The sequence below is a fragment of the Amycolatopsis albispora genome, from assembly GCF_003312875.1.
Taxonomy (GTDB): domain Bacteria; phylum Actinomycetota; class Actinomycetes; order Mycobacteriales; family Pseudonocardiaceae; genus Amycolatopsis; species Amycolatopsis albispora.
Genome location: NZ_CP015163.1, coordinates 4,798,040 through 4,854,881, shown reverse-complemented (window position 1 = coordinate 4,854,881; position 56,842 = coordinate 4,798,040). Strand labels below are relative to the sequence as shown.

At 70.2% G+C, this 56,842-nt stretch carries 54 protein-coding genes and 1 tRNA gene (2 of these 55 cut by a window edge); 45 read left to right on the top strand and 10 right to left on the bottom strand.

Annotation, left to right across the window (positions count from 1 at the left end):
• From A4R43_RS22825 to A4R43_RS22765, 13 genes are all read left to right on the top strand, one after another.
• A protein-coding gene (locus tag A4R43_RS22825; protein ID WP_205215068.1) for an Lrp/AsnC family transcriptional regulator crosses the window boundary here: on the top strand, positions 1–690 show its 3' portion. Its footprint begins 309 nt before the window's first position; only the last 690 of its 999 coding nucleotides appear in the window; its start codon lies off the left edge, out of view; it ends in the stop codon at positions 688–690.
• Between the two features lie 60 nt (positions 691–750).
• A complete protein-coding gene (locus tag A4R43_RS22820) occupies positions 751–3,927 on the top strand; it encodes a family 78 glycoside hydrolase catalytic domain (protein WP_113694202.1) in 3,177 nt (1,058 codons plus the stop codon).
• A 188-nt stretch (positions 3,928–4,115) separates the two neighbouring features.
• Entirely contained in the window at positions 4,116–5,594 is a 1,479-nt protein-coding gene (locus tag A4R43_RS22815; protein ID WP_113694201.1) for a sugar ABC transporter ATP-binding protein, read from the top strand.
• A gap of 419 nt (positions 5,595–6,013) precedes the next feature.
• Complete coding sequence (locus A4R43_RS22810) at positions 6,014–7,030, top strand: ABC transporter permease (protein ID WP_236808197.1); 1,017 nt, start codon at positions 6,014–6,016, stop codon at positions 7,028–7,030.
• Entirely contained in the window at positions 7,030–7,989 is a 960-nt protein-coding gene (locus tag A4R43_RS22805; protein ID WP_113694199.1) for an ABC transporter permease, read from the top strand. The genes A4R43_RS22810 and A4R43_RS22805 overlap by 1 nt, the downstream gene beginning before the upstream one ends.
• Complete coding sequence (gene rhaS, locus A4R43_RS22800; RefSeq protein ID WP_113694198.1) at positions 7,989–9,056, top strand: rhamnose ABC transporter substrate-binding protein; 1,068 nt, start codon at positions 7,989–7,991, stop codon at positions 9,054–9,056. Before A4R43_RS22805 ends, rhaS begins: the two co-directional genes overlap by 1 nt.
• A gap of 12 nt (positions 9,057–9,068) precedes the next feature.
• Positions 9,069–10,235 (top strand): L-rhamnose isomerase, encoded by a 1,167-nt coding sequence (rhaI, locus tag A4R43_RS22795; RefSeq protein WP_113694197.1) that lies wholly within the window; start codon positions 9,069–9,071, stop codon positions 10,233–10,235.
• Positions 10,235–10,438 carry a LuxR C-terminal-related transcriptional regulator gene (locus tag A4R43_RS22790; protein ID WP_113697809.1) on the top strand — a complete coding sequence of 68 codons (204 nt, stop codon included), beginning with the start codon at positions 10,235–10,237 and terminating at the stop codon, positions 10,436–10,438. The genes rhaI and A4R43_RS22790 overlap by 1 nt, the downstream gene beginning before the upstream one ends.
• 309 nt (positions 10,439–10,747) lie before the next feature.
• Complete coding sequence (locus tag A4R43_RS22785) at positions 10,748–13,261, top strand: LamG-like jellyroll fold domain-containing protein (RefSeq protein WP_113694196.1); 2,514 nt, start codon at positions 10,748–10,750, stop codon at positions 13,259–13,261.
• 37 nt (positions 13,262–13,298) lie between these two features.
• Positions 13,299–14,378, top strand: coding sequence for an ABC transporter substrate-binding protein (locus A4R43_RS22780; protein WP_113694195.1), 1,080 nt, complete (start codon positions 13,299–13,301; stop codon positions 14,376–14,378).
• Positions 14,368–15,888, top strand: a complete 1,521-nt coding sequence (locus tag A4R43_RS22775) for a sugar ABC transporter ATP-binding protein (protein WP_113694194.1) — start codon at positions 14,368–14,370, stop codon at positions 15,886–15,888. Before A4R43_RS22780 ends, A4R43_RS22775 begins: the two co-directional genes overlap by 11 nt.
• The gene (locus tag A4R43_RS22770; protein WP_113694193.1) at positions 15,885–16,835 is read left to right on the top strand and encodes an ABC transporter permease; all 951 of its coding nucleotides are present in this window, start codon (positions 15,885–15,887) and stop codon (positions 16,833–16,835) included. Before A4R43_RS22775 ends, A4R43_RS22770 begins: the two co-directional genes overlap by 4 nt.
• Positions 16,832–17,800 carry an ABC transporter permease gene (locus A4R43_RS22765; protein WP_113694192.1) on the top strand — a complete coding sequence of 323 codons (969 nt, stop codon included), beginning with the start codon at positions 16,832–16,834 and terminating at the stop codon, positions 17,798–17,800. The genes A4R43_RS22770 and A4R43_RS22765 overlap by 4 nt, the downstream gene beginning before the upstream one ends.
• A 3-nt stretch (positions 17,801–17,803) precedes the next feature.
• Here the strand turns inward: A4R43_RS22765 and A4R43_RS22760 are convergent, their stop codons facing one another.
• The gene (locus A4R43_RS22760) at positions 17,804–18,721 is read right to left on the bottom strand and encodes a cation diffusion facilitator family transporter (RefSeq protein WP_113694191.1); all 918 of its coding nucleotides are present in this window, start codon (positions 18,719–18,721) and stop codon (positions 17,804–17,806) included.
• Positions 18,722–18,929: 208 nt separating this feature from the next.
• On the opposite strand from A4R43_RS22760, the gene A4R43_RS22755 reads away from it, so the two are divergent.
• From A4R43_RS22755 to A4R43_RS22745, 3 genes are all read left to right on the top strand, one after another.
• A tRNA-Arg gene (locus A4R43_RS22755) sits at positions 18,930–19,002 on the top strand.
• Between the two features lie 196 nt (positions 19,003–19,198).
• Positions 19,199–20,035, top strand: a complete 837-nt coding sequence (locus tag A4R43_RS22750) for an alpha/beta hydrolase (protein WP_162788558.1) — start codon at positions 19,199–19,201, stop codon at positions 20,033–20,035.
• Positions 20,035–20,913, top strand: a complete 879-nt coding sequence (locus A4R43_RS22745) for an RNA polymerase subunit sigma-70 (protein ID WP_113694189.1) — start codon at positions 20,035–20,037, stop codon at positions 20,911–20,913. The genes A4R43_RS22750 and A4R43_RS22745 overlap by 1 nt, the downstream gene beginning before the upstream one ends.
• On the opposite strand, the gene A4R43_RS22740 is transcribed toward A4R43_RS22745, so the two are convergent.
• Positions 20,887–21,732: a helix-turn-helix transcriptional regulator gene (locus A4R43_RS22740; RefSeq protein WP_113694188.1), complete on the bottom strand. Its 846-nt coding sequence runs from the start codon at positions 21,730–21,732 to the stop codon at positions 20,887–20,889. The genes A4R43_RS22745 and A4R43_RS22740 overlap by 27 nt on opposite strands.
• Before the next feature lie 117 nt (positions 21,733–21,849).
• Here A4R43_RS22740 and A4R43_RS22735 point away from each other — a divergent pair, with 117 nt between their 5' ends.
• The 5 genes from A4R43_RS22735 (at position 21,850) to A4R43_RS22715 (ending at position 25,946) form a co-directional block, all read left to right on the top strand.
• Positions 21,850–22,899 (top strand): aldo/keto reductase, encoded by a 1,050-nt coding sequence (locus tag A4R43_RS22735; protein WP_113694187.1) that lies wholly within the window; start codon positions 21,850–21,852, stop codon positions 22,897–22,899.
• A 68-nt stretch (positions 22,900–22,967) separates the two neighbouring features.
• Positions 22,968–23,567, top strand: coding sequence for a LysE family translocator (locus A4R43_RS22730; protein WP_113694186.1), 600 nt, complete (start codon positions 22,968–22,970; stop codon positions 23,565–23,567).
• A complete protein-coding gene (locus A4R43_RS22725; protein ID WP_113694185.1) occupies positions 23,564–24,232 on the top strand; it encodes a B3/B4 domain-containing protein in 669 nt (222 codons plus the stop codon). The genes A4R43_RS22730 and A4R43_RS22725 overlap by 4 nt, the downstream gene beginning before the upstream one ends.
• A gap of 77 nt (positions 24,233–24,309) precedes the next feature.
• Positions 24,310–24,717, top strand: coding sequence for a YciI family protein (locus tag A4R43_RS22720; protein WP_113694184.1), 408 nt, complete (start codon positions 24,310–24,312; stop codon positions 24,715–24,717).
• A gap of 2 nt (positions 24,718–24,719) precedes the next feature.
• Positions 24,720–25,946: an RNA polymerase sigma factor gene (locus A4R43_RS22715; RefSeq protein ID WP_113694183.1), complete on the top strand. Its 1,227-nt coding sequence runs from the start codon at positions 24,720–24,722 to the stop codon at positions 25,944–25,946.
• Here A4R43_RS22715 and A4R43_RS22710 read toward each other — a convergent pair.
• A complete protein-coding gene (locus A4R43_RS22710; protein WP_113697808.1) occupies positions 25,943–26,314 on the bottom strand; it encodes a hypothetical protein in 372 nt (123 codons plus the stop codon). The genes A4R43_RS22715 and A4R43_RS22710 overlap by 4 nt on opposite strands.
• A gap of 35 nt (positions 26,315–26,349) precedes the next feature.
• Positions 26,350–27,594 (bottom strand): helix-turn-helix domain-containing protein, encoded by a 1,245-nt coding sequence (locus A4R43_RS22705; RefSeq protein WP_162788557.1) that lies wholly within the window; start codon positions 27,592–27,594, stop codon positions 26,350–26,352.
• 114 nt (positions 27,595–27,708) lie between these two features.
• On the opposite strand from A4R43_RS22705, the gene A4R43_RS44105 reads away from it, so the two are divergent.
• Both A4R43_RS44105 and A4R43_RS22700 read left to right on the top strand, forming a co-directional pair.
• The gene (locus A4R43_RS44105; protein ID WP_236808195.1) at positions 27,709–27,987 is read left to right on the top strand and encodes a hypothetical protein; all 279 of its coding nucleotides are present in this window, start codon (positions 27,709–27,711) and stop codon (positions 27,985–27,987) included.
• A gap of 116 nt (positions 27,988–28,103) precedes the next feature.
• On the top strand, positions 28,104–29,798 hold the full coding sequence (locus tag A4R43_RS22700; RefSeq protein ID WP_236808194.1) for a dihydroxy-acid dehydratase: 1,695 nt from the start codon (positions 28,104–28,106) through the stop codon (positions 29,796–29,798).
• On the opposite strand, the gene A4R43_RS22695 is transcribed toward A4R43_RS22700, so the two are convergent.
• From A4R43_RS22695 to A4R43_RS22685, 3 genes are all read right to left on the bottom strand, one after another.
• Positions 29,791–30,552, bottom strand: a complete 762-nt coding sequence (locus A4R43_RS22695) for a DUF305 domain-containing protein (RefSeq protein WP_113694180.1) — start codon at positions 30,550–30,552, stop codon at positions 29,791–29,793. The genes A4R43_RS22700 and A4R43_RS22695 overlap by 8 nt on opposite strands.
• Positions 30,549–31,421, bottom strand: coding sequence for a DUF3105 domain-containing protein (locus A4R43_RS22690; RefSeq protein ID WP_113694179.1), 873 nt, complete (start codon positions 31,419–31,421; stop codon positions 30,549–30,551). The genes A4R43_RS22695 and A4R43_RS22690 overlap by 4 nt, the downstream gene beginning before the upstream one ends.
• Positions 31,422–31,580: 159 nt before the next feature.
• Positions 31,581–32,273, bottom strand: a complete 693-nt coding sequence (locus A4R43_RS22685; protein ID WP_113694178.1) for a DUF3105 domain-containing protein — start codon at positions 32,271–32,273, stop codon at positions 31,581–31,583.
• Positions 32,274–32,346: 73 nt separating this feature from the next.
• Between A4R43_RS22685 and argS the strand changes: the two genes are divergently transcribed.
• The 6 genes from argS (at position 32,347) to rho (ending at position 41,060) form a co-directional block, all read left to right on the top strand.
• Positions 32,347–34,002: an arginine--tRNA ligase gene (gene argS, locus A4R43_RS22680; protein ID WP_113694177.1), complete on the top strand. Its 1,656-nt coding sequence runs from the start codon at positions 32,347–32,349 to the stop codon at positions 34,000–34,002.
• Between the two features lie 5 nt (positions 34,003–34,007).
• Positions 34,008–35,444, top strand: coding sequence for a diaminopimelate decarboxylase (gene lysA, locus A4R43_RS22675; RefSeq protein ID WP_113694176.1), 1,437 nt, complete (start codon positions 34,008–34,010; stop codon positions 35,442–35,444).
• Positions 35,441–36,742, top strand: a complete 1,302-nt coding sequence (locus tag A4R43_RS22670; protein ID WP_113694175.1) for a homoserine dehydrogenase — start codon at positions 35,441–35,443, stop codon at positions 36,740–36,742. Before lysA ends, A4R43_RS22670 begins: the two co-directional genes overlap by 4 nt.
• Positions 36,739–37,785, top strand: a complete 1,047-nt coding sequence (gene thrC, locus A4R43_RS22665) for a threonine synthase (RefSeq protein ID WP_113694174.1) — start codon at positions 36,739–36,741, stop codon at positions 37,783–37,785. The genes A4R43_RS22670 and thrC overlap by 4 nt, the downstream gene beginning before the upstream one ends.
• Positions 37,782–38,660 (top strand): homoserine kinase, encoded by an 879-nt coding sequence (gene thrB, locus A4R43_RS22660; RefSeq protein ID WP_113694173.1) that lies wholly within the window; start codon positions 37,782–37,784, stop codon positions 38,658–38,660. Before thrC ends, thrB begins: the two co-directional genes overlap by 4 nt.
• Positions 38,661–39,038: 378 nt before the next feature.
• Positions 39,039–41,060, top strand: coding sequence for a transcription termination factor Rho (rho, locus tag A4R43_RS22655; protein WP_113694172.1), 2,022 nt, complete (start codon positions 39,039–39,041; stop codon positions 41,058–41,060).
• An 88-nt stretch (positions 41,061–41,148) separates the two neighbouring features.
• On the opposite strand, the gene A4R43_RS22650 is transcribed toward rho, so the two are convergent.
• Positions 41,149–41,673: a CHAP domain-containing protein gene (locus A4R43_RS22650; RefSeq protein WP_113694171.1), complete on the bottom strand. Its 525-nt coding sequence runs from the start codon at positions 41,671–41,673 to the stop codon at positions 41,149–41,151.
• Between the two features lie 210 nt (positions 41,674–41,883).
• On the opposite strand from A4R43_RS22650, the gene rpmE reads away from it, so the two are divergent.
• From rpmE to A4R43_RS22635, 3 genes are all read left to right on the top strand, one after another.
• Positions 41,884–42,111, top strand: a complete 228-nt coding sequence (rpmE, locus tag A4R43_RS22645) for a 50S ribosomal protein L31 (protein ID WP_113694170.1) — start codon at positions 41,884–41,886, stop codon at positions 42,109–42,111.
• 81 nt (positions 42,112–42,192) lie between these two features.
• On the top strand, positions 42,193–43,260 hold the full coding sequence (gene prfA / locus A4R43_RS22640) for a peptide chain release factor 1 (RefSeq protein WP_113694169.1): 1,068 nt from the start codon (positions 42,193–42,195) through the stop codon (positions 43,258–43,260).
• 52 nt (positions 43,261–43,312) lie between these two features.
• Positions 43,313–44,200: a hypothetical protein gene (locus A4R43_RS22635; protein ID WP_113694168.1), complete on the top strand. Its 888-nt coding sequence runs from the start codon at positions 43,313–43,315 to the stop codon at positions 44,198–44,200.
• A 133-nt stretch (positions 44,201–44,333) separates the two neighbouring features.
• Here the strand turns inward: A4R43_RS22635 and A4R43_RS22630 are convergent, their stop codons facing one another.
• Complete coding sequence (locus A4R43_RS22630; RefSeq protein ID WP_113694167.1) at positions 44,334–45,149, bottom strand: TIGR03619 family F420-dependent LLM class oxidoreductase; 816 nt, start codon at positions 45,147–45,149, stop codon at positions 44,334–44,336.
• A 2-nt stretch (positions 45,150–45,151) separates the two neighbouring features.
• Positions 45,152–45,925: an alpha/beta fold hydrolase gene (locus A4R43_RS22625; protein WP_113694166.1), complete on the bottom strand. Its 774-nt coding sequence runs from the start codon at positions 45,923–45,925 to the stop codon at positions 45,152–45,154.
• A 58-nt stretch (positions 45,926–45,983) separates the two neighbouring features.
• Here A4R43_RS22625 and A4R43_RS22620 point away from each other — a divergent pair, with 58 nt between their 5' ends.
• The 13 genes from A4R43_RS22620 to A4R43_RS22560 form a co-directional block, all read left to right on the top strand.
• Positions 45,984–46,328 (top strand): MerR family transcriptional regulator, encoded by a 345-nt coding sequence (locus tag A4R43_RS22620; protein ID WP_113694165.1) that lies wholly within the window; start codon positions 45,984–45,986, stop codon positions 46,326–46,328.
• Between the two features lie 13 nt (positions 46,329–46,341).
• Complete coding sequence (gene prmC, locus A4R43_RS22615) at positions 46,342–47,205, top strand: peptide chain release factor N(5)-glutamine methyltransferase (RefSeq protein WP_113694164.1); 864 nt, start codon at positions 46,342–46,344, stop codon at positions 47,203–47,205.
• Positions 47,206–47,311: 106 nt separating this feature from the next.
• Positions 47,312–47,965 (top strand): L-threonylcarbamoyladenylate synthase, encoded by a 654-nt coding sequence (locus A4R43_RS22610; protein ID WP_113694163.1) that lies wholly within the window; start codon positions 47,312–47,314, stop codon positions 47,963–47,965.
• 11 nt (positions 47,966–47,976) lie between these two features.
• On the top strand, positions 47,977–49,128 hold the full coding sequence (locus A4R43_RS22605) for a glycosyltransferase family 4 protein (RefSeq protein ID WP_113694162.1): 1,152 nt from the start codon (positions 47,977–47,979) through the stop codon (positions 49,126–49,128).
• Positions 49,129–49,313: 185 nt separating this feature from the next.
• A complete protein-coding gene (locus tag A4R43_RS22600) occupies positions 49,314–49,775 on the top strand; it encodes a hypothetical protein (protein ID WP_113697807.1) in 462 nt (153 codons plus the stop codon).
• 331 nt (positions 49,776–50,106) lie between these two features.
• Positions 50,107–50,901, top strand: coding sequence for a F0F1 ATP synthase subunit A (atpB, locus tag A4R43_RS22595; RefSeq protein WP_113694161.1), 795 nt, complete (start codon positions 50,107–50,109; stop codon positions 50,899–50,901).
• Between the two features lie 64 nt (positions 50,902–50,965).
• Positions 50,966–51,217 (top strand): ATP synthase subunit c family protein, encoded by a 252-nt coding sequence (locus A4R43_RS22590; RefSeq protein ID WP_113694160.1) that lies wholly within the window; start codon positions 50,966–50,968, stop codon positions 51,215–51,217.
• A gap of 31 nt (positions 51,218–51,248) precedes the next feature.
• Entirely contained in the window at positions 51,249–51,800 is a 552-nt protein-coding gene (locus A4R43_RS22585; RefSeq protein WP_113694159.1) for a F0F1 ATP synthase subunit B, read from the top strand.
• Positions 51,801–51,806: 6 nt separating this feature from the next.
• Positions 51,807–52,625, top strand: a complete 819-nt coding sequence (locus A4R43_RS22580) for a F0F1 ATP synthase subunit delta (RefSeq protein WP_113694158.1) — start codon at positions 51,807–51,809, stop codon at positions 52,623–52,625.
• Between the two features lie 55 nt (positions 52,626–52,680).
• Positions 52,681–54,321, top strand: a complete 1,641-nt coding sequence (atpA, locus tag A4R43_RS22575; RefSeq protein ID WP_113694157.1) for a F0F1 ATP synthase subunit alpha — start codon at positions 52,681–52,683, stop codon at positions 54,319–54,321.
• 6 nt (positions 54,322–54,327) lie between these two features.
• The gene (locus A4R43_RS22570; protein WP_113694156.1) at positions 54,328–55,272 is read left to right on the top strand and encodes a F0F1 ATP synthase subunit gamma; all 945 of its coding nucleotides are present in this window, start codon (positions 54,328–54,330) and stop codon (positions 55,270–55,272) included.
• A complete protein-coding gene (atpD, locus tag A4R43_RS22565) occupies positions 55,272–56,699 on the top strand; it encodes a F0F1 ATP synthase subunit beta (protein ID WP_113694155.1) in 1,428 nt (475 codons plus the stop codon). The genes A4R43_RS22570 and atpD overlap by 1 nt, the downstream gene beginning before the upstream one ends.
• A 136-nt stretch (positions 56,700–56,835) precedes the next feature.
• Positions 56,836–56,842 carry the 5' portion of a F0F1 ATP synthase subunit epsilon gene (locus A4R43_RS22560; protein ID WP_205215522.1) on the top strand. Its footprint extends 350 nt past the window's final position, so 7 of the gene's 357 nt are visible here — the first part of the coding sequence; its start codon is at positions 56,836–56,838; the stop codon falls past the right edge of the window.

The window sequence follows — 56,842 nt, the reverse complement described above, 5'->3', positions numbered from 1 at the left end:
GAGATCGTCTGCGTGACCAGGGTGCCCGGCGGCAACAGCGACGAGAACACGCCGCTGCTGCAGCAACTCCCGCACACGCCGCGCGTGCTGGACGTGACCGCGCAGTGCGTGCTGAACGTGTTCCTCGGTGGTGGCGAGGGCTTGCTGCGCAAGGCCCGCGTGCTCACCGCCGCCGAGGTCGAGGCGCTGAGCTGGACCACCGACGCCACGCCCCGGCACGAGATGTCCGAGCAGGACTGCGCGATGCTCGCGCTGCTGCGCACCGACGGCCGCACCCAGATCGCCGAGCTGGCCGCGGCCACCGGCTGGTCGCAGACCACGGTCCGGCGGCGGCTGGCCGAGCTGCGGGCCGGTGGCCTGCTGCGGTTCGTCGTGGACTTCGACCACCGGCTGCTCGGCTACGGGGTGCACGTGCTGCTGTGGTTGTCCGTCGAGCCCGCCGACCTGGAGATGGCGGGCACGCTGATGGCCGAGGAACACCCCGAGGTCGCCTACGTCGCGGCGACCACCGGCCGGACGAACCTGGTCGCCGGAGTGGTCTGTACCAGTGTGAAGGACCTGTACGGCTACCTGACGCGACGGCTGGCGGTGCTGCCCGGCGTCCGGCAGATCGAGACCGCGCCCGTGGTGCGGACGCTCAAGAGCGCCACCGTGCTCAACCCCGGCCGCCCGGGGGCAACCGGGTGGTGAAGCGGCCGAAACCGGACAGCGGCGTTGCCGCCCGCGCGAGCGCGTTCGTACTTTCCGGTGATGACTGGTGGACTGAACCGGCGTAGCTTCCTGCAGACCTCCGCGTTGGGCGCGGGCGCGCTCGCGCTGCCCGCCACGGCGACCGCCGCGGCGGCAGGGGCGGAAGGGAAGGCGGGTGTGCTCCGCGCCGAACGGCTGACCGTCGAGTACGCGGAAACCTTGCTGGGCACCGATGTCGCCCGGCCGCTGCTGTCGTGGGTGCCGGTCGCCGCCGGGCACCACGCACGGCAGACGGCCTACCAGATCGAGGTCGCGGGCGGCTGGGATTCGGGGCGCGTCGAGTCCGACCGCTCGACCGCCATCGCCTACGACGGGCCGCCGCTGAGCCCGCGCACGCGGTACGAGTGGCGTGTCCGGATCTGGGACCAGCACGGGCAGCCGTCGGACTGGAGCGCGTGGAGCTGGTGGGAGACCGGCTTCCTCGGTACCGCGTGGACGGCGGCGTGGATCGGCGCGCCCGCCCCGGCGGCGCCGCTCGACTTCACCGGCGCGTCGTGGATCTGGTCGCCGGGCAGCACCACCGGCAACGCGCCGGCCGGGCCGCGCTGGTTCCGCGCCGCGGTCGACCTGCCCGGCGATGTCACCGAGGCGGAGGTCGTCGCCACCGCGGACGACGACTTCACGCTGTTCCTCAACGGGCAGCAGGTGCTCCACGCGCCGGAGCAGGTCGACGGCTGGCGGACCGCGCGGCACACCAAGGTCCCCGTCGCCGGCGGGCGGGTGGTGCTCGGCGCGCTGGCCACGAACCGCGGCTCGGTTTCGGTCAACCCGGGCGGGTTGCTGGTCCGGTTCCGCGCCGGGACAACCGAGCTGGTCACCGGCGCCGGCTGGCGTGTCGCGGAGTCCGAGCAGAGCGGCTGGGAGCAGCCGGACTTCGACGACAGCGGCTGGGCCGAGGCGGTGGTGCTGGCGCCGTACGGCCAGGGCCCGTGGGGCAGCGGCGTTTCCGTGCAGCCACCGCAGATCCCGGCACCACTGCTGCGGCGTGAGTTCACTGTGGACAAACCGGTGGCGAGCGCGCGGTTGTACATCAGCGGATTGGCGTACTACGAAGCCGAGCTCAACGGGAAGCGCGTCGGCACGCAGGTGCTCGATCCCGGGTTCACCGACTACGACCGGACCGTGCTATACACCACGCATGACGTCACCGGCCTGCTCACCGGAGGCGCGAACGCGATCGGCGTGACGCTCGGGCGCGGCTTCTACGGCATGACCACCCCGAACGTCTGGCGCTGGGAGAAGCCGGACTGGCGCGGGGAACCGAAACTGCTGGCGCGGCTGGAGATCACGCATCCCGACGGCAGCCGGACCACGATCGGGTCGGACACCTCGTGGCGGCTGGCCGACGGCCCGACCGTCTCGGATTCCTTGTACGCGGGCGAATCCTACGACGCGCGCTTGGTACAGCCGGGCTGGTCGTCGGCCGGTTTCGACGACAGCGCCTGGCGGTCGCCGGTCGAGCACGCGGCGCCGAAGGGCGTGGTGCGCGCCCAGCAGCACGAGCCGATCGAGGCAGTGGAAACCGTGACGCCGGTGTCGGTGACCACCTTGCGGCCCGGCGTTTTTGTCGCCGACATGGGGCGCATGATGGCGGGGTGGACGCAGCTGACCGTGCGCGCGCCCGCCGGAACCACCGTCGAACTGCGGCACGGCGAGCGGCTGCGCGACGACGGCAGCGTGATCTGGGAGAACGGGCACGTGCCCGGCAGGCACCAGAAGGACTTCTACACCTGCGCGGGCACCGGTGAGGAAACCTGGGAGCCGAAGTTCTCGTACAAGGGCTTCCGGTACGTCGAGGTGCACGGGCTGCCGTCACCGCCGAAGCTGCTCGGCCGCGTGGTGCACACGAAGGTCCGCGAGGTCGCCACTTTCCGGTGCTCCGAGCCGTTCTTCGAGCAGCTCGACCGCGCGATGCGCCGGACGCTGCTGAACAACCTGCACGGCATTCCCACCGACACCCCGATGTACGAGAAGAACGGCTGGACCGGTGACGCGCAGGTCGGCGCGCCCAGCCTGGCGCATGCCTTCGCCGTGCCGCGGTTCCTCACCAAGTGGATCGGGGACCTCGCGGACAGCCAGAACGAACCCGGTCAGCTGCCGGTGATCGTGCCGAGCGGCGGCTGGGGTTACCAGGAGCTGGCGCCCGCTCCGGAGTGGACGACGGTTTATCCTTTCCTGGTCAGGGAAATGTACCGGTGGTACGGCGACGACCGGGTGGCCGCGGAGCACTGGCAGCCGTTGACCAAGTACCTGGACTGGGAGATCGGCAGGCTGGAGAACGGGCTGGCGGTCACCGCGCTGGGCGACTACCTGCCGCCCGGGTACGGCGGGGTGCCGCCGGAGGACACCCGGCTGACCGCGACGGCGTACCTGCACCGCGCACTGGTCGGCACGGCGGAACTCGGTGAGCTGCTGGGGCGCGGGGACGATGCCGCGCGGTACCGGTCGGTGGCGGACGGGTTGCGCGAGGCGTTCAACGCGGCCTTCCTCGGGCCGGACGGGCACTACCGCACAGCGAAGGACCCGGACTACCGGCAGACCTCGAACGCCATCCCGCTCGCCTTCGGCCTGGTACCGGCGGGCGCGGAGAAGTCCGTTGTGGACAGTCTGGTGGCGGACATCAGGGCCAGGGGCGACCACCTGAACACCGGTGCGCTCGGCACCAGCGTGCTGCTGCGGGTGCTCACCGCGCACGGGCACGCCGACGTCGCGCACGCCATCGCGACGCAGCGGACCTATCCGAGCTGGGGTTACTGGTTCGACAACGGCGCCGACACGATGTGGGAGATGTGGCAGCTGGACTCACGGTCGCGGGACCACTACTTCCAGGGGACCGTGACGCAGTGGCTGTACGAGAACGTCGCCGGGCTGCGGCCGGGGGACAACGGGTACCGGACGTTCACCGTGCGGCCGGACGCGCGGGCCGGGGTGCACTGGGCGGGCAGCACGGTGGAGACCGTCCGGGGCCGCGTCGGTGTGCACTGGGCCAAGGTCGGCGGCGGCCTGCGGCTGACCGTGGAGGTGCCGGTGGGCTGCACCGCCGAGGTCCATGTGCCCGCTGGGGTCGCTGGCGAGGTGACCTCGGTTCCGGCCGCGGAGTACGTGCGGATGGACCGCGGCTGCGCTGTTCACCGGCTCGGCCACGGGCAGTGGCGGTTTGTCACGCGTACGGCCTGATGGGTGGCTTGAAACGTTCTAATCCGTGTTGGCGGCGGTATAGCTGTCCGTAGTTGTCTGCGTTCTTACTGTGTCGGGACGCGTCAATTCCGGGAGTTTGGCCGCCAAAAACTTGACATGGCTCACACTCGCGCAGCACGCTCGCCTCAGCCGTGGATTGAAACGATTTATTCACGGGAGGGAGACCGGTGACCGAGCTGCGCGAGGTGAGCAAGTCCTTCGGTGCGGTGCGGGCGCTCTCCGGGGTGTCCATCGACCTGCGGCCGGGCGAGGCCCACGCCCTGCTCGGCGAGAACGGCGCCGGCAAGTCCACGCTGATCAAGGTGCTCGCCGGGGTCCACCGGCCGGACGAGGGCAGCGTGCTCGTCGACGGTGAGCCCGTCCGGTTCGGCGGTCCCGCCGACGCGAGGGACGCCGGGATCGCGGTGATCTACCAGGAGCCCACGCTGTTCGGGGACCTCTCGGTGGCGGAGAACGTGTTCATGGGCCGCCAGCCCCTGCGGTCCGGGTGGCGGATCGACACGCGCGCCATGCACGAGGCCGTGCGGGAGCTGTTCGGGCGGCTCGGCGTCGCGCTCGACCCGGCGCGGCCCGCCCGCGGGCTGTCGATCGCCGACCAGCAGGTGGTCGAGATCGCCAAGGCGCTCTCCTTCGACGCGCGGGTGGTGGTGATGGACGAGCCGACCGCCGCACTGTCCGAAGTGGAGGTTCGCCGCCTGTTCGGTGTGGTCAGGGCCCTGCTCGAAGCGCAGGTCGCGGTGCTTTTTGTCTCGCACCGGCTCGACGAGGTCTTCGAATTGTGCACCCGCGCGACCGTGCTGCGCGACGGCGAGCACGTCTGGACCGGCGAACTGGCCGGGCACACCCCCGAAGACCTGGTGCGCCGCATGGTCGGCCGCGAGCTGTCCACGCTCTTCCCCAAGCAGGACACCACGCTCGGTGAGGTCGCGCTCGAGGTGAGTCGCCTGACCAGGGAAGGCGTGTTCACCGACGTGTCCTTCGAGCTGCGCGCGGGCGAGATCGTCGCGCTCGCCGGGCTCGTCGGCGCCGGCCGCAGCGAGGTGGCGCGGGCGATCTTCGGCATCGACCGGCCGGACGCCGGAACCGTGCGGTGCCAGGGCAAACCGCTGAAACCGGGCTCACCGACGGCCGCGATGGCGGCCGGAATCGGCTTTGTGCCTGAGGACCGGCGGCAACAGGGCCTGGTGATGGACGCTTCCATCGAGCGGAACGCGGCGCTGGCTTCGCTCGGCACGCTCAGCCGCGGTGGACTGATCCGCCGTCGTGACGAGCGCACGCTCGCCAAGGATTGGGCCATCCGGTTAAGCCTCAAGTTCGCCCGCCTGAGTGACCCGGTCGGAGTCCTCTCTGGCGGCAACCAGCAGAAGGTCGTGCTGGCGAAGTGGCTGGCGCGACGCCCGGCCGTCCTGATCGTGGACGAGCCGACCCGCGGCATCGACGTCGGCACCAAGGCGGAGGTGCACCGGCTGCTTTCGGAACTGGCCGGGGAGGGGGTGGCGGTGCTGATGATCTCGTCGGAACTGCCCGAGGTGCTCGGCATGGCCGACCGGGTCCTGGTAATGCACGAGGGCAACCTCGCCGCGGAGCTAGACCGGGCCGCTGCCACCGAGGAGTCGGTCGCCCTCGCGGCGGCGGGGCGAGCATGAACGCCGCTTCGACTGAGCCCCCACGGCCCACCGACCCCACGGAGCCGGCGGGGCCCACGGATTCCAGTGGGCTCACGGCACCGACCAGCGCCACCGAGCCCACTGAACCCGCCGGGTCCGCCGGGTCCGCCGAACCCGCCGAGGCCACCGGGTCCCCCACCGGGCCCGAGCCCACTGCGCCCGCCGGGTCTGCCGGGGTTGCCGGGGCCGCCGAGCACACCGGGGCTAGCGGGTCCGCCGGGCCCGCGCAGCCTGCCGAGTCTGGCGGGCGCGCCAGGTCCGCCGGATCGGTCGAGTCAGCCGGGCCAACCGGGTCTGCCGGATCCGCCGGGGCCACCGGATCCGCCGGGGCCAGCAAGGCGATCGAGCCCGCAAAGGCCGCAAAGCCCCCTCGGGCCACTATGTCCACAGTGGAGCGAGTGGCCTCAGAGCGCGGAGCGGGTGCCCGCAGGCTCGCCGACCGCGCGGGCAAGGTCCGCGAACTGGGCATCCTGCTCGCCCTGCTCCTCGTCGTCGCTGGCACGGCGTTCAGCAATCCCCGGTTCATCGAGGCGCAGAGCGTACGCGACCTCCTGCTCAATGCCTCCATCGTGGCGCTGCTCGCGGTCGGCCAGACCATCGTGGTGATCACGCGCAACGTGGACCTGTCCGTCGGCTCCGTCCTCGGACTGGCTGCCTTTCTCACCGCCGATGCCTTCGCCGCCAACCACGAGCTGCCGGTGGCCGTCGGGGTCGGCTTCGGCGTGGTGATCGGGTTGGCCTGCGGGGCGGCGAACGGACTGGTCGTCGCGCTCGGGCGGGTGCCGAGCCTGGTGGTCACCCTCGGCACGCTCTACGTCTTCCGCGGCCTCGACTTCGCGCTCGCCTCCGGGCAGCAGATCAACGCCGCCGACCTGCCCGGCAGCCTGCTCGCCCTGGGCAGCGGCCGACTGCTCGGCGTGCCGAACCTGGTGCTGATAACCCTGATCGTGGTGCTCGCCGCGTGGTTCTACCTGCGCTCCTACCGCTCCGGCAGGCAGTTGTACGCGATGGGCTCCAATCCCGACGCCGCCGTCCTCGCCGGGATTCCGGTGCCCCGCCGCACCTTCACCGCGTTCGCCGTGTCCGGGGCGATCGCGGGCCTCGCCGGCGCGTTGTGGGCCGCGCGGTACGGCACGGTCGACGCGGCTGCGGGCACCGGGCTCGAACTGCAGGTGGTCGCGGCCGTGGTGGTCGGCGGCGTGGCCATCTTCGGCGGCTCCGGCACGGTGCTCGGCGCGGCACTGGGCGCGCTGCTGCTCAGCACCATCGCTGGCTCGCTGGTGGTGGTCGGGGTGCCCGCGTTCTGGCAGCAGGCCATCACCGGCGCGTTGCTGCTCGCCGCCATCTCGATCGACCGGCTGGTGGCGTTGCGCCTCGCGGCCGCACTGCGACGCACCAGGAACGGAGGCGCGTGATGGCCCGCCTGCTGCGCTGGGAGTCGGTGCTGGTCCTGCTGCTCGTGGCAGTCGCCGTGGTGGGCAGCGTCCGCACCGGCGGCACCTTTCTCTCCGGCGGCAACCTGTTCTACCTCGGCCTGGACATCGCCGAAATCGCCCTGATCGCGTTGCCGCTGACGCTGGTGGTGGTCTCCGGCGAGATCGACCTGTCGGTGGCGTCGGTGCTCGGGCTGTCCAGCGCGCTGGTCGGCACGCTGTGGAACGCGGGATGGGCGCTGGAGCTGATCCTGCCGGTGGCCGTGCTGGCCGGGGCCCTGTGCGGGGCGCTCAACGGACTGCTCGTCACCCGGCTCGGCCTGCCGTCGCTCGCCGTCACCATCGGCACGCTGGCGTTGTACCGCGGACTCGCGCTGGTGCTGCTCGGTGACACCGCGGTCGCCGACTTCCCGGCCAGCTTCACCCAGTTCGGCAACACGCCGATCCCCGGCACGCGGATCCCGTACCCGATCCTGCTGTTCGCGCTGCTGGCCGTCGGGTTCGCCGTGCTGCTGCACCACAGCTCGTTCGGCCGGTCCACCTTCGCCATCGGCGCGAACCCGGAGGCGGCGTGGTTCTCCGGGATCCGGGTCAAGCGCGTCAAGCTGATCCTCTTCGTGCTGACCGGCGCGGTCGCCGCGGTCGCCGGAATCGTCTACACCCTCCGCTTCTCCAGCGCCCGCGCGGACAACGGCAACGGGCTCGAACTGGCCGTGGTCGCCGCGGTGCTGCTCGGCGGGGTGTCGATCTTCGGCGGCAAGGGCACGCTCGGCGGCGTCATCGCCGGGGTGCTGCTGCTCGGCGGCCTGCGCAACCTGTTGATCCTCGACGACGTTTCGACCGAGGTGCTGACCGTGGTCACCGGCGCGCTGCTGCTCGCCGGTGTGCTCATCCCGCGCTTGCTCGGCAGCCGGTATTTCCCAGCAGGAAGGAAAACCTGATGAACGCCTCCACCGTCACACGACGAGGTGTCGCGGTACTCGGCATGGCCCTGCTGCTCGCCTCCTGCAGCGGGACCACAAAGGACAGTGCGGGACAGGGCCCGGCGCCACAGGCCACCGGTGCGGCCAATCCCGCGGCACCGGTGAAAACCGGGTTGAAGATGACCTTCCTGCCCAAACAGGTGAACAATCCGTACTTCACCGTGGTGCAGCAGGGCGGCGAGAAGGCGGCGGGTGAGCTGCAGGCCGAGTTCAAGGCGACCGGCCCGTCCGACGCCAGCGCGTCCTCGCAGGTCACCTACATCAACACCGCCGCACAGCAGCGCCAGGACGCGCTGATCATGGCGGCCAACGACGAGAACGCGGTGGCCCCGGCGCTGAAAACCGCGCGGCAGCAAGGCATGAAGGTGGTCACGCTCGACTCCGACGTGGCCACCGACGCCCGCGACGTGTTCATCAACCAGGCCGATTCCCGCGACATCGCGGTGAAGCAGGTCGAGCTGATCTCGCAGGCGGTCGGCGGCAGCGGGGAGATCGCGATCCTCTCGGCGACCGCGAACGCGACCAACCAGAACACCTGGATCGAGATCATGAAGCAGGAACTGGCCAAGCCGGAGCACGCCGGGCTGAAGCTGGTCGAAATCGCCTACGGCAACGACGACGACCAGGTGTCCTTCCAGAAAACGCAGGGCCTGCTGCAGGCGCACCCGCAGCTCAAGGGCATCGTCTCGCCGACCACCGTCGGCCTGGCCGCGGCCGGGCGCTACCTCAGTTCCTCCGAGTACAAGGGGAAGGTCGCGCTGACCGGGCTCGGCACGCCGAACCAGATGCGGGCCTACGTCAAGGACGGCACGGTCGGCTCGTTCGCGCTGTGGGAGCCGAACAAGCTCGGCTACCTCGGCGTGCAGGCGGCGACCGCGCTGGCGTCCGGCCGGATCACCGGCGCGCCGGGTGAGAAGTTCACCGCCGGGGAACTGGGGGAGTACACCATCGGCGCGGAGGGAGAGGTCGTGCTCGGCCCGCCGACCGTGTTCGACGCGGCCAACATCGACCGGTTCGACTTCTGAGAGGGGTACCGCATGAGTTCGTGGGCAGCAGCCGCCGAGGTGCTGCGTGCACAGCGGATCGAGACGCCGTCGTGGGCGTACGGGAATTCGGGCACCCGGTTCAAGGTGTTCGCGCAGCGGGGGATCCCGCGTGACCCGTACGAGAAGATCGATGACGCGGCCAAGGTGCACGAGCTGACCGGCGTGGCGCCGAGCATCGCGCTGCACATCCCGTGGGACCGCGTCGAGGACTTCGGCGCGCTCGGCCGGTACGCCGCCGACCGCGGGATCGAGCTGGGCGCGATCAATCCGAACGTGTTCCAGGAGGACGACTACCGGCTCGGCAGCCTGTGCAACCCCGATCCGGGGGTGCGCCGCAAGGCCGTAGACCACCTGCTGGAGTGCGTGGAGATCGGGCGGGTCACCGGCTCGGGCGTGCTGTCGGTGTGGATGGCCGACGGCACCAACTACGCCGGGCAGGACAACATCCGCGCCCGCCAGGACCGGCTGCACGAGGGGCTTCGCGAGGCGTACGACCGGATGCCGGAGAACATGCGCCTGCTGCTCGAATACAAGTTCTTCGAGCCGCACTTCTACACCATGGACGTGCCGGACTGGGGCACGTCGTTCGCGCAGTGCCTGCGGCTCGGCGAGCGCGCGCAGGTGCTGGTGGACACCGGGCACCACGCGCCGGGCACGAACATCGAGTTCATCGTCGCGGTGCTGCTGCGGGAGGGCAGGCTCGGCGGGTTCCACTTCAACAGCCGCAACTACGCCGACGACGACCTGATCGTCGGTGCGGCGGACCCGTTCCAGCTGTTCCGGATCATGCACGAGCTGGTCAGCGCGGGCGGGCTGGACCCGGCCGCGAACGTGGCCTTCATGCTCGACCAGTGCCACAACCTGGAGCCGAAGGTGCCGGCGATGATCCGCTCGGTGCTCAACGTCCAGGAGGCGACGGCGAAGGCACTGCTGGTCGACGCCGGCGCGCTGGCGCGGGCGCAGGCCGAAGGTGACGTGCTGGGCGCGAACGCGGTGGTGATGGACGCGTTCAACACCGACGTCCGGCCGCGGCTGGCCGAACTGCGCGAGGACATGGGCCTGGACCCGGATCCGATCGCCGCCTACCACCGCAGCGGCTACCAGGAACGCATCGAAGCCGAGCGGACCGGCGGTGCCGCCATGGGATGGGGGGCCTGATGCTCACCAAGGACCGGCTGCGCCAAGACGACCTGGAACTGCTCCGGCTCCTCGCTTCCGGCCTGCCCGCGGACGCGGTGGCCAGGCGGCTCGGCCTGTCCGGCCGGACCATCCGCCGCCGCACCCGGGCGATCTGCGATCAGCTGGGCGTGCGCACGCAGATCGAGGCGGTGGTCTGGGCGGTCCGCCGCGGTCTGCTCTGAGATCGGATCTCTGCCGGGCCGCCCGGCAGGACCACCCCAAAGAGACAAGAATCAACAGATCCCCGGTGCGGCCTACCGCACCGGGGATCTTGTTCTGTCCGTAACCAAAACGGACATCCCCTGGGCAGGGCCGGTGCGCGCGCAAATGTTGAGAGCTGAGTAAGTATGGTCGGATGTGTTGACATCTGTTGAGTTCCCGCGTGAAATGTGTCACGACGGGTCCATCTCGTGCCGGCACACGCGGACCCGTTTCCCGGCGCCAGCAGCCGCTGGTTCACCAGGACCTCACCTGAAGGGTGTACGACAACGATGTCACGAGTTAGCCGACGCCAAAAGATCAGACGTCCGTGGGCCGCGGCCGCGCTCGCCTCGATCGTCGCGGCGCTCACCGTGGTCGCCCCGCCGGCGACCGCCCAGCCGAGCTGGGAGATGGGCACGCCCAAGCTGCCGACCCCCTGGACCCACCTGGTCAGCCCCGACAACGCGCTGCCGGAGTACCCGCGTCCGCAGCTGACCCGCAAGGACTGGCAGAACCTCAACGGAGTGTGGGAGTTCGCCGGTGCCAAGGCGGGTGAAGCGCCGCCGTTCGGCAAGACGCTCGGTGAGCGCATCCTGGTCCCGTACCCGGCCGAATCGGCGCTGTCCGGCATCGAGCGGCACGAGGACTACATGTGGTACCGCCGGACGGTGTCCGTGCCAGCCGACTGGCAGGTCGGCAGCCGCAACCGGCTCAAGCTGAACTTCGGCGCGGTGGACTACCTCGCGTCCGTCTACGTCAACGGCAAGAAGGTCGCCGAGCACAAGGGCGGCTACGGCGCCTTCTCCGCCGACATCACCGACGCGCTCAAGCCCGGCGCCCAGCAGGAGATCGTGGTCGGCGTCGAGGACCGCGCCGACAAGACCTGGCAGCCGGTCGGCAAGCAGCGCATCGTGCCCGACCGCGGCATCTTCTACGAAGGCGCGTCCGGCATCTGGCAGACGGTGTGGATGGAGCCGGTGGCCGCCGCGCACGTGGAGAACCTGGGCATGGTGCCCGACATCGACACCAACACCCTCGGCCTGACCGTGCAGACCAGCGGTGACGCGAGCAAGCTGACCGCCGAGGTGATCGTGCGTGACGGCGGTGCCGTGGTCAGCCGCAAGCGCAGCCCGGCCGGCGGCGAGATCAAGGTGGACGTGCCGCAGGCGAAGCTGTGGTCGCCGGACAACCCGTTCCTGTACGACCTCGACGTCGTCCTGCGTGATGCGAGCGACCGCCCGGTCGACCGGGTTTCGTCGTACTTCGGCATGCGGGAGATCGGCAAGGTCGAGGGCGCCGACGGCAAGCTGCGGATGACGCTGAACGGCAAGATCCTGTTCCAGATGTCCACTTTGGACCAGGGCTACTGGCCGGACGGCATCTACACCGCGCCGACCGACGCCGCGCTGGCCTTCGACCTCGAACAGCACAAGGAACTCGGCTTCAACACCGTGCGCAAGCACATCAAGACCGAGCCCGACCGCTGGTACTACCACGCCGACCGCCTCGGCCTGCTGGTCTGGCAGGACATGCCGGCCATGCGCACCGGCGGCCGCCCGCCGGTGGACGCCCAGCAGCAGTTCGAAACGGAACTGCACGAGATCGTCGAGGAGAAGAAGAACTGGACCTCGGTGATCGGCTGGGTGCCGTTCAACGAGGGCTGGGGCGAGTGGAACCGCGAGGCCACCGGCCGCATCGCCGACGAGGTCAAGGCGCAGGACCCGGCCCGGCTGGTCAACGCGCACAGCGGGGTCAACTGCTGCGACTCGCTCGGTGACTCCGGCAAGGGCGACGTGCTCGACTGGCACGCCTACGTCGGCCCCGGCACGCCGGTGCCCGACGAGAACCGCGCCTCGATGGACGGTGAGCACGGCGGTTTCGGCCTGGAGATCGACGGCCACATGTGGTTCGGCGAGGGCCACGCGTACGAGATGACCCCGGACCAGGCCACGCTGACCCGCCGGTACGTGGAGAACCAGACCGACGTGCTCAAGGCCGCGCAGCGCTGCGGCATCGGCGGTGCGATCTACACCCAGATCACCGACGTCGAGCACGAGGTCAACGGCTTCTTCACCTACGACCGGCAGGTGAAGAAGATGGACTTCGCGCAGGTCAAGGCGATCAACGAGCAGATCATCCGCGAGTCCGACGGCAGCGGCACGGGCGCACCCGACCCCGGTCCCGGCACCCCGGGCACCGACGGTGTGCACGCCTACAAGTTCGACGAGGGCACCGGCACCACCGCCGCCGACGCGGTCGGTGACGCGGACGCCACGCTCACCGGCGCCGAGTGGGCGCCCGGTGTGCAGGGCAACGCGGTTTCCTTCAACGGCAACGGTTTCGCCGACACCGGCAGCGCGCTGGTGAACTCCGCGAGCAGCTACTCCGCCTCGGCGTGGGTGAAGCTGGACGTGGCCGACGGCGCGTTCCAGACCGTGGTCAGCCAGGACACCGGCAGCAACAGCGCGTTCTTCCTGCAGTACTCGGGCCAGGACCAGCGCTGGGCGATGAGCTTCGTCGGCCTGCGTGCGCTGTCGCCGGAGAAGCCCGAGGTCGGCCGCTGGTACCACCTGACCGGCGTGCGTGACGCGAAGGCGGGCACCGTCTCGCTCTACGTCGACGGCAAGAAGGTCGCCGCGCAGAGCGCCTGCCTCGCGCCGGAGTCCGCCGGGCCCACGGTGATCGGCCGCGGCCAGTACGGCGGCAACCAGGTCGACTTCCTCCGCGGTGACGTGGACGACGTCCGCCTGTTCGACCGGGCGCTGACCGACCAGGAGATCGCCTCGCTGGCGACTCGCCCGTAGTTCCACCCCTTTCCCCGCCCCCACGAGGAGTTCAACGATGAACAGCAGAAGAGTCCGGCTCACCGTCACGTTGCTGGCGGCCGCCGGCCTGGTCCTCACCGCGTGCACCAATCCGGGAGATTCAGGCAGTTCCGCGGCGCCCACGGGCACCACGGGCGGTGACGGCCAGGTGGTGAAGAGCCAGGCCCCCGGGGCGGGGGAGGGCTGCACCCTGGAGAAGAACGGGGCGCAGAAGCTGGACCTGAAGACCGCGGTGGTCGGGTTCTCGCAGTCCGAACCCGACACCGCGGCCTTCCGGGCCGCCGAAACCGCGTCCATCAAGCAGGCCGCCGAGCAGCTGGGCGTCAAGCAGCTGCTGGTGACCAACGCGAACAACGAGCTGCCCAAGCAGATCGCCGACATCCAGGACCTGCTCAACCAGGGCGCGCAGTTCCTGATCGTGGCGCCGGTGAACTCCGACGGGCTCGACCCGGCGCTGGCCGCGGCGAAGGCCAAGGGCGTGCCGGTGCTGACCATCGACCGCAAGGTCACCAACACCCCGTGCACCGACTACGTGGCCTTCCTCGGCTCGGACTTCTACGAGCAGGGCAAGCGCGCCGCCGACGCGATGAACAAGGCGACCGGCGGCACCGGCAAGGTGGCCATCCTGCTCGGGTCGTCGGGCAACAACGTCACCGACAACCGCAACGCCGGGTTCAAGGACCAGCTCAAGCAGTACCCCGGCCTGCAGATCGTGGCCGAGCAGACCGGCAACTTCGCGCGGGAGAAGGGCCAGCAGGTGGCCGAGCAGCTGCTCCAGGCCAACTCGGAGATCACCGCGATCTACGCGCACAACGACGAGATGGGCCTCGGTGCGGTGACCGCGGTGACCGCGACCGGCAAGAAGCCGGGTGAGGACGTCAAGATCGTCTCGATCGACGGCACCCGCAACGCCGTCCAGGCCATTGTGGACGGTCAGATCAACGCGGTGATCGAGTCGAACCCGCGGTTCGGCCCGCTGGCCTTCGAGACCGCGCAGAAGTTCTACAACGGGGAGGCCATTCCCGAGAACGTCATCATCGAGGACGACGAGTACAACAAGGACAACGCCGCCCAGAACCTCGGCAATGCCTTCTAGGACCGTTCTCGAAACCACCGGGGTCACCAAGTCCTTCGGTGGTGTGCACGCCCTGCGGGGCGTGGATTTCTCCCTCGCGGAGGGGGAGATCCACGCCCTCGTCGGGGAGAACGGCGCCGGCAAGTCCACCCTGATCAAGGTGCTGACCGGGGTGTACCGGCCCGACGGCGGCGAAGTGCGGTTCGGCGGGCAGCCGGTGGACTTCCACCGGCCCGCCGCCGCGCAGGAAGCCGGGATCTCCACGATCTACCAGGAGATCAACCTGGTGCCACTGCTTTCGGTGGCGCGCAACATCTTTCTCGGCCGCGAGCCGCGCAACCGGTGGAAGCTGATCGACGTGGCGGCGATGAACCGCCACGCCGCCGAGCTGACCCGCTCGCTCGGCCTGGACATCGACGTCACCGCCGAACTCGGCAGGCTCGGCCTCGGTGTGCAGCAGATGGTCGCGCTGGCGCGGGCGATGTCGGTGGACAGCCGCGTGGTGATCATGGACGAACCCACGTCTTCGCTGGAAACCCGTGAGGTGGCCACGCTCTTCGAGGTGGCACGCGGGCTGCGGGACCGCGGCGTCGGCCTGATCTTCGTCTCGCACCGGCTCGACGAGCTGTGGGACCTGTGCGACCGGGTGACCGTGCTCCGGGACGGTCAGCAGGTGCACACCGGCCCGATGGCCGAGCTGGACCGCGTCACGCTGGTGGCGCGCATGCTCGGCCGCGACATCGAGCAGGTGGAGCGCGAGGGCGCGACGGAATTCGGCGAAGACCACACCCGGCGGGAAGAACCGGTGCTGGAAGTGTCCGGTTTGGACGTCCGGCACCGGCTGTCCGGGGTCGGGCTGACGGTGCGTCCCGGTGAGGTGGTCGGCCTCGGCGGACTGCTGGGGTCCGGGCGCAGCGAGACGGTCAAGGCGGTCTACGGCGCACTGCCCGCGCAGTCCGGTTCGGTCGCGGTGCGGGGAAAGAAGGTGCGGGCGAACTCCGTGCGGCACGCGTTGCGCGCGGGCATCGCCCTGCTGTCCGAGGACCGCAAGGCCGAGGGCATCATCCCGGACCTGTCGGTCCGCGACAACATCGCGCTGGCCGTGCTGCCGCGGCTGTCGAAGGCCGGGCTGGTCTCGGAGTCCCGCATCGACGCGCTGGTCGAGACCTTCATGAAACGGTTGCACATCAAGGCGTCCAGCCCGGCGCAGAAGGTGCGCGAGCTGTCCGGCGGCAACCAGCAGAAGGTGCTGATGGCGCGGTGGCTGTGCACCGAGCCGAAGGTGTTCCTGCTCGACGAGCCGACCCGCGGCATCGACGTCGGCGCGAAGCTGGAGGTGCAGGCCCTGATCGACGAGCTGGCCGACCAGGGGCTCGCGGTGGTGCTGATCTCCAGTGAGATGGAGGAGCTGGTGGAGGGCGCCGACCGGATCGTGGTGCTGCACAACGGAACGGTGAACCGCGAGCTGACCGGGGAGCGGGTCACCGGCGCGGAGCTGCTGGCCGCGCTGGCGGGGGAGGACGGCGCATGAGCCGGTTCGACAAGGACTGGGTGCGGCGCAACGGCGTCTACGTGGCGCTGGTGTTGCTGCTGCTGGTGAACATCGTGCTCACCGACAACTTCCTCAGCGCCGGCACGCTGCGGCTGCAGCTGATCCAGGTGGCACCGGTGCTGCTGGTGGCGCTGGGCATGGCGCTGGTGATCGGCACCGAGGGCATCGACCTGTCGGTCGGCGCGGTGATGGCGATCGCGGCGGCACTGGTCCCGCTCTACATCGGGTACGGCACGGTGGTCGCGCTGCTGATCTCGGTGGCGGCGGGCGCGGTGACCGGGTTGCTGGCCGGGGTGCTGGTGGCGAAGGTCGGCGTGCAGCCGATCATCGCCACGCTCGGCATCATGGTCGCCGGGCGCGGGCTGGCGAACGTGTTCGGCGGCGAGATCAAGAGCATCCGCGACCAGGGCATGGTCGAACTGGGCTCGGGTGACGTGCTCGGCATCCCGTACGTGGTGCTGATCGCGGCCGTGGTCGCCGGGCTGGCCTACTTCCTGGTGCGGCGGTCCACCTACGGGCGCCAGCTGGTGGCGATCGGCGGCAACAAGCGGGCCGCGGAACTCGCCGGGCTGCCGGTGAAGCGGGTGCTGATCACCACCTACGTGCTGTGCGGGCTGCTCGCCGCGCTGGCCGGGGTGCTGATGGCGGCGCGGTCGCAGGCCAGCGACCCGACCAAGCTCGGCCTGCTGGTGGAGCTGTCCGCGATCACCGCGGTGGTGATCGGCGGCACGCCGCTGTCCGGCGGGCAGGTGCGCATCGCGGGCACGATCGCCGGTGCGCTGCTGATGCAGCTGATCACCGCGACGCTGATCTTCCACGACATCCCCGACTCCACCGCGCAGGTGGTGCAGGCGGTGATCGTGGTCGCCGCGGTCTACGTGCAGCTCGGCCGGAAGACGGCGCGGAAGAAGAAGGTGACGACGTGACAACCACGCCAACGGCCACCCGCGCCAGGGTGGCGCGTTCGGTGCAGCGGCAGGGCGCGCTGGTGATCCTGGTGGTCGCGGTGGTCGCGTCCACCTTCGCCTTCGATTCCTTCGGCACCACCGGCAACCTGACCAACATCGCGTTGCAGGCCTCGTTCCTCGCGGTGGTCGCGCTCGGCATGACCTTCGTGATCATGACCGGCGGCATCGACCTGTCGGTGGGCTCGGTGTTCGCGCTCGGCGGGGTGCTGGCCGCGTGGGGTGCGCAGTACGGCACCTGGGTGGCGATCCTGCTGCCGCTGCTGGTGTGCGGGGCGATCGGGCTGGTGCAGGGGCTGATCATCGCGCGCGGCGGGCTGCCGCCGTTCATCGTGACGCTGGCCGGCCTGCTGTTCGCCCGCGGGGTGCTGCTGCTGATCAGCGACGAAGGCGCGACCACGTACAAGGTGCCGCCGGATTCGGCGTTCCGCGAGCTGGCGCAGGGCAGCCTGCTGGGCATCGGCTACCCGATCTGGATCGTGGTGGTCGCCTTCGGCGCCGGGGCGCTGGTGCTGCACCGGACCACCTACGGCTCGACCGTGCTGGCGATCGGCGGGCAGGAGGACGCCGCCGACCTGATGGGCCTGCCGGTGGCGCGGGCGAAGGTGGTCACCTATCTGGCGTCCGGGCTGCTGGCCGGGTTCGGCGGGCTGCTGATCGCGTCGTACACCTCGTCCGGGGTGACCGTGCTCGGCGTCGGCATGGAGCTGGAGGTGATCTCGGCGGTGGTGCTCGGCGGCACGCTGCTCACCGGCGGTGCCGGCACCATTCTCGGCACGCTGGTCGGGGTGCTGCTGCTCCAGGTGATCAAGAACGTGATCAACCAGGTCGGCTCGCTGAACTCGAACTGGCAGGCGGTGGTCAGCGGCACGATCCTGCTGATCGTGGTCACCCTGCAGCGGTGGCTGTCCCGCCAGGTGAAGTAGGGGCTACCAGGAGAGCTCGCTGCAGCGTCGGGCCGACTCGCTCGGCTCGACCTGCAGCGTGGCGTGCTCGATGCCGTAGTTGCCGGCGAGCAGGTTCTGCGCCCCGACCAGCACGTCGGAGTGCTCGGCGGCGGGCTCGACGGTGAGGTGGGCGGAGGCGACCTCCATGCCGGAGGTGAGCGTCCAGACGTGCAGGTCGTGCACGTCGGTGACCCCGGGCAGGGCGGCCAGTTCCTCGCTGATGCGGCCGACGTCCACGCCGTGGGGCGCGTGCTGGAACAGGATCCGCAGCGCGCGGCGGGCCAGCGTCCAGGTGCGGGGGAGCACAAACAGGCCGATGGCGACACCGATGATCGGGTCGGCGTAGCGCCAGCCGGTGGTCAGCGTGATGAGCCCGCTGAGCAGCACGCCGAACGAGCCGATCATGTCCGCCATGACCTCGAGATAGGCACCGCGGACGTTGATGCTCTCCTTGGCGCCGCCGCGCAGGAGCAGGAAGGACACCACGTTGGCCCCCAGCCCGATCGCCGCGACGATCATCACCGGCAGGCCGGGCACCTCGGGCGGGTCGGTGATGCGCGTGACGGCCTCGTAGACCACGTACCCGGCGACGCCGAAGAGCAGCACGGCGTTGGCGAGCGCGGCGAGCACCTCGGCGCGGTAGAGGCCGAAGGTCCGGCTGAAGGTGGGACCGCTGCGGCGGGCCAGCAGGATCGCGGTGAGCGCCATGCCGACGCCGAGCACGTCGGTGAACATGTGGGCGGCGTCGGAGATCATCGCCAGCGACGAGGTCGCGAACCCGACGGCGAACTCCAGCACCATGAAGACGGCACCGATCAGCAGCGCGGCGGTCAGCGCCTTGACGTACCTGCCGGACGCGCCCGCTGAGGGGACCTGGCCGTGGCCGTGCCCGTGGCCCATTCGCTGCCTCCCGTATCGACTGCCCGGGAATATATAGTGACATGCGCATGAGTGCAATAGAGGTGAGCCTAAGCTCACGGCCGACGTTACGACGCCGGCCCGGCCCGCCCAACCCCCCAACCGGGGTTTCCCGCCCGGCGGGATCGTCAACCCGCTGTGAGGGCGTATCGGGCATGCGCTAGGCTTCACGATGTCGCTGAGGCGATGGGCCCTCGTAGCTCAGGGGATAGAGCACTGCCCTCCGGAGGCAGGTGTCGCAGGTTCGAATCCTGCCGAGGGCACGTTCGATGGGCGGTCTGTGTTCGCGGAAAGCGCGAACTGGATCGCCCGTTTTGTGTTTTCTGGGGGCCGAGCCCCCAGGCCCCCGCCGGGGGCGAGCCCCCGGACCCCCGACCCATCAGCATCTGTGGGTGTGTGTGCAGGTGTTGGGGGGCGATTCCTTTGGTGGGGGTGCGGGGTCTGTTTGTCATGACCGAAATGGCGAAGGAACCCAATCGTGCGCTTTGGGAAGCGCGGGCCCGCGGGGCGCAGGAACCGCTGTGGGAAACGCTGGCCACCGGACCGGACGGCGTCGAGACCGAGGCGGTGACCGAGCCCGCCGGGTTGTGGCTGCGTCCGCCGGGGGCCCCGGCCGGGCCGGTGATCCTGGCCATCCACGGCGGCGGTTTTGTCGGCGGATCGGCGGCCACCCACCGGCGGATGTTCGGCCACCTGGCACGGGCGTCCGGGGTGCACGCGTTCGCCGTCGACTACGGGCTCGTGCCGGAGCACGTGTTCCCCAGCCAGCTCGACACCGTCATGGCGGCGTATCGGTGGTTGCTGGACAGCGGTGCCGGTCCGATCGCGGTGGCCGGTGATTCCTGCGGTGCAACACTGGCGGTCGGCCTCGCGGTACGACTCCGGCAGGAAGGTTTGCCGGGACCAGCCTCCTTGTTGCTGTTGTCGGCGTGGTCCGATCTCGAAGCCGAAGGCGCCTCCTACGACACGGGCAGCGATCCGTTCTTCACCAGGGAGCTGGTCCGCGGGCTGGCGGCCGGTTACCTGGCCGGGGCGGACCCGCGTGACCCGCTGGCGGCGCCGGTGCACGCCGATCTGCGAGGCCTGCCGCCGGTGTACCTCCAGGTCGGCGCCGAGGAATCCTTGCTGGACGACAGCAGGCGGCTGGCCGGGAGGATGCGGAACGCCGGTGTCGAGGTGCGGCTCGACGAGTACCCGGACCAGGTCCACACGTTCCAGATGGCGGCCGGGCGCACCAAGGCGGCAGGCGAAGCGGTCGAGGAGGCGGGATCGTGGCTGCGGTCGACACTGGGGTGATGACGGACTTCGAGCGGGCGACGGCCGCGCTGCGCGGTGAACTGCTGGCGCACAGCTACCGGATGCTCGGGTCGTGGCACGAGGCCGAGGACGCGGTCCAGGAAACCTACCTGCGCGGCTGGCGTGCCTGGGAGAGCTTCGAAGAACGGTCTTCGGTGCGAACGTGGCTGCACCGCATCGCCACCAACGTCTGCCTCAACGCCCTGCGTGATCGTGGCCGCCGAGCCCTGCCGTCGGGGATCAGCGCACCCACCACCATCGACGGGCCAGCGGAGGTGCTGCCGCCGCACACGTGGCTCGAGCCGTTCCCCGGCGACCGCGCCGACCTGCGGCTGGCGTTGATCGCCGCGATGCAGACGCTGCCACCCGCCCAGCGGGCGGTGTTGCTGCTGCGCGAGGTGCTGGCGTTCCCGGCCGCCGAAGTCGCCGAGATGATGGGCATGTCCGTCGCCGCGGTGAAAAGCAGCCTGCAGCGCGCCCGTGCTCGGCTCGCGGACGTCGATGTCGAGCCCGACGACGTGGTCGAGCCCAGTTCCCCGCAGGCGCGGCGGCTGCTCGACGCGTACGTGACCGCGTTTGAGACGGCGAACGTCGGTGTCCTGACGACCGCATTGTGTGCGGACGCGACGTTGGAACTGCTGCCGAATCGAGCGTGGTTTGCCGGAATGGCCGAATGTTCCCGGGTTTTTGCCGGAGCGGTGGGGCAACCCGGCGACTGGCGGATGGACCGGCTGGTGGTCAACGGCCAGCCGGCGGTTGCCGTCCACCTGCACGGGCAACCATTCGGCGTCGCGGTGCTCGACGTCCGCCGCGACGGCATCGCCGGGGTGACCGTGTTCGGTGACGCCGCGTTAGTGGCTCGGCTGGGTGCTCACTAAACGATTCAGGGTGGCGCGGCTTTGTTCGTCCGCGGCGCGGTAGAGCAGCAGGCGCTGGTCCGGGTCTTCGAGGGGCATGAGCACTTCGAAGTTCAGGGCGATTTCACCGGCATCTGGGCGCCGCAGCACTTTGCGGCCTCGGGCGTTGACCTGGACATCGCGTTCCGCCCACAGGCGCGCGAATTCCTCGTCGTGGGCAAGGAAATCGGCGATCAGGCCGGACAGGGCCCGGTCGTCCGGGTGCACTGCCCAGGCCGCGCGCAGGTGGGCGATTCCCTCCCGCACAACGCGTTCGCGGTCCACGTAGTACTCACGGATCTTCGGGTGCCGCAGGCACAACCACATCGCGTTGCGCTGGGACGGCGGCAACGCCTCGAAATCCACCAGCAGCCTTGTCATTTCGGTGTTCCACGCCAGGATGTCGTACCGGTGGTTCAGCAGCATGGCGGGCAGCGGCGACAACTCGGCGACCAGCTCGGCCAGCTGCGGTGCAGGGGTGGTCGCGGGCTTGTCGGCGGTGCGGGGCCGCTGCTGGGCCAGGTCGAACAGGTAGGCGCGTTCGGCCGGGGCCAGTCGCAGCGCCCTGGCCAGCGACTCCACCACCGCCGCCGACGGCCGCAGGCCGCGTGCCTGTTCCAGCCGCACGATGTAGTCGGTGCTCACCCCGGCCAGTTCGGCGACCTCCTCACGGCGCAGACCCGGGGTCCGCCTGGCCTGCCGGCGCGACGGCAGGCCGAAATCCCCTGGATCCAGGCGTTCCCGCCGGGCACGGAGGAACACGGCCAGCTCCTGAGCGGGGTCCACGCCGGTGGTTGTCATGTCCGGTCCAACCGCCCGGGTGGGACTGGTGTTCCCAGGATCTTCCTTCCCTTACCCCCGGCTCGCGGCCCGCCGAGACTCGTGTTCGGCAACGGATCACGAGCACAGGAGGAGACCATGCCGCTCACCCTCGACACCTACCGGCTGCTGGGCCGGTCCGGGCTGCGGGTCTCCCCGCTGGCACTGGGCACGGCGACCTTCGGCACCGAATGGGGCTGGGGCGCCGAGCAGGACGAGGCACGCAAGCTGTTCGACACCTACGTCGAGCGCGGTGGCAACTTCATCGACACCGCCAACACCTACACCAACGGCAGTTCCGAGCGCCTGCTCGGCGAATTCACCCGCGACCACCGCGAAAGCCTGGTGCTGGCGACCAAGTACACCACCCAGCGACGACCCGGCGACCCGAATTCCGGTGGTGCACACCGGAAAAGCCTGTTCACGTCGGTGGAAGCCAGCCTGCGTCAGCTGAACACGGACTACCTCGACCTGCTTTACCTGCACGTCTGGGACTTCACGACGCCGGTCGAGGAAATCCTGCGTGGCATGGACGATCTGGTCCGCCAGGGCAAGGTGCTGTACGTGGCCATGTCCAACGCCCCGGCCTGGCAGATCTCGCGCATGCAGGCGATCGCCGACCTGCGCGGCTGGTCACCGCTGGTGGCGCTGCAGATCGAATACAACCTGATCGAGCGAACCGGCGAACGCGACCTGATCCCGATGGCGCGTGCACTGGGGCTGGGCGTGGTCCCGTATTCACCGCTGGCGGGCGGCGTGCTCACCGGCAAGTACACCCGCGGCGACCTGACCGCGGCCGCGGCGGGCGACGGCACCCGGAAGAACTTCAACTTCACCCTCGGCACGGTCACCGAACGCAACCTCGCCATCGCCGACGTGGTGCGGGAGGTCGCCACGGAGATGGGCCGCACGCCCGCGCAGGTCGGGCTGGCCTGGACCCTGCGGAACCCCGGCGTGACGGCCCCGATCATCGGTGCGCGCACCACCGCGCAGCTGGAGGACAACCTCGGTGCGCTGGACGTCGACTTCACCGCGTCCCAACTGGCCCGGCTCGACGACGCCAGCGCCATCGGACTCGGCTTCCCCCACGAGATGCTCGCCAGTGAGCACATTCGCCAGGTGACCAAGGGCGACCTGACGATCGGCTGAGTGGACCAGTTCGGCGGGGCTTGATTGGACCTGTTCGCTGGGCCACGTCACCCGGCAGGATGAACCTCGTGAGTATCGAGTTCTTCCTGACCGCGCTGGTCATCGTGGCCACGCCGGGCACCGGGGCGTTGTACACCGTCGCCGCCGGGCTGAGCCGCGGGTTCCGCGCGAGCGCGGTGGCGGCACTGGCCGGCACCCTCGGCACCCTGCCCCACCTGCTCGCGGCGATCACCGGGCTGGCCGCGCTGCTGCACACCAGCGCCGTCGCCTTCGAGGCGCTGAAGTACCTGGGCGTCGCCTACCTGTTGTACCTGGCGTGGGCCACGCTCCGCGACAAGAGCACCTTCGAACCGCGCCGGGCACCCGCCTCCGCGATGAAGGTGATCGGCGAAGGCGTGCTGATCAACCTCCTCAACCCCAAGCTGACCATCTTCTTCTTCGCGTTCCTGCCGCAGTTCGTCCAGCCCGGCGAGCCGGTGTGGCGGATGGTGGAGCTGAGCGCCGTGTTCACCGGCCTCACGCTGGTCGTTTTCCTCGGCTACGGCGCCTTCGCCGCGGCCCTGCGCGACCACGTCATCACCCGCCCGAAGGTGCTCGCCTGGACCCGGCGCACCTTCTCCGCCGCGTTCGCCGGGCTGGCCGTCAAGCTGGCGGTGACCGAAGCATGAGCACGTTCCGCCACGCCGACGCGCTCTGGGCCGACTTCCCGCAGCTCGTGCCCGGTGTGCTGCACGTCGAAAGCTTCGACGGCACCTACGACCTCACCAAGTACCTGGAGATCGCCGAGCAGCGGCTCGACGGCACCACCGAAACCCAGCTCCCCGAGATCCAGGCCTGGCGCCGCGCCTACACGCAACTCGGCCTCAAGCCGACGCAGTACCGCTGCGCTTCGGAGGCCCTGTTGCGCCGGTTCCGCAAGGACAAGGTGTTGCCGCGCATCCACCCGGTGATCGACCTGTGCAACGCGGTTTCCCTCGCCTACGCCATTCCGGTGGCCGTGCTCGACCTGGCGCACATCGCCGGTGACCTCGAAGTGCGGTACGCCACCGGACGGGAGGAGTACCTGACCTTCGGCGGCGAGGTCGAGCACCCGCAGCCGGGTGAGGTGGTCTTCGCGGACGAGGCCGGGCAGGCGCACGCCCGCCGCTGGACGAACCGCCAGAGCGGGCGGTCGGCGGTCCGGGAGGGCACCCAGACCGTGCTGATCGTTGCCGAGGCCCTGCATGAGACCGCCGCGGAGGACGTGTCTTCGCTGGTCAGCGCCCTGGGGCAGGAGCTGGGGCAACCCAGGTCGGCGATCCTCAGCCGAACCGGCCCGGAATTCGCGTACTGAGGTGAGAATGGGTGTCCGGACGGGCGCCGCCGCTCCGACGTCTCCGGTGGAAGGCACCGACGATCGAGGAGACCACGATGAAGTACATGATCCTCAGCTACGGCTCGCAGCAGGACTACGACGCCATGGCGGGCAAGGGTGGTTACCGGCCGGAGGACTTCGCCGGGATGCACGAGTTCATGACGAAGTTCAACGCAGAGCTGGAGGCGTCGGGTGAGCTGGTGGAGACGCGCGGGCTGAACGCGCCCGTGCACACCCGGCGCGTCCACGGCCGCCAGGACGGCGTTCCCGTGTGGACGGACGGCCCGTACGCCGAAACGCAGGAAGTGCTGGCCGGCTACTGGATCGTCGAATGCGAGAGCCTCGACCGGGCCACCGAGATCGCCGCGCGGCTGTCGGAGTGCCCGGCGCCGGCCGCGCTCGCCGAGGGCGCCTACGCGGACGTCCGGCCGCTGATGGAGTCCGTGGACGACATCGGTTTCTGAGGATGCCCGGTACCGAGGTGGACGGCCTGCTGCGGACTCTCGCGCCGCAGGTCCTCGGTGCGGTGGTCCGGCGGTTCGGGCACTTCGACACCGCGGAGGACGCGGTGCAGGAGGCGCTGCTGGCCGCCGCCACGCAGTGGCCGGAGGGCGGCGTACCGGACAACCCGCGCGGCTGGCTGATCACCGTCGCCTCCCGGCGGCTGACCGATCTGCTGCGCAGCGAGTACGCCCGCCGCCGTCGCGAGGACACCGTGGCACGGCAGGTGCTGCCCGAGGAATGGCTGGCACCCGCCGCGGACCGGGCCGCGAAGCCCGCGGACGACACGCTGGTGCTGCTGTTCCTGTGCTGCCACCCGTCGCTGTCCCCGGCGTCGCAGATCGCGCTCACCCTGCGCGCGGTCGGCGGGCTGACCACGGCCGAGATCGCCAGGGCCTTCCTGGTGCCGGAAGCGACGATGACCCGGCGCATCAGCCGCGCCAAGCAGCGGATCAAGGACAGCGGTGTGCCGTTCGGCTTGCCCGCGGACCCCGCGCGGCTGGCGGCCGTGCTGCACGTGCTGTACCTGATCTTCAACGAGGGGTACGCCAGCACCGCGGGCCCGGACCTGCAGCGGACCGAGCTGACCGCCGAGGCGATCCGGCTGACGCGGATGGTGCGGGAGCTGCTGCCCGAGGACAGCGAGGTGGCCGGGCTGCTCGCGCTGATGCTGCTCACCGACGCCCGGCGCGCCGCGCGCACCGGCCCCGACGGCGCGCTGGTGCCGATGTCCGAACAGGACCGGAGCCGGTGGGACCAGCGCGCCATCACCGAGGGCGTCGAGCTGATCACCGCCGCGCTGCCCCGCGGCCCGGTCGGCGAATACCAGCTCCAGGCGGCGATCGCCGCCGTGCACGACGAAGCGCCGAGCGCGGAGGAGACCGACTGGCCGCAGATCGTCGCGCTGTACGAGGCTCTGATGCGGTTGTCCGACAACCCGGTGGTGGCGTTGAACCACTGCGTCGCGGTTGCCATGGCACGGGGCCCGCGTGCCGGACTGGAATTGCTGACCGAAGTGGACGGTCGGTTGCCGGGTGACCACCGGGTGCCTGCCGTGCGGGCCCACCTACTGGAACTGGCAGGAGACCGGGCCGGCGCCCGCGAGTCCTATGCGGCCGCGGCAGCCCGCGCGACGAGCCTGCCGCAACAGCGTTACCTTCATGGCAGAGCCGCACGGCTCGTGGATGGTTAAGCCACCGGGTTGCTGTTTTCGACGTGATCGAAGATGTCGGCATCGGTCTGCCGTTGCCATTCGGGCATCGCTTCCCAGTCGGCTACGTACCCCGGCTTCGGATCGGCGAAGTGCCGGTGTATCTGGCCGATCCAGCAGAGCGCGACGAAGCGTCCGCGTTGCTCGCGGCTGAGTTTTCCGGTCGCACCACCGGTGGCCTCGACGAACGCACGGATTTGGTGATAGACGGCCGCGGCCGCCTGGCGTTCCCAGTCCGGAGTGTCCTCCCAAGGCGTGATGTAGCTGGCCTTGGGTTCACCGGGATAATGGCGCTTCACACCGGCGATCCATGCTTCGCGGAAGACTTTGCCTGCTTCGATTTCGGCCACCAATGGCGTCCTTTCTTTGGGTTCGGATCGGTTTGTCAGGTGACGCCGACGCGCGCGGCGAATTCCCGCAAGCCGGGTAAGGGATTCGCGCGAGGTGCCCCGAGCAGTTCGCGGGTGAGTTGGCGCGCCCACGGGCGGTTCAGTTCCTGAGGGGCGCAGCGTTCGACTTGCCGCACCGCGCGGAAGGCGGCTTCTGGTTTTCCCCAGCCGTGCCAGGCCTGCGCGACCTCTTGCCAATAGCGTGCACGCCGTTCGGGAATGGTGATGGTTTCCGGGCGGATGGCGCGTGCCCGTTCGATCGCGGTGCCGTAGTCGCCGAGTGCGCGCGCGATGCTCACTCCGTACAGCGGGAGGAACCGGGCTTCGGCGGCTGTCTGGGTGAGCGAGCCCGCCGGCACCTGGATGCCCTGAGTGGCGCTGGTGGCTTCGGCGTAGAGGGTGACCGCGCGGGCTCGGTCGGAATCGGTGGCCGCGGTGTAGGCGGCCGCCGCCAGCAGGCCGCCGAACGCGGCGGCGTGCTCGGCGTGGGCTCGATCGGCCTGCTCGGCGAGCCCGGCGTGCAGGCGGTCCGCGACACCGGTGACCAGCTCGGCAGCCCCTCCCGGCTCTCCCGAACGGCGCAGCAGCACGGCGCCGAGCTGGGCCGCATCCGCCGCCACCAGCGGATCATCGGCGGCGCGGGCGGCGGTCAGCAGCTGGTGCGCCATGCCTGACGCCAGTCCCTCGTCGCCCAGCCGGAGGGCCAGCCACGCGGTGTGCCGATAGGCATACGCGAGCAGCGTCCACGCCGCGCTCTTGGTGTCGGCCTTTGCTTCGTGCACGAGTACCTGCGCGTCCTGCAACAGGCCGGGCAGGGCCGTGGTGACCTGGGCGTAGCGGCACGCCAGGTAGTCACCCTGCGCGGTGTGGATCCGGGCGCGGAGCCCGGCGACGCTGACGGGCTTGCCGGTGGGCTCCGGGTGCAGGAGCGCGGTCGCGGCGGAACCCAGCACGCCAGCCAGCAGGAGCCTGCGTCGCATGCCGTCACCGTCCGCCGAGCCGTTGTCCGTGCCGGTCACGGTACTGAGCCCGACCCGGCTCGGCGAAAGCCCGTACAACTCCACCAGCCGCCACAGCATCGCCAGGTCGGGCTGCTGGTGACCGGTCTCCACCCGGGACAGCGTCGACGCCGAGTAGCCGATCCGCGCCCCGGCGGAGCGCAGGGTCAACCCGGCCGCGACTCTGGCGGCGCGGATCACCGGACCGAGATCGGGCACCTGCACGTCCAGAGTGTGCCTCACCGGACACCCACAGTCACCCCGCTCGGTACAAGACTTGTTGCGCATCTCGCAAACCGCGTGCGTGACATGCACGGTGGTATCTGGTAGCGCTGGTGTACTGGCGACGGTTCCGCTATGACCAGCAAAGCCCAGCACAACAAGCCTTCGTGGATCACGCGGGCCAACCATTCCGAGATCCTCTGGCGCGGCCGATGGTGGCGATTGCGCGCGACGCCCCAGCGCAAATACCCCTGGCTTCTGGAATGCGCCGAGAAACCGGAACGCCAGGAGATCGGCGTCCACGACCCGGTGCGGGCTCGGAAAATGGCGGAAACGTGGCTCGAACTACGCGATCTGCTCCCGGCTCCGGCGAAGGACCGGAACGCGGACACCACTCGGAGGCGCTGCTTGTAGCGTGCTCACCACCTGCCCACGCCCAGCCGACGGGCGAGGTCGGCGCGGTCGCTCGAGCGGACAAGCTACCGTCACGGCAGAGCCGCACGGCTCGTGGAGGAGTGAAGGGAGCGCTTGTGTCCCAAGAGGAAACGCGCCGCGGGGATGGATCACTGTTCAATGAGGACTCGATCGACGGGTTCCTCCACCGGGCGTTCCTGCGGGCGACCGGCCGCTCCGGTGAGGAGGTGCGGCAGCGCCCGGTGATCGGCATCTGCTCCTCGGCCAGTGAGCTGAACCCCTGCAACGCCGGGCTTTCCACGGTGGCCGAGTCCGTCAAGCGCGGCGTGCTCGCGGCGGGCGGGTTGCCGGTGGTGTTCCCGACCATCTCCATCTCCGAGGCGTTCGTGCGCCCCACCTCGATGTTCCTCCGCAACCTGATGGCGATGGACGTCGAGCAGATGATCACCTCCAGTCCGGTCGACGCGGTCGTGCTGCTCGGCGGGTGCGACAAGACCATTCCCGCGCAGGTGATGGGCGCGCTCAGCGCGGGCAAGCCCGCCCTGCTGATCGCCGCCGGGCCCCGCCCGGTGGCGCGGTGGAACGGCGAAGCGCTGACCGTCGACGACTTCTGGCCGCTCGCCGCCCGGCGCCGCCGCGGTGAACTGTCCGATCAGGACTGGAACCGCCTGGAGGGCTGCCTGATGGGCGGGGTGGGCACCTGCAACGTGATGGGCACCGCGACCACCATGGCCACCATCGCCGAGGTGCTCGGGCTGGCGCTGCCCGGCTCGACCCTGCTGCCCGCCACCGGCTCGGCCCGCCAGGACGCCGCCGTGCGCACCGGCACCAGGGCGGTCGCGCTGGCGGAGGAAGGCCGCCCGCCCGCCGAGGTGGTCACCGCCGAGGCGATCGAGGACGCCTTCCGCGTGGTGTGTGCCATCGGTGGTTCGACCAATGCGATGGTGCACCTCGCGGCGATGGCCGGCCGGATCGGCGCACCGGCGGACGCCGCGCACTTCCGCCGCTGGAGCGAGACGACCCCGCTGCTCGGCGACGTCCGGCCGTCCGGGCCGCACCTGCTCGAGGACCTCGCCGAAGCGGGCGGCATCCCGGCCGTGGTCAAGGAACTCGCACCCGTGCTGCACCTCGACCGGCCGTCGGCGAGTGGCGCGACCTGGGCCGAGGAGGTGGCCGACGTCCAGCCGAAGACCGGTGCCGCGCTGCGCCCGTTCGACCAGCCGGTGGCCGACGGTGGCGCGCTGGCCGTGCTGACCGGGTCGCTCGCCCCCGACGGCGCGGTGATCAAGCGGTCCGCGATGGACCACCGGTTCCTGCGGCACACCGGCCGCGCGCTGGTGTTCGACGGCGTCACCGACCTGAACGCCCGCATCGACGACCCCGACCTGCCGGTGGACGCCGATTCGGTGCTGGTGCTGCGCGGGGTCGGCCCGGTCGGCGGTCCCGGCATGCCGGAGGTCGGCCACGTGCCCATCCCGGCGAAGCTCGCGCGCGCCGGCGTCGAGGACATGGTGCGGATCTCGGACGGCCGGATGAGCGGAACCGCCGACGGCGCGGTCGCGCTGCACGTGGCGCCGGAGGCCGCGGTCGGCGGCCCGCTCGCGCTGGTCCGCGACGGCGACCTGATCGAGCTGGACGTCGACGCCGGTCGCCTCGAACTGCTTGTCCCGGCCGAAGAACTCGAGCGCCGCAAGGCCGAGTTCACCCCGCCGCCAGCACCGTTACGCGGTTACGAGCTGCTGTACCACCGGCACGTGCTCCAGTCACCGGACGGCTGCGACTTCGACTTCCTGCGGAAACCGCTCAGCTGAACGGCAGCGGCGTGGCGCCACGGTCCGCGAGCATGCCGGTCATCACGCGGACCTCGGCGCCCTGCGACTTGAGAATGCTGTTCGTCAGCGACTTCACCGCGGACATCCCGGTGTGGTCCTGGGTGTACTGCGCCATCTCCGTGCCGCCCTGGTGGTGGCGGAGCATCAGCTGCAGGAAGTAGACGTCCAGCTCCTTGCCGGACAGCGAGCGCAGCTTGGCCAGCTCGTCGTTGGTGGCCATGCCGGGCATCGGCGGCTCGCCGGGCGCGGCCTGCCCGGTCGCCGCCGCGTGCCCGCCGTGGCCGTGCCCGGCGGACTCGGTCATCCAGGTCATGTACCCGCCGATGGCCTGCTCCGGCTTGTTCCACAGCATCAGCCAGCCCTTCATCCGGCCGACCTGCTCGAGCTGGGTGCTGGCGATGTCGAAGGCGAGCTGCTGGACCTGCGGGTCGGTGGAGTGGTCGCGCGCCCAGTTGGCCATGGTGACCGCCTGCAGGTGGTGCACCGCCATGTCCTGGGCGAAGCCGACCTCCACCGGGCCGGGCGCCGGGTTCGCGGAATCGGTGTCCTGGCCGAGCGACTGGCTGAGGAACATGCCGATGGTGGCGCCGACCAGGAGCACCGCGAGCGTCGCGGCGCCCAGGATGACCACCCGCGACCAGGCCGGGCGGGGCTCGGGAGCGTCGGTGTCGACATCGACGACACCGGGCTCGCCGAGTTCCGCCCGTTCTTCGTCAGGCCGGTCCGAACTCATCCGCCGGCCGGGGGCTGCTGACCGGCCGGGGGCTGCTGACCGGGCACGCCGCCCGGCACGCCGCCGGGCATGCCGGTGGTGTCCGGCTCGGCGCCTTCGGTGCCCTTGTAGTCCATCGGCTTGGCGTCCGGACCCGGCGGCGCCGGGTCGAACGGCGGCGGGGCGTCCACGTCGAACCGGCCGGGGCCGAGCGCGTCACAGGAGGCACCCTGCTCGGGGTAGGTGCTCGGGTTCAGGCGGAGCGCCGCGATGAACTGGTCGATGCGCTCGTCGTCGACCGAGTCGAGCTTGAGCTGGTGCCCCCACGCCTGCAGCGAGACCGGCTTGTCGAGGCCGGGGTACGGCGACATCATCGTGTACGGCTTGCCCTCGGCGCGCACCCGCAGCTTGTTCACCGCGTCGCCGGTGACCTGGTCGGGGTTGTAGGCGATCCAGACCGCGCCGTGCTCCAGCGAGTGGACCATGTTCTCGGTGCGCACCGGGTTCGGGTAGACGATGCCGGTGCAGGCGGCCCAGAAGCCGTCGTGCGGACCGCCGAAGGCCGGGGTCTTGTCGTAGGCGACGCGCTCGGTGGGCAGCACGTGCACGCTCGCCTCGTACTGCTGGGTGACGATGCCGGGGATCTTCAGCGACGGGTCCGGGTTCTCCGCCGACGGCGCGAAGGCGGCGGCCGCTTCCTCACGGCTCTTCTGCTCGCGCTTGTCCGCCGAGTTGACGTAGTAGTAGCCGAATACGACCCCGGCGAGGGCGAGGATCGCCACCACCGCGATGATCGTGCCCCACGGCGTGCCCTTCTTGGACACCACGGAGCTGCGGGCCGATTTCACGGCGTTCTTCGGCCTGCCCTTTTTCTTCGTGCCGCTTGCCATCGTGCTGTACCGACCTCGTCTCGTCGTCGCCCCGGTCATGGAGCACCCCGGCCAGTGTAGGGATGGCATGTCTGGTCGGTGTAGGGCGCTTCGGAGGGTGCTGCTACCAAAGGTCTAGAGCTTGTGTTCTGCGTGGCGGTGCGGGTGGCGGAAAGCTCCCTAGATCGGCGGCTGGGCGTCCGGGCCCGGGGGAGTGGGGTCGAACGGCGGCGGCGCGTCCTGGTCGAAGCCGATGCTGTCGCACGGCGCGCCCGGCTCCGGATAGGTGGCCGGGTTCAGCAGCAGCGCGGTGATGAACTGGTCGATCCGCTCGTCGTCGGCGGTGGGCACCTTGAGCTGGTGGCCCCACGACTGCAGTGAGATCGGCTGGTCCAGTCCGGGATAGGGCGACATCACCAGGTACGGCTTGCCCTCGACCCGCTCGGCCAGCTTCGCGCGCTCGTCACCGGTGACCCGATCGGGGTTGTACGCGATCCACACCGACCCGTGCTCCAGCGAGTGCACGAGGTGCTCGGTGCGCACCGCCGTGGGGTACACCACGCCGTTGCAGTTGGCCCACACCTGGTCGTGCCTGCCGCCGAAGGGCGGCGAGTGGTCGTAGGCCACCCGCTGCGGCGCGACCACGTGCAGCCCGGGGTCGTAGTCCCGCCGCACGATGCCGGGAATGGCGCCCGACGGGTCCGGGTTGTCCTCCGATGGCATGAACGCGGTCAGCTCGCGGTCGCGTTCGGACACGGTGGCCTGCCCGGCCACCGCCCGCTCCGCGGTGAGCAGCGCCACGCCGGTCAGCCCCGCCCCCGCCACCAGCACGCTCACCAGCGCGATGACCAGCGCAGTCGTCGTCGATCGCATCCCCTGTACGCCTTTCACCCGGTCCCGGGACCGTCTTCGTGCCGGTCGGCGGGGCACACCTAGAATTCTGCAGGTGACTCCCGCCGATCTCGCCGAACTTGTCCGTAACTCCGCCGTGGAGGTCCTGACCGCCCGTGGTCTCGACCCGGCGGTGCTGCCCGACGCGGTGACGATCGAGCGACCCCGGAACCCGGAGCACGGTGACTATGCCACGAACCTGGCCCTCCAGGTGGCGAAGAAGGCCGGGCTCAAGCCGCGTGAGTTCGCCGACGCGCTGGCCGGCTCGCTGGCCAAGGCCGACGGCGTCGAGGCCGCCGAGGTGGCCGGGCCCGGTTTCCTGAACCTGCGGCTCGGTGCCGGTGCCCAGGGCGCGCAGATCACCCAGGTGCTCGAGGCCGGTGCCGCCTACGGCCGCGGTGACGCGCTCGCCGGGCTCAAGATCAACCTCGAGTTCGTCTCGGCCAACCCGACCGGGCCGATCCACCTCGGCGGCACCCGCTGGGCCGCGGTCGGTGACGCGCTGGGCCGGGTGCTGGCCGCGCAGGGCGCCGAGGTCACCCGCGAGTACTACTTCAACGACGCCGGCGCGCAGATCGACCGGTTCGCCAACTCGCTGATCGCCGCCGCCAAGGGCGAGCCCGTGCCGGAGGACGGTTACGCGGGCACCTACATCTCCGACATCGCCGCCGAGGTGCTGCGGAAGGAGCCCAGCGCGCTTTCGCTGCCCGAGGACGAGCGCCGCGAGACCTTCGCCAAGGTCGGCATCGAGCTGATGTTCGCCGAGATCAAGAAGACCCTGCACGAGTTCGGCACCGACTTCGACGTGTTCTTCCAGGAGAACTCGCTGCACGAGAGCGGCGAGGTCGCCCGGCTGGTGGCCAAGCTCAAGGACGAGGGCTCGCTGTACTTCGCCGACGGCGCCTGGTGGCTGCGCACCACCGACCACGGCGACGACAAGGACCGCGTGGTGATCAAGCAGGACGGCAACCCGGCCTACATCGCCGGTGACATCGCCTACCTGCACGACAAGCGGCAGCGCGGCTTCGACCTGTGCATCTACATGCTCGGCGCGGACCACCACGGCTACATCGTCCGGCTGAAGGCGGCCGCCGCCGCGCTGGGCGACGACCCGGCCGTGGTCGAGGTGCTGATCGGCCAGATGGTCAACCTGGTCAGCGACGGCAAGCCGGTGCGGATGAGCAAGCGCGCCGGCACCGTGATCACCATGGAGGACCTGGTCGAGGCGGTCGGCGTGGACGCCGCCCGCTACGAGCTGGCCCGCTACTCCGTCGACTCCACTTTGGACATCGACCTGGACCTGCTGCGCAAGCACAGCAACGAGAACCCGGTCTACTACGTGCAGTACGCGCACGCACGGCTGGCCTCGCTGCAGCGCAACGCCGCCGAACTCGGCCTCAAGGCCGACGGGGAGCCGGACCTGAGCCTGCTCACCCACCCGCGGGAAGGTGACCTGATCCGAACGATCGGCGAGTTCCCGGAAATGCTGAGGAAGGCGGCCGAACTGCGGGAACCGCACCGCGTCGCCCGGTACCTGGAGAGCCTGGCCAGCGCCTACCACAAGTTCTACGACGTGGCCCGCGTGCTGCCGCAGGGCGGGGAGGACCCCACGCCGCTCACCTTCGCCCGCCTCGCGCTGTGCGAGGCCGCGCGCCAGGTGCTCGCCAACGGTCTCGAACTGCTGGGCGTTTCGGCGCCGGAACGGATGTAGTTTCCATGGCTCACCCCGCGGGACCCCGGTACGCCGAGGTCCATGCCCATGCGGACACCGCCGGGTTCCCGCCGTCCACCTCGGGCGAACTGGACCGGCTCTACCCGAAGGTGTGGCCCCGCAACGCCTTCCGCGCGCCGGACGGTGTGGTCCGGATCGCCGGGGTCGACGTGCGCGAGCTGGCCGAGACCTACGGCACGCCGCTTTTTGTCATCGACGAAGCCGACTTCAAGTCGCGGTGCGCCGAGTACGCCGAGGCCTTCGACGACCCGGCGCTGGTGCACTACGCGTCCAAGGCGTTCCTGTCCACCGAGATCGCCCGCTGGGTGGCCGCGCAGGGGCTGAGCCTGGACGTGTGCAGCGGCGGCGAGCTGGCCATCGCGCAGCGCGCGGAGTTCCCGCCGGAGCGGATCACCTTCCACGGCAACAACAAGTCGGTCGCCGAGCTGGAGATGGCCGTCCAGGCCGGGGTGGGCACGGTGGTGCTCGACTCGTACTTCGAGATCGCCAGGCTGGCCGAGGTGGCCGCCCGCCACGAGATCACCCAGCAGGTGCTGGTGCGGGTCACCGTCGGCGTCGAGGCGCACACGCACGAGTTCATCGCGACCGCGCACGAGGACCAGAAGTTCGGCTTCTCGCTGGCTTCCGGGGACGCCGCCGAGGCGGTGCGCCGGGTGCTCAACGCCGGTTCGCTCAAGCTGATCGGGCTGCACAGCCACATCGGCTCGCAGATCTTCGACGCCGACGGCTTCGAGGTGGCCGCGCGCCGGATCATCGGGCTGCTCGCCGAGCTGGGCAAGGAGCACGGCCCGGAACTGGTGGACCAGCTATCCATTGTGGACCTCGGGGGCGGGTTCGGCATCGCCTACACCGACCGGGACAACCCGCCGCCGCCCGCGCAGATGGTCACCCAGATCCGCGAGATCGTGCGCAAGGAGTGCGCCTTCGCCGGGCTGCCGGTGCCGCGCATCGCCGGTGAGCCCGGCCGCGCCATCGCCGGTCCGGGCACGGTCACCCTCTACGAGGTCGGCACGATCAAGGACGTCACGCTCGGGGACAACGCGGTGCGGCGCTACGTCAGCGTCGACGGCGGGATGAGCGACAACATCCGCACCTCGCTCTACGACGCGGTCTACGACGTGCGGCTGGTTTCGCGGGCGGCCGGTGACGGCCAGGACGGCGAAGCGAACGCCGCCTTGTCCCGCGTGGTGGGAAAACACTGTGAGTCCGGCGACATCGTGGTCCGCGACTGCTGGCTGCCCGAGAACCTGGCTCCCGGTGACCTGATCGCGGTCGCCGCGACCGGCGCCTACTGCTACTCGATGGCCAGCAACTACAACCGCCAGCCGCGGCCGGCGGTGGTCGCGGTGCGCAACGGCGGGGCGCGGCTGCTGCTGCGGCGGGAAACCACCGAGGACATGCTGGGCTTGGAGGTGTCGTGAGGTCCGAACCCATTCGCGTGGCCCTGCTCGGCTGCGGCACGGTCGGCGGTGAGGTCGCGCGGCTGCTCACCGAGCAGGCGGGCGAGCTGGCCGCCCGCGCCGGTGCGCCGGTCGAGCTGGCCGGCATCGCCGTCCGCCGCCCGGACAAGCACCCCGAGCTGCCGCCGGAACTGCTCACCGCGGACGCGGCGAAGCTGGTCACCGCCGAAGACGTGGACGTGGTCGTCGAGCTGATCGGCGGCATCGAGCCGACCCGCACCTGGCTGCTGGACGCCCTGCGCGCGGGCAAGTCCGTGGTCACCGCGAACAAGGCGCTGCTGTCGGAGCATTCGGCGGAGCTGTCCGAGGCCGCCGACGCCTCCGGCGCCGACCTCTACTTCGAGGCCGCCGTCGCCGGGGCCATCCCGCTGCTGCGCCCGCTGCGCGAGTCGCTGGCCGGTGACCGGATCACCCGCGTGATGGGCATCGTCAACGGCACCACGAACTACATTCTGTCCGCAATGGACTCCACCGGCGCCGGATACGCCGAAGCGCTCGACGAAGCGAGCAGGCTGGGTTACGCCGAGGCGGACCCGACGGCCGATGTGGACGGTTACGACGCCGCGTCGAAGGCCGCGATCCTCGCGTCGCTGGCCTTCCACACCAGGGTGACCGCGGCCGACGTGCACCGCGAGGGCATCGCCGCGGTGACGGCGTCGGACATCGCCGCGGCGAAGATGCTCAACCGCACGGTGAAGCTGCTCGCCATCTGTGAGCGGGTCACCAGCGAAGACGGCGGTGAGTCGGTTTCCGCCCGCGTGCACCCGGTGATGATCCCTCGCGCGCACCAGCTGGCCGGGGTCAGCGGTGCGTTCAACGCGGTCTACGTCGAAGCCGACGCCGCCGGGGAGCTGATGTTCTACGGCCAGGGCGCCGGTGGCGCGCCGACCGCCAGCGCGGTGCTCGGCGACCTGGTCGCGGTGGCCCGCAACCGGGTGCTCGGCGGGCTCGGCCCGCGTGAGTCCGCGCACGCCGGGCTGCCGGTCCGCCCGATGGGGCAGACCCCGACGCGGTACCACGTCAGCCTGGACGTGGCCGACCGGCCGGGTGTGCTGGCCCAGGTGGCGCAGGTGTTCGCGGCGAACGGGGTGAGCATCGCCGCGGTCCGCCAGCGCGACCGGCTGTCCACCGCGAGCCTGGTGATCGTCACCCACCTGGCCCCGGACGCCGCCCTCGAGTCCACAGTGGACGAGATCGGGAAGATGGACGTGGTGCGGGAAGTGGTCAGTGTTATGCGCGTGGAAGGCGAAGACCAGTGACCGGGATCATCGAGGCGTACGCCGACCGCATTCCCGTGCCGGAGGGCGCGAAGATCGTCACCCTCGGCGAGGGCAACACCCCGCTGCTGCCCGCGCCGCACCTGTCGCAGCTGACCGGGTGCGAGGTGTACCTGAAGGTCGAGGGCGCCAACCCGACCGGCTCGTTCAAGGACCGCGGCATGACCGTGGCCATCACGCACGCGCTGGCCAGCGGGCTCAAGGCGGTCATCTGCGCCTCCACCGGCAACACCTCGGCCTCGGCTTCGGCCTATGCCGCCCGCGCCGGGCTGACCAGCGCGGTACTGGTGCCCGAGGGCAAGATCGCGCTGGGCAAGATGGCCCAGGCGGTCGCGCACGGCGCCAAGATCCTGCAGGTCGAGGGCAACTTCGACGACTGCCTGGAGCTGGCGCGCAAAACCGCGGCCGACTACCCGGTGACCCTGGTGAACTCGGTCAACCCGGTGCGCCTGGTCGGCCAGAAGAGCGCGGCGTGGGAGGTCTGCGACGTGCTCGGCGCGGCGCCGGACATCCACTGCCTGCCGGTCGGCAACGCGGGCAACATCTCTGCCTACTGGGCCGGGTACGCCGAGTACGCGGCCGACGGTGTGGTCAACGGCACACCACGCATGTTCGGCTTCCAGGCCGCCGGTGCCGCGCCGCTGGTCGACGGCGAGCCGGTGACCGAGCCGGAGACCGTGGCCACCGCGATCCGCGTGGGCAGCCCGGCTTCCTGGGACAAGGCGGTCAAGGCCAAGGACGCCTCCGGCGGCCTGTTCGAGAAGGCCACCGACGAGCAGATCCTCGAGGCCTACCGGCTGCTGGCCCGCAAGGAGGGCGTTTTTGTCGAGCCCGCCTCGGCGACCAGCGTGGCGGGCCTGCTGATCACCGCCGCGGACGGCCGGATCCCGCGTGGCTCGACCGTGGTCTGCACGGTGACCGGGCACGGTCTCAAGGACCCGGCCACCGCGCTGAACGGCGTGGTCGAGGTGGAACCGCTGGCGGTGGACCCCACCGCGGTGGCCGCGGCGCTGGAGCTCGCGTGAACCTGCGGGTCACCGTCCCGGCCTCGACGGCGAACCTCGGGCCGGGCTTCGACGTGCTGGGCATGGCGCTGGGCTTGCACGACGTGGTCGAGGTGCGGGTCACCGACGCCGGGCTCAAGGTCGAGGTGATCGACGCGGGCGCGGGCGGGGTGGCCGACGTGCCCACCGACGAGACGCACCTCGTGGTGCGCGCGCTGCGCCGCGCGTGCGACCACCTCGGGTTCTCCCCGCCGGGGCTGCACCTGCGTTGCCACAACGCGATTCCGCACGCCCGCGGCCTCGGCTCCTCGGCCGCGGCGGTGGTGTCCGGGGTGGCCGCGGGGTACGCGCTGGCCGGGCGTGAACTCGACGACGAGGCGCTGCAGCTGGCCGCCGGTTTCGAGGGGCACGCGGACAACGCGGCGGCGAGCCTGCTCGGCGGGCTGGTCATCGCCTGGCAGGACGGCGGCCGGTTCGGCGCCGAGCGGCTCGACCCGCACCCGGACCTGAAGCCGGTGCTGGCCGTGCCGGCGCAGCGGTCCTCCACCGACGCCACCCGCGGCCTGTTGCCGGAACACGTGCCGCACGCCGACGCCGCCTTCAACGCCGGACGCGCCGCGCTGGCTGTGCGCGCTCTCACATCCCGGCCGGAACTGCTGCTCACCGCCACCGAGGACCGGCTGCACCAGAGCTACCGCGCCCCGGCCTACCCGGCCAGCGCGCGGCTGGTGGCGCAGCTGCGCGAACACGGCGTGGCGGCGGCGATTTCCGGTGCCGGGCCGACGGTTCTGGCGCTGACCACGACGGGAATACTCCCGGCCGCGGTCGACGTTGACTCCTTCGAGGTCATCGCGCTGCCCGTGGACGCGGCCGGCGTACAGGTCGCTGTGGCATAACACGCCGAACGCAAAGTAGGGGTGGTTGTTGCACGGTGAAGCGGGCCGGTCTACCCTCGGGGGCGTTCGATCACCGTGCGCAGTCCGCACCCGGTGCAGGTTCCGGGGGTTCAGCCCGGATCGCATTTTCCCGTCCAGTCCAGGGTCCTGCGGGGGTCCTGGGGTACGGCAACGGGCTCCGGTGCGGTCGCGGTGACGGATTTCGCGTGTGCCGTATGGGGCACGTACTTCCCGTGTCGGCGGTTCTCCCGCCGTGACTCGTACGTCTCGGCTGGATCTGGCTTCCGGCCACGGGAACAACTAGCCGTCTCGTGATTCGGACGCGGGCGGCAGTCCGCTGATCCACCTGGAGGCGTGGATCGGTAAGGAAGGACTTGTGTGAGCAACACCGATCTACTGAGCGGCGACGCGGCTCCCAGCGCTGATGCTGGGGCCGAGCCGCAGGCGAACGGCACCGCCGCGCCGAAACGCCGACCCGGCGGTCTGTCCGGAATGGTCATCGCGGACCTGCGCTCGCTGGCCGGTGAACTCGGCATCAGCGACACCGCGGGAATGCGCAAGGGGGACCTGATCGCGGCCATCCGCGAGCGCCAGGGCAAGACCAAGCGGCGCACCAGCGCCGCCGCGACCGCCACCAGCGCGGACACGCTTCCGCTCGACGGCATCGACGCCGGCAAGCCCGCCGAGGCGAAGACCCGCGCCCCGCGCAAGGAGAAGGCCCCGGAACAGCCGAAGGCGGAGACCAAGCCGGAGCAGGCCGAGCCCGCTCCCGCCGCTCCCGCCGCGAAGGTCCAGGAAAGCGCCGAGCCGCAGCAGGCCGAGCGCCCGGCCGAGCGCAAGGAGACCGAGGGCGAGGCGCCGTCCGGCGACCAGTCCTCCTCCGGCGAGGACGGTGGCCGCCGTGAGGGCGGGCGCCGCCGTCGCGGCTCGAACCGGCAGGGCGACGCCTCCGGTGGTGGCTCCGGCGAGCAGCGCCGCGAGCGCCAGCAGGGTGGCGACCGCCAGGGCGGTGACCGCCAGCAGGGCGGTGACCAGCAGCAGCGCGGGGACCGCCAGCGCGGCGACCGCAACGACCGGGGTGACCGCAACGACCGCGGCGACCGGCAGAACGACCGCCAGCGTGGTCAGCAGGACAACCGCGGCAACGCGCAGTCCGACGACGACGAAGAGGGCGGCCGCCGGGGCCGCCGCTTCCGCGACCGCCGCCGCCGCGGTGGCCGCGGTGAGGGCGGCAGCCCGGACACCGAGGTGCGCGAGGACGACGTCCTGCTGCCCGTGGCCGGCATCCTGGACGTGCTGGACAACTACGCGTTCGTCCGCACCTCGGGCTACCTGGCCGGGCCGAACGACGTGTACGTCTCGCTGTCGCTGGTCCGCAAGTACGGCCTGCGCCGCGGTGACGCCATCACCGGTGTGGTGCGCCAGCCGCGCGAGGGCGAGCAGCAGCGGCAGAAGTTCAACCCGCTGGTGCGCGTGGACAGCATCAACGGCCTCGAGCCGGACCAGGCGAAGAAGCGCCCGGACTTCACCAAGCTGACCCCGCTGTACCCGAACGAGCGCCTGCGGCTGGAGACCGAGCCGCACAAGCTCACCACCCGCGTGATCGACCTGGTGATGCCGGTCGGCAAGGGGCAGCGCGCGCTGATCGTGTCGCCGCCGAAGGCCGGCAAGACCACGATCATGCAGGACATCGCGAACGCGATCACCACGAACAACCCCGAGTGCCACCTGATGGTGGTGCTGGTCGACGAGCGGCCGGAAGAGGTCACCGACATGCAGCGGTCGGTGAAGGGCGAGGTCATCGCCTCCACCTTCGACCGCCCGCCGTCAGACCACACCTCGGTCGCCGAGCTGTCCATCGAGCGGGCCAAGCGCCTGGTCGAGATGGGCCTCGACGTGGTGGTCCTGCTCGACTCGATCACCCGCCTCGGCCGCGCCTACAACCTGGCGGCCCCGGCGTCCGGGCGCATCCTGTCCGGTGGTGTCGACTCGACCGCGTTGTTCCCGCCGAAGCGCTTCCTCGGCGCGGCGCGCAACATCGAGAACGGCGGCTCGCTGACCATCTTCGCCACGGCGATGGTGGAAACCGGGTCCACCGGTGACACGGTGATCTTCGAGGAGTTCAAGGGCACCGGCAACGCCGAGCTCAAGCTGGACCGCAAGATCGCCGAGCGGCGCGTCTTCCCCGCGGTGGACATCAACCCGTCCGGTACCCGCAAGGAGGAGCTGCTGCTCTCGCCGGACGAGCTGGCGGTGACGCTGAAGCTGCACCGCGTCCTGCACGCGCTGGACTCGCAGCAGGCGATCGACCTGCTGCTGTCCCGCCTGCGCAAGACGAAGACGAACATCGAGTTCCTGATGCAGGTCTCGAAGACCGCACTCGGTCCCGACGAGGATTGAGTGGTTTGACCACGAAGGGGGCCGCACCCGAGCGGGTGCAGCCCCCTTCGCTTTCCTCCGGTCCCCACCAAGAGGTCTATGGCCCAGGTTACTGGTGGGGGACGGCCGCCGGGGTCCAGCCGCGGTAGTTGTTGAAATAGTTCACGCTGGAGGCGTGGCCGATCTTGCCGCCGATGCTGGTGGCGTAGATGCCGCCGTTGCCGTCGGCGATGCCCACGTGGCCCCACTGGCTGATGTTCCAGTAGACGAACGCGCCCTTCGGCGGCCTGCTGCCGTCGGTGTGCTTCGGGCTGGCGCCGTTCCAGTGCGCGTTCGCCGAGGCCCAGACGCCGGTGGTGCCGTAGGCGTTCTCCACCGCCTTCTCGCAGAGGCCCTGGTAGGCGGTGCTGCCCATTTTCGCCTTGAACCAGGCCACCGCCCCGGCCGGCGTGCCGTCACCGGCGCCGAGCGCGGCCAGGTCGGACTCGGGCACGGTGGTGAACGTGCCGGCGGCCGGGTTGATGTCGGCCGCGGTGATCCCCGGCGACATCGGGCTCGCCTGGGCCGGGGCCACCGCGGCGCCCGCGAGCGCCACCGCCACCGCGGTCCCGACCAGCAGTCTCCTGATGCGCATCGTTCACTCCTTCGCGTCCAAGTTGCCGAATAACCAACTTGGATACCATCTCGTGAAGATGTACAAGATCCGTACAAGCCGGGGAATAACCGCAGGCCGGGCCCTGTTGATGCGGGTACCGGCGCGTCTGGCAGAATCACCCGCTGACGTCCGGCTCCGGTTCACCCCGTGAAATCCCGGGGACCCGGCGGCCAGCCAAGAGAGGACACCATGAAGAGCGGCATTCACCCCGAGTACGTGGTCACCACGGTGACCTGCGGCTGCGGCAACACCTTCACCACCCGTAGCACCAAGACCAGCGGCGACATCCACGTCGAGATCTGCTCGAACTGCCACCCGTTCTACACCGGCAAGCAGAAGATTCTGGACACCGGTGGCCGGGTCGCGCGCTTCGAGGCCCGCTACGGCAAGCGCAAGAAGGACGCCGACGCCAAGTAGCTGCACCGACGGCGCCCACTCGCTCTGCGGGTGGGCGCCGTTTTTGTGGGTCACCCAGGTACTCCGGAAGAGGGACAGACCGTGGATTCGAGTTCGTTGCGTGGGCTGCTCGACGAGTACGCCGAGCTGGAGAAGCAGCTCGCGGACCCGTCGGTGCACGCCGACCAGGGCCGGGCGCGCAAGCTCGGCCGCCGCTACGCCGAGCTCACCCCGGTCGTCCGGGTGATCGGTGAGCTGGACGCGGCCAGGGAGGACCTCGAAGCCGCCCGCGAGCTGGCCGAGGACCCGTCGTTCGCGGCCGAGGCCGAGGAACTGGCCGAGCGCATCCCGGTGCTGGAGGCGCGGCTGACCGAGCTGCTGCTGCCGCGCGACCCGTACGACGGCTCCGACGTGGTGATGGAGATCAAGTCGGGGGAGGGCGGCGAGGAGTCCGCGTTGTTCGCGGGCGACCTGCTGCGCATGTACCTGCGGTACGCCGAGCGGCACGGCTGGAAGGCCGAGGTGCTGGACTCGGTGGACTCCGATCTCGGCGGCTTCAAGGACGCCACGGTGTCCATCAAGAGCAAGGGCACCGACGCGGACGGCGTGTGGGCGCGGCTGAAGTTCGAAGGCGGCGTGCACCGCGTCCAGCGCGTGCCCGCCACCGAGTCGCAGGGCCGCATCCACACCTCGGCGGCCGGCGTGCTGATCTACCCGGAGCCGGAGGAGGTCGAGGTCGAAATCGACCCGAACGACCTGCGGATCGACGTGTTCCGCTCGTCGGGGCCCGGTGGGCAGAGCGTGAACACCACGGATTCGGCGGTGCGCATCACGCACCTGCCGACCGGCATCGTGGTCTCCTGCCAGAACGAGAAGTCGCAGATCCAGAACCGCGCCCGCGCGCTGCAGGTGCTGCAGGCGCGGCTGCAGGCCATCGCCGAGGAGGAGGCCGCGGCCAAGGCTTCGGACGCGCGCCGGTCGCAGGTGCGCACGGTGGACCGCTCGGAGCGGGTGCGCACGTACAACTTCCCGGAGAACCGCATTTCCGACCACCGGGTCAACTACAAGGCGTACAACCTCGACCAGGTGCTCGACGGTGACCTCGACGGCGTGCTCGACGCGCTGCGTGCCGCCGACCGCGACGAACGACTGGCCGCGCACTCCGGCTAACGATTCGCCCCTGACCGCCGATCAAGAGTGCGAACTCGGCACAGGGGGACAAATGCAGACGGATCAGTACGGCCGGACCATCCTGCCGGAAAACGGGCCGCCGCGGCGGCGCGGCAAGGCGTGGCTGGTCGTGCTGGCGGTGGTGGTGCTGGCCGCCGCCGGGGCGGGCATCTACTTCGCGCGGGCCGCCCAGGACGAGCGCCCGGCCGGTGCGGACGCCGATCTCGCGCAGGCGATGTGGTCGCTGGACAAGAACCAGCCGTTCCTGGGCACCCCGGCGCAGGACTGGGCCGAGGGCGAGGCGGCCATCCGGCTGCCGGAACCCGTGGCCACCGGTGACTTCTCGGCCAAGCAGGTCGGGGTCGCACTGGCCAAGGTGAAGGAGTTCCTGGTCGCGGGCCGGGTGAACCGCACCGTGCTGGGCGGCGGGGACATCGAGCCGCTGCTCGCCCCGCTGGCGCCCAGCGCGCGCGAATCACTGCGCTCCGAGCTGAGCTCACCCGCGACCTGGCCGGACAGCTACGCCACCAAGCTCGCGCCGGGCTTCCAGCTGCTGCCCGCCGGGCCGAAGGCAGACGGGACCGTCCGTGTCGAACCGGGCGCGCGGAAGGGCGAACTGCTGATCAAGACGAACCTGGTGTTCGCCTACGCCTTCGACATCGACGACCCCGGCCGGGCGACCACGCCGCTGGACGTGGTCGCCAGCACCCGGTGGGACCTGGAGTTCGTCTACCGGGACGGCGGGGAGTGGTACAAGAAGGATCTTGGCCTCGACAAGCCGTCCGGGGTGGGGTACAGCTACTCGATCGCCTGCGGTCCCGCGAACCAGGGCCTGCTGGCGCCCAGCTACAGCGAGCCGAGATACGGCACCCCGGACGGCAAGCGCCCGCCCGAGCACTTCGATCCCGCCGCCCCCATCCCGACCGAAAGCAGTTGCTAGCGCGGCGAGCGCAGGGCGGGTGCATGTCACGAATGTGGCTTTCGAGACGTTTGGCGTCTCGAAAGCCACATTCGTGACACCAGCCAGGAGGGGTCAGGACTTCAGGATGCCCAGCGGAGACGGGTCCATGCCCTCAGTCGGAAAGGCGTAACGCAGGGCGCATGGCGTCGAGGAAGGCGGCCATGCGGTCTTCGTAACCGTTGTCCTCGCCGAACCAGACGGCGAGGAATTCGGCGCCCGCGTCCGAGAGGGCGCGGGCCAGCGAAGTGGTCGATTCGAGGCCGTCCCAGGAAATCCGCGTGCCGACGCGGATGGGGCGGTCCGCGAAGGTGCGCAGTCGCGCGACCTGCGCGGCGAATTCGGCCGGGTCGGCAGCCACGCTCTGCCATTCGTCCGCCACCCTGGTGGCCCGGCGCAGCGCGGCATCGCTGATCCCGCCGACCATCAGGCGGACATTTCCCCGCGGTCGCGGTTCGAAAACCCCGCCGTCGAATCCGTAGTACTTGCCGTCAAAAGAACGCTGGCCGGCGAACAACGCACGCATCAGGTCGATGGCTTCGTCGGTCCGCGCACCGCGGGTGCGGAAATCCGAGCCGACGTTTTCGAATTCCTTCTTGTCCCAGCCGACGCCCAGTCCGAGCGTGAGCCGTTCGCCGGACAGCCTGTCCAGCGTGGCGACCTGCTTGGCCAGCGAGAACGGGTCACGCAACGGCAGCACCAGCACCGAGGTGCCGAGCCGGATGCGGCTGGTCCGCGCGGCGATGCCGGACAGCGTGATCAGCGGTTCGTAAACGCCGCCGTAAAAGCTGCCGTATTCCTCCGGCGGCAGCACGTGATCGGGCAGCCAGGCCGTGTGGTAACCGAGTTCCTCGGCGGCCACGGCGATCTGGGCCGGGCGGTCCGCCGGCATTTCCGGCGATTCGTTCGGCAGCACAACTTGCAGGTCCATGGTCAGCCAATCTCGGAGAGGAACTGCTGGATCGAATTCAACCATTCTTCACGCGCTTCGGCGCCGATGTTGTGGCCCGCGTCGATTTCGGTGTACCGCGCACCGGGAATTCCGGCGGCGAGCGCGGCCGACAGCGAAGGCGGCACCAGCCCGTCCGCGAGCGTGGCGATCACCAGCGTGGGCACGGAGATCCGGGCCAGTTCGTCGCGGGTGTCCACCGACGCGACCAGGTCGACGTGCTCCGGGCTGCCCGCCGGGATGAAGTCCGCGAGCCCGTCGAGCGCCGCCTCCAGTTCGGCTTCGCTCAGCGCGTTCACCGCCCGCTCGCCACTGCCCATCAGCAGCAGGTACTTCGCCAGCAACCGCCGGTCGCCCTGCGCCAGCAGCGCCTGCCAGACGTCGGCGGCCAGGCGCAGCCGGTTGTCGGGATGGCTGAAGCCGGAGGTCAGGATCAGCCCGGTGACCCGGTCCGGGTGCCGGGTCGCGGCCCGCACGGCGACCGCGGTGCCGAGCGAATAACCGAGAACGGCGAACCGCTCGACGCCCGCGTCCACCGCGACGCGGACCACCTCGTCCGCCACCGCGGTCAGGTCGAGCGGGGTTTCGCTGCGCGGGGTGGCTCCTGAGCCGGGGTAGTCGGGCCCGACGACGGTGTGCGTCCGGGCGAGGTCGTCGACGATCATGCCGTAGTTGCCTTCGATGCCGCCGCCACCGCCGTGCGCGAGCAGCAGGCCGGGCCCGGAACCGCGGACCAGGTGCGCGAAATGTTCAGCCATGCGGCGACGTTAAGCACTCACATCGATGTCAGGGGCAAGCTCACGTGGGGTGGATCTCATGCTGATCGGTGAACTGTCGGCCCGCACCGGGGTCAGCCAGCGGATGCTGCGTTACTACGAGCAGCAGGGCCTGCTCACCGCGCGGCGCGACGCGAAGGGCTACCGCCGGTACGGCGAGGATTCGGTGGGCACCGTGCGGCACATCCGGCAGCTGCTCGGCCTCGGCCTGTCCACCGAGGTGATCCGCGAGGTGCTGCCCTGCACGATCGAGAACCTCGGCCGGCTCGACCTCTGCCCGAGCCTGGTGCGCACGCTGCGCGCGGAACTCGCCGAAATGGATGAGCGGATCGACACACTGCGCCGCAACCGCGGTGCGCTCGCCGGTTATCTGCCCGGCGTGTGACAGGCTGGCGCGTGTGAAGCGGCAACCACTCCGGCTGGCGATCATCGAAGCGACGAGGATCCTCGAACGCGCCGGGGTCGCGTCCCCGCGCACGGACGCCGAGCTGATCGCGTCGCACGTGCTGGGCGTGGAGCGCTCGCGACTGCCGCTCGTGCCGCTGGTCGACCAGCCGGTGGTGGAGGCCATCGGCCAGCTGGTGCACCAGCGCGCCAAGCGCGTGCCGCTGCAGCACCTGACCGGCTGGGCGCCGATGGGCCGGATCACCGTGGACGTCGGCGCCGGGGTTTTTGTGCCACGGCCGGAGACCGAGCTGCTGCTCGAATGGGGCCTGTCGGTGATCGAGGGCCGCGAGTACCCGGTGGTGGTCGACCTGTGCACCGGCTCGGGCGCGCTCGCGCTGGCCGTCGCACACGAGCGGCCGGACGCGGTGGTCTACGCGGTGGACATCGATCCGCAGGCGCTGGCCTGGGCGCGGCACAACGCCGAAGCCAGGGCGGCCGCCGGGGACACCGCGATCAGGTTGTACTCGGGGGACATCGCCGACGGCAGCATGTTCGCCGAGCTGGACGGCCTGGTCGACTTGGTGCTGTGCAACCCGCCGTACGTGCCGCCGAGCACCGAGGTGCCGCCGGAGGTCGCCGACTTCGACCCGCCGCAGGCGGTTTTCGCGCAGGAGGGCGGGCTCGAGGTGATCCGGTACGCGGTGGCCGCGGGCGCCCGCCTGCTCAAGCCGACCGGCGGCCTGGCCATCGAACACGACGACACCCACGGCACGGTGGTGCCCGAACTGATCGCCGCGCGCCGCGTGCTCACCGACGTCCGCTGCCATCCCGACCTCACCGGCCGTCCCAGGTTCACCACCGCCCGCCGCGGTTAGGGATTTCTCCGGCCTTGTTCGGTGCCCACGGCCGGCGGTTCCGCTGCCCGCCGGGCACGACGTAGGCGCCGTTCGGTGACTGAGCGGGCGCAGTAGGCTGCGGGGCATGAGCGCGGTGTATGACTGCAGCCAACCCGATTCCCGAGCCGACGGACTGACCGCGGCGGCCGGCGCGGTCCGCTCGAGCAGGCTGGTGGTGCTGCCGACCGACACGGTCTACGGCATCGGCGCGGACGCCTTCGACGCCGCCGCCGTGCAGTCCCTGCTGCGGGCGAAGAACCGCGGCCCGGACATGCCGGTCGGCGTGCTGGTCGGCTCCTGGTCCACTGTGGACGGTCTGGTACTCGGCGTGCCACCACAGGGCCGGGCGCTGATCGAGGCGTTCTGGCCGGGCGATCTGTCCATTGTGCTCCCGCACGCGCCGAGCCTGCGCTGGGATCTCGGCACCACCCGCGGCACGGTCATGCTGCGCATGCCGCTGCACCCGGTGGCGCTGGAACTGCTGCGCGAGGTCGGGCCGATGGCGGTCTCCAGCGCCAACGTCTCCGGCCAGCCGCCCGCGGCCACCGCGCAGGAGGCCAAGGACCAGCTCGGTGATTCGGTGGCGGTCTACCTCGACGGCGGGCCCAGCGGCGACCCCGTGCCGTCGACCATCGTCGACCTCACCGGCGACCAGCCGGTGGTGCTGCGCGAGGGCGCGGTGCGCGTGGACGCGGTGTCCGAAGTGCTCGGCGTCCCCGTGTCGACTTCCCGAACCTGAGAGACCTCCCCGTGCCCCCCACGATCACCCAAGGCCTGCCGATCCGCGAGTACCTGCTCGTCGGGCTCACCGCGGCGGCGCTGACCTTCCTGCTGACCGGCCTGGTGCGCCGGTTCGCGATCAAGATCGGCGCGGTGGCCAATCCACGCGCCCGCGACGTGCACGTCATCCCGATCCCGCGGATGGGCGGGCTGGCGATGTACTTCGGCGTGGTCGGCGGCATGGCGCTGGCGCACCAGCTGCCGGTGCTGCGGCGGGCCTTCGAGTACTCGCTGGACCCGGTCGGCGTGCTGATCGGCGGCGGGCTGATCGTGCTGATCGGCGCGCTCGACGACCGGATCGAGCTGGACGCCTGGACCAAGCTGGCCGGCCAGGTGATGTGCGCCGGGCTGCTGGTGCTGTTCGGGTTGCAGTGGGTCTCGTTCTGGGTGCCGTGGGGTGAGGGCGACGGGCTCGGCTCGGTGCTGGTGCTGGACAAGAACCAGGGCGGGTTGCTCGCCGTGTTCCTGGTGGTGCTGATGATCAACGCGATGAACTTCGTCGACGGGCTCGACGGGCTGGCCGCCGGGCTCGGTTTCATCGCCGCCGCGGCCACCTGCGCCTTCTCGCTCGGCGTGCTGCACGACACCGGTGGGGACGTGGGCAGCTACCCGCCCGCGCTGATCGCCGCCGCGCTGGCCGGGGCGTGCCTCGGGTTCCTGCCGCACAACTTCCAGCCCGCGAAGATCTTCATGGGCGACTCCGGCTCGATGCTGATCGGGCTGATGCTGGCGGCCGCCAGTACGTCGGCCTCGGGCAAGATCCCGTACTCGCAGGTGGACCCGACCGACACGCTGGCGCTGCTGGCGCCGCTGCTGGTGGTGGCGGCGGTGTTGTTCGTGCCGCTGCTGGACCTGCTGCTCGCCGTGGTGCGCCGCACGCGTCGCGGCGAAAGCCCGTTCGCCGCGGACAAGATGCACCTGCACCACCGGCTGCTGGAGATCGGCCACTCGCAGCGCCGCGCGGTCATGCTCATCTACCTGTGGGCGGGTGTGCTCGCCTTCGGGGTGGTCTCGGTGACCCTGTTCGACACGGCCGCGGTCTTCTGGCTCGTCGGCGCGGGCCTGCTGCTGGCCATCCTGGTCTCGGCGATCCCGCGCCTGCGCTCGAAGCAACGCGTCTAGCGACTCGCCGCGCGTCTGGCGACCCCGCCCGGGTGTCACGAATGTGGCTTTCGGGACGCCAAACGTCTCGAAAGCCACATTCGTGACACCGGGCCCCCGCGGCGGCGGGCGGGTGAACAGTGGGTGAAAAGCGCGATCGTGACCACTCGCGACGGGCCGGTTCCGGCCGGTTCTACACTGCGGGGGTGAGCGACGCCGAAACGACCGAGCCGGAGACCGCCGCCGAGAAGCCGGATCCGCACGCCGAATCCGTGCTCAAGCTGGCCGCGGCGATGCAGCGGGACATGCTGATCGCCGGCGGTGCGGTGGTGGCCGTCGCGGTGGTCACCGCGACCATCTGGCAGGGTCTGCCAGGCCTGGTCAGCGCGCTGGTCGGCGGCATCATCGCGCTGCTGTCCGCGGTCGGCACCATCCTGATGATGCGCAAGACCGCGTACCTGCCGCCGAGCTTCGTGCTGGTGGTCGCGCTGGGTGGTTACGCGGTGAAGCTGTTCATCCTCTTCGGGGTGATGTTCGCCCTGCGTTACGTCACCTATCTGCACGAACTGTCGGTCGGCATCACCATGATCGCGGTCATCCTGATCGCCGCGGTGGCCGAGATGCGCGCCTTCCGGCGCACCAAGATCCCGACGATCATCCCCGCCTGATCACCCGGTCGGGAACGCCCTGATCAGCACCGTGACGGGCGCTTAGGAGTACGGGCGTACGGCACGGTTTTACCGGCTGGTATCGTCCGCGCATGGAGGCGGCGCTCAGGCCGTTCTCCCGGGTCAAGGCCCCGGAACGCGAAGAGGCGAACCAGTCGGATCGCCCTCTGCCCACCGCGTCCGGCTGGCCCATCCCGGGAAGTCAGGCCCTGGTCTACCCACAGTGGTATCCGCCTCCGGGTGCCCGATCCGTGTCGGGTACGTTAAGTCCAGATCGTGACGATTCCCCCGGCGGAGTGAACGCCGGCCGGGAGAACCGGAAGGAGCCCAGTTGGGCGCGCTGGTACTAGCCGAGGGTGGCGAGTTCGTCGCCCCGGGTGCGAAGGACTTCGACCTCGGCCCGATCTTCGGCGAGGGCACTTTTCTCACCAAGCCGATGCTGCTGGTCATCCTTTCGGTGATCATCATCGCGGCGTTCTTCCTGATCTCCTCGCGGAAGCTGAAGATCGTTCCGGGCAAGGCCCAGTTCATCGCCGAGTCGGTCTACGACTTCGGCCGGAACAACATCGCCCGCGAGCAGATCGGTTCCAAGGACTTCCGGCCGTTCGTGCCGCTGATCCTGTCGATCTTCACCTTCATCCTGGTGAACAACATCTTCGGGATCATCCCGGTGGTGCAGTTCCCGACGATGGCCCACTTCGGCTTCCCGCTGGCGATCTCGGTTCTCATCGTCTACCCGATCTACAACTACGTGGGCATCAAGCGCCACGGGTTCGCCGGGTACATGAAGAACCAGCTGATCCCGCCAGGGGCCCCGGGCTTCGTGCTGCCGCTGCTGATCCCGATCGAGTTCTTCTCGAAGTTCATCCTGCAGCCGGCCACCCTGGCCCTCCGAGTTTTCGCGGCCATGTTCTCCGGCCACCTGCTGCTGCTGGTCTTCACTCTCGGTGGCGAGTACCTGCTGCTCGAAGCGGGCGGTGGGATCTTCCCGGTGTTCTCGGTCTTCGGGTTCGGCATGGCCATCGCCATGACCTTCCTGGAAGCCCTGATCCAGGTCCTGCAGGCGTACATCTTCGCCCTGCTGTCGGCCAACTACATCGGCGCGGCGCTGTCCGCCGACCACTGAATAAGAAGAAACACACAAGCCCCCGATCCGCGCACCTGCGGACCGAGTGAAAGGGAAAACGCAAGTGAGCAACATGGTTCTCGCTCAGGCTGCCGAAGCCGCCGTCGACATCAACCCCGGCCTCGCGGCCATCGGCTACGGCCTGGGCGCCATCGGCCCCGGTATCGGTGTGGGTCTGATCTTCTCCGCCGTCATCAACGGCACCGCCCGTCAGCCCGAGGCGCAGGGCAAGCTGCTCGGCCTCGCGTGGACCACCTTCGCCATCGTCGAGGTGCTCGCGCTGATCGGTATCGTCATGTTCTTCCTGGCGTCCTGATCTCGCCTCCTTCTCAGAGTAAGGAGACGCTGTGCTGAACACTCAGATGGTGTTGGCCGCGGAAGGGCCGAACCCGATCATTCCGCACCCGTCGGAGATCATTCTCGGCCTCATCGCGTTCCTGATCCTGCTGTTCCTGCTCCGCAAGTACGCGGTGCCCCGCTTCGAAAAGCTCTACGAAGAGCGGACGGCGAAGATCGAGGGCGGGATCGAGAAGGCGGAAAAGGCCCAGGCCGAAGCCGAAGAGGCGCTCGAGCAGTACAAGGCGCAGCTGGCCGAAGCCCGGTCCGAGGCCGCGAAGATCCGCGACGACGCCCGGCTCGAAGCCGAGCAGATCAAGGCGGAGCTGCGGGCCGAAGCCGAAGCCGAGCAGCGGCGGATCGTGCAGCAGGGCGAAGCCCAGCTGCAGGCGCAGAAGGCGCAGATCATCGCCGAGCTGCGGTCCGAACTCGGCCGCAACGCGGTCGAGCTGGCCAGCCGGATCGTCGGTGAGTCGCTGGAAGAAGAAGCGCGCCGCCGCGGGACGGTCGACAGGTTCCTCGCCGAACTCGATGCCAACGGTGTGGCCGGAGCCAGGAAGTAGAGACGCATGACGCTGCATGCTGCGAGCCGGGAGGCTCTTGACCTCGCCGAGACCCGTCTCGGCGAGGTCCTCGGTGAGGCGGGCACCGACCCGTCAGCTGTCGGCGAGGAACTGCTCGCCGTGGTGGCACTGCTCGACCGGGAACTCGGCCTGCGCCGGGCGGTCGCGGACGGGTCCGCCGCACCGGAGGCACGCCGGGAACTGGTCAGGGGGCTGCTCGGGAACAAGATCAGCGCCCCGACCCTGGCGGTGCTCGACGCGGTGGCCGGCAACCGCTGGTCCAGCCCGCGTGAGCTGACCGAGGGGCTCGAGTCGCTCGGCCGGTCCGCGCTGCTGACCAGCGCGGAAAAGGCCGGGAACCTCGACTCGGTGGAGGACCAGCTGTTCCGGATCTCCCGGATCGTGGCCGGTCAGCCGGAGCTCGAGCGCGCGCTGTCGGAGCAGGCCGCGCCCGCCGAGGCCAAGCGCACCCTGGTCCGCACGCTGTTCGCGGACAAGGTCGACCCGGTGGTCCAGTTGCTGACCGAGCAGGTCGTGCTCCGCAACCGCGGCCGGAGCGTGAGCTTCGGGCTGGACGAGCTGGTGGCACTGGCGGCCGAGCGGCGTGAGCGCTCGGTGGCGTACGTGACCAGCGCCAGCGAGCTGTCCGAGGAGCAGCAGAGCCAGCTGGCCGAAAAGCTGCAGCGGATCTACTCCCGGCCGATCGCGTTGCACGTCGAGGTGGACGCGTCCCTGATCGGCGGCCTGAAGGTCAAGGTCGGCGACGAGGTCATCGACGGCACGGCCGCGGGCAGGCTGGACGCGCTGCGGCGCCAGCTGGCCTAGCCCTGGCACAACTACTTTGCACACTGGCAAGAACGAAGCGAGAGCGGGAACGGACATGGCGGAGCTGACGATCTCCTCGGGTGAGATCGCCCACGCGATCGAGAACTACGTCTCGAGTTACGCCCCGGACGTAAGCCGGGAAGAGGTCGGCGTCGTCGTAGACGCTGGTGACGGTATCGCCCACGTCGAGGGCCTGCCCTCGACCATGGCGAACGAACTGCTCGAGTTCCCCGGCGGGGTGCTCGGCGTGGCGCTGAACCTGGACGCGCGGTCGATCGGTGTCGCCATCCTGGGTGACTCGGAGACGGTCGTGGAGGGCCAGCAGGTCAAGCGGACTGGCCAGGTGCTGTCGGTCCCGGTCGGCGAGGGCTACCTCGGCCGCGTGGTGGACCCGCTGGGCAAGCCGCTCGACGGCCTGGGTGACATCGACGCCCCCGAGCGCCGCCCGCTGGAGGTCAAGGCCGCTTCGGTGGTCGAGCGCCAGCCGGTGAAGGAGCCGCTGCAGACCGGCATCACCGCGATCGACGCGATGACCCCGATCGGCCGCGGTCAGCGCCAGCTGATCATCGGCGACCGCAAGACCGGCAAGACCGCGGTCTGCGTGGACACGATCATCAACCAGAAGGCCAACTGGGAGTCGGGCGACCCGAAGCAGCAGGTGCGCTGCATCTACGTCGCCGTCGGCCAGAAGGGCTCCACCATCGCGTCGGTGAAGCGGTCCCTCGAGGAAGCCGGCGCGATGGAGTACACCACCATCGTCGCCGCCCCGGCCTCGGACTCCGCCGGCTTCAAGTGGATCGCGCCGTACACCGGTTCCGCGATCGGCCAGCACTGGATGTACGAGGGCAAGCACGTCCTGATCGTGTTCGACGACCTGTCGAAGCAGGCCGACGCCTACCGCGCGCTGTCGCTGCTGCTGCGCCGCCCGCCGGGCCGCGAGGCCTTCCCCGGCGACGTCTTCTACTTGCACTCGCGGCTGCTCGAGCGGTGCGCGAAGCTGTCGGACGAGCTGGGTGGCGGTTCGCTGACCGGGCTGCCGATCATCGAGACCAAGGCCAACGACGTGTCGGCCTACATCCCGACGAACGTCATCTCGATCACCGACGGCCAGTGCTTCTTCCAGTCGGACCTGTTCAACTCGGGTCAGCGGCCGGCGGTCGACGTGACCATCTCGGTGTCCCGCGTGGGTGGTTCGGCGCAGATCAAGGCGATGCGGAAGGTCTCCGGTTCGCTCCGGATCGACCTGTCGCAGTACCAGGAGCTCAAGGCGTTCGCCGCCTTCGCCTCCGACCTCGACGCCGCCTCGAAGGCGCAGCTGGACCGCGGTGAGAAGCTGTACGAGCTGCTCAAGCAGCCGCAGTACTCGCCGCTGCCCGCCGAGGAGCAGGTCGCGATCGTGTACCTGGGCACCAACGGCCACTACGACTCGGTGCCCACCGAGGACGTGCGCCGGTTCAACACCGAGTTCATGGACTCGCTCCGCCGCAAGCACGCCGACGTCCTCGGCCGCATCCGCGAGACGAAGCAGTTCGAGGACGAGGACGCCAAGGCGCTCGCCGACGCGATCGAGGAGTACAAGAAGGGCTTCACCACCTCGGAGGGCCACAGCCTGGTCGAGACCGAGGCGGAAGCGATGGACGCCGACAAGGTCGGGCAGGAGACCGTGAAGGTCAACAAGCCCGCCCCGAAGAAGTAGAGCGCCATGGCCGCACAGCTACGCGAACTGCGGTCGCGCATCCGCGCGACCAAGTCGATCGGGAAGATCACCAAGGCGATGGAGCTCATCGCCACCTCGCGCATCACCAAGGCGCAGGCCAGGGTGGCCGCTTCCCGTCCGTACGCGGAGGAGATCACGAACGTGCTCTCCGCGCTGGCGGGCGGGGCGGCCAACCTCGACCACCCGCTGCTGGTCGAGCGGGAGAACCCGCGTCGGGCGGCCGTGCTGATCGTGACCAGTGACAAGGGCCTCTGCGGTGGGTACAACGCCAACGTGCTGCGTGCCGCCGAGGAGCTGCTGTCGCTGCTGCGCTCGGAGGGCAAGACGCCCCAGGTCTACGTGATCGGTGCCAAGGGCCTGAACTACTTCCGCTTCCGCGACCGCGAGGTGGTGGACAGCTGGACCGGGTTCAGCCAGCAGCCGGGCTACGAGAACGCCAAGCCCGCCGCGGAAACGCTGGTGCAGGCGTTCCTCGCCGGTGCGGACGACGAGGGTGACCGCCCGGGTGCCGACGGGGTGCTCGGCGTGGACGAGATCCACGTGGTCTACACCGAGTTCCACTCGATGCTGACCCAGAAGCCGGTCGCCAAGCGGGTGGCCCCGCTCGAGGTCGAGTACACCGAGGAAGGGCAGGAGGCCCCCAGCGGCCTGCAGCCCGCCTACGAGTTCGAGCCGAGCGCGGAGAAGCTGCTCGCCGCCCTGCTGCCGAAGTACATCAACACGCGGATCTTCGCGGCGTTGCTGGAGTCGGCGGCCTCGGAGCTGGCCGCGAAGCGGACCGCGATGAAGTCGGCCTCGGACAACGCGAACGAACTGGTGAACTCGCTCACGCGGGAAGCGAACCAGGCGCGCCAGGCGCAGATCACCCAGGAGATCAGCGAAATCGTCGGGGGCGCTGACGCGCTCACCGCAGCAGGAAGTGATGACTGATGACCACGACTGAATCCCCAGCCGCCAAGGGCCGGATCGTCTCGGTGACCGGACCGGTCGTCGACGTCGAGTTCCCGCGCGGTGCCGTTCCCGACCAGTTCAACGCGCTGACCGTCGAAATCGAGTTCGAGCAGCTGCGCAAGACGGTGACCCTCGAGGTCGCCAGCCACCTCGGTGACAACCTCGTGCGCACCATTTCGCTCCAGCCGCAGGACGGCCTGGTGCGTGGTGCCGAGGTGACCGACACCGGCGGCCCGATCAGCGTGCCGGTGGGCGACAAGGTCAAGGGCCACGTCTACAACGCGCTCGGCGAGTGCCTGGACGAGCCCGGCTACGGCGCCGACCTCGAGCGCTGGGGCATCCACCGCAAGCCCCCGGCGTTCGACCAGCTCGAGGGCAAGACCGAGATGCTGGAGACCGGCCTCAAGGTGGTCGACCTGCTCACCCCGTACGTGCAGGGTGGCAAGATCGGCCTGTTCGGTGGTGCCGGGGTGGGCAAGACGGTGCTGATCAAGGAGATGATCACCCGTGTCGCCCGGAACTTCGGTGGTACCTCGGTGTTCGCCGGTGTCGGCGAGCGCACCCGTGAGGGCAACGACCTGTTCCTGGAGATGAGCGAGGACGGCGTCATCAACGACACCGCGCTCGTGTTCGGCCAGATGGACGAGCCGCCGGGCACCCGTATGCGGGTCGCGCTGTCCGCGCTGACCATGGCGGAGTACTTCCGCGATGTGCAGAACCAGGACGTGCTGCTGTTCATCGACAACATCTTCCGGTTCACCCAGGCCGGTTCCGAGGTCTCCACCCTGCTGGGCCGGATGCCGTCGGCGGTGGGTTACCAGCCGACGCTGGCCGACGAGATGGGTGAGCTGCAGGAGCGGATCACCTCGACCCGTGGCCGGTCGATCACCTCGATGCAGGCGATCTACGTGCCGGCGGACGACTACACCGACCCGGCCCCGGCGACCACCTTCGCCCACCTGGACGCCACCACCGAGCTTTCCCGGTCGGTGTTCCAGAAGGGCATCTTCCCGGCGGTGGACCCGCTGGCGTCGACCTCGACCATTCTCGACCCGGCGATCGTCGGCGAGGACCACTACCGGGTGGCCTCGGAGGTCATCGCGATCCTGCAGAAGTACAAGGAGCTGCAGGACATCATCGCGATCCTCGGGATGGACGAGCTGTCGGAAGAGGACAAGCTGACCGTGCAGCGGGCCCGCCGGATCGAGCGGTTCCTGTCGCAGAACATGCTCGTCGCCGAGCAGTTCACCGGGCAGCCGGGTTCCACCGTGCCGCTGGCGGAGACCATCGAGGCCTTCGACAAGATCACCAAGGGCGAGTTCGACACCTACCCGGAGCAGGCGTTCCTGGGGATCGGCGGGCTCGAGGACCTCGAGAAGAAGTACCGCGAGATCACCAAGAAGTAGTGCTCGCTCGACGGCGGGGTGGGAGTCCTGATTGGACTCCGGCCCCGCCTTCTGGTAGCGGGACCGGCGCGCGGCGGGCCTGCTATTACACTCATGAACAAGCGCGCCCGATGTGAAGGAGAGCCACGTGGCTGAGATGTCCG

Coding starts and splice junctions, on each gene's coding strand:
- A4R43_RS22635 (WP_113694168.1), top strand. CDS start 43,313: ATGCAGACGGATCAGTACGGCCGGACCATCCTGCCGGAAAACGGGCCG.
- A4R43_RS22630 (WP_113694167.1), bottom strand. CDS start 45,149: ATGGACCTGCAAGTTGTGCTGCCGAACGAATCGCCGGAAATGCCGGCG.
- A4R43_RS22685 (WP_113694178.1), bottom strand. CDS start 32,273: ATGCGATCGACGACGACTGCGCTGGTCATCGCGCTGGTGAGCGTGCTG.
- A4R43_RS22620 (WP_113694165.1), top strand. CDS start 45,984: ATGCTGATCGGTGAACTGTCGGCCCGCACCGGGGTCAGCCAGCGGATG.
- atpD (WP_113694155.1), top strand. CDS start 55,272: ATGACCACGACTGAATCCCCAGCCGCCAAGGGCCGGATCGTCTCGGTG.
- A4R43_RS22720 (WP_113694184.1), top strand. CDS start 24,310: ATGAAGTACATGATCCTCAGCTACGGCTCGCAGCAGGACTACGACGCC.
- A4R43_RS22695 (WP_113694180.1), bottom strand. CDS start 30,552: ATGAGTTCGGACCGGCCTGACGAAGAACGGGCGGAACTCGGCGAGCCC.
- A4R43_RS22725 (WP_113694185.1), top strand. CDS start 23,564: ATGAGCACGTTCCGCCACGCCGACGCGCTCTGGGCCGACTTCCCGCAG.
- A4R43_RS22580 (WP_113694158.1), top strand. CDS start 51,807: ATGACGCTGCATGCTGCGAGCCGGGAGGCTCTTGACCTCGCCGAGACC.
- A4R43_RS44105 (WP_236808195.1), top strand. CDS start 27,709: ATGACCAGCAAAGCCCAGCACAACAAGCCTTCGTGGATCACGCGGGCC.
- A4R43_RS22690 (WP_113694179.1), bottom strand. CDS start 31,421: ATGGCAAGCGGCACGAAGAAAAAGGGCAGGCCGAAGAACGCCGTGAAA.
- A4R43_RS22750 (WP_162788558.1), top strand. CDS start 19,199: ATGGCGAAGGAACCCAATCGTGCGCTTTGGGAAGCGCGGGCCCGCGGG.
- A4R43_RS22775 (WP_113694194.1), top strand. CDS start 14,368: ATGCCTTCTAGGACCGTTCTCGAAACCACCGGGGTCACCAAGTCCTTC.
- A4R43_RS22625 (WP_113694166.1), bottom strand. CDS start 45,925: ATGGCTGAACATTTCGCGCACCTGGTCCGCGGTTCCGGGCCCGGCCTG.
- A4R43_RS22805 (WP_113694199.1), top strand. CDS start 7,030: ATGGCCCGCCTGCTGCGCTGGGAGTCGGTGCTGGTCCTGCTGCTCGTG.
- A4R43_RS22785 (WP_113694196.1), top strand. CDS start 10,748: ATGTCACGAGTTAGCCGACGCCAAAAGATCAGACGTCCGTGGGCCGCG.
- A4R43_RS22770 (WP_113694193.1), top strand. CDS start 15,885: ATGAGCCGGTTCGACAAGGACTGGGTGCGGCGCAACGGCGTCTACGTG.
- A4R43_RS22790 (WP_113697809.1), top strand. CDS start 10,235: ATGCTCACCAAGGACCGGCTGCGCCAAGACGACCTGGAACTGCTCCGG.
- A4R43_RS22735 (WP_113694187.1), top strand. CDS start 21,850: ATGCCGCTCACCCTCGACACCTACCGGCTGCTGGGCCGGTCCGGGCTG.
- A4R43_RS22820 (WP_113694202.1), top strand. CDS start 751: ATGACTGGTGGACTGAACCGGCGTAGCTTCCTGCAGACCTCCGCGTTG.
- rpmE (WP_113694170.1), top strand. CDS start 41,884: ATGAAGAGCGGCATTCACCCCGAGTACGTGGTCACCACGGTGACCTGC.
- A4R43_RS22610 (WP_113694163.1), top strand. CDS start 47,312: ATGAGCGCGGTGTATGACTGCAGCCAACCCGATTCCCGAGCCGACGGA.
- rhaI (WP_113694197.1), top strand. CDS start 9,069: ATGAGTTCGTGGGCAGCAGCCGCCGAGGTGCTGCGTGCACAGCGGATC.
- atpA (WP_113694157.1), top strand. CDS start 52,681: ATGGCGGAGCTGACGATCTCCTCGGGTGAGATCGCCCACGCGATCGAG.
- rhaS (WP_113694198.1), top strand. CDS start 7,989: ATGAACGCCTCCACCGTCACACGACGAGGTGTCGCGGTACTCGGCATG.
- A4R43_RS22745 (WP_113694189.1), top strand. CDS start 20,035: ATGACGGACTTCGAGCGGGCGACGGCCGCGCTGCGCGGTGAACTGCTG.
- A4R43_RS22650 (WP_113694171.1), bottom strand. CDS start 41,673: ATGCGCATCAGGAGACTGCTGGTCGGGACCGCGGTGGCGGTGGCGCTC.
- lysA (WP_113694176.1), top strand. CDS start 34,008: ATGGCTCACCCCGCGGGACCCCGGTACGCCGAGGTCCATGCCCATGCG.
- A4R43_RS22780 (WP_113694195.1), top strand. CDS start 13,299: ATGAACAGCAGAAGAGTCCGGCTCACCGTCACGTTGCTGGCGGCCGCC.
- A4R43_RS22715 (WP_113694183.1), top strand. CDS start 24,720: ATGCCCGGTACCGAGGTGGACGGCCTGCTGCGGACTCTCGCGCCGCAG.
- A4R43_RS22760 (WP_113694191.1), bottom strand. CDS start 18,721: ATGGGCCACGGGCACGGCCACGGCCAGGTCCCCTCAGCGGGCGCGTCC.
- A4R43_RS22570 (WP_113694156.1), top strand. CDS start 54,328: ATGGCCGCACAGCTACGCGAACTGCGGTCGCGCATCCGCGCGACCAAG.
- A4R43_RS22740 (WP_113694188.1), bottom strand. CDS start 21,732: ATGACAACCACCGGCGTGGACCCCGCTCAGGAGCTGGCCGTGTTCCTC.